Source organism: Micromonospora mangrovicola, assembly GCF_047200535.1.
In the GTDB taxonomy this organism is placed as follows: Bacteria; Actinomycetota; Actinomycetes; order Mycobacteriales; family Micromonosporaceae; genus Micromonospora.
Genome location: NZ_JBJZOG010000010.1, coordinates 1 through 57054, shown reverse-complemented (window position 1 = coordinate 57054; position 57054 = coordinate 1). Strand labels below are relative to the sequence as shown.

General features: G+C 71.6%; 52 protein-coding genes and 1 pseudogene (1 of these 53 only partly in view). 32 read left to right on the top strand and 21 right to left on the bottom strand.

What is annotated here, in order from left to right; translation table 11 throughout:
• The 3 genes from helR to ACL02O_RS06690 form a co-directional block, all read right to left on the bottom strand.
• A protein-coding gene (gene helR / locus ACL02O_RS06700; RefSeq protein WP_412817081.1) for an RNA polymerase recycling motor ATPase HelR crosses the window boundary here: on the bottom strand, window positions 1-1300 show its 5' portion. 845 nt of this gene lie to the left of the window's left edge; only the first 1300 of its 2145 coding nucleotides appear in the window; the start codon lies at window positions 1298-1300; its stop codon lies beyond the left edge, outside the window.
• 551 nt (window positions 1301-1851) lie between these two features.
• Window positions 1852-2247 (bottom strand): DoxX family protein, encoded by a 396-nt coding sequence (locus ACL02O_RS06695; RefSeq protein WP_412817080.1) that lies wholly within the window; start codon window positions 2245-2247, stop codon window positions 1852-1854.
• Between the two features lie 601 nt (window positions 2248-2848).
• On the bottom strand, window positions 2849-3544 hold the full coding sequence (locus tag ACL02O_RS06690) for a class I SAM-dependent methyltransferase (RefSeq protein WP_412817079.1): 696 nt from the start codon (window positions 3542-3544) through the stop codon (window positions 2849-2851).
• A gap of 129 nt (window positions 3545-3673) precedes the next feature.
• Between ACL02O_RS06690 and ACL02O_RS06685 the strand changes: the two genes are divergently transcribed.
• The 10 genes from ACL02O_RS06685 (at window position 3674) to ACL02O_RS06640 (ending at window position 14399) form a co-directional block, all read left to right on the top strand.
• Complete coding sequence (locus ACL02O_RS06685; RefSeq protein WP_412817078.1) at window positions 3674-4207, top strand: putative immunity protein; 534 nt, start codon at window positions 3674-3676, stop codon at window positions 4205-4207.
• Window positions 4208-4289: 82 nt separating this feature from the next.
• Window positions 4290-4583, top strand: a complete 294-nt coding sequence (locus ACL02O_RS06680; RefSeq protein ID WP_412817077.1) for a hypothetical protein — start codon at window positions 4290-4292, stop codon at window positions 4581-4583.
• 171 nt (window positions 4584-4754) lie between these two features.
• Window positions 4755-5951, top strand: a complete 1197-nt coding sequence (locus ACL02O_RS06675; RefSeq protein WP_412817076.1) for a low temperature requirement protein A — start codon at window positions 4755-4757, stop codon at window positions 5949-5951.
• A 474-nt stretch (window positions 5952-6425) separates the two neighbouring features.
• Window positions 6426-6824, top strand: a complete 399-nt coding sequence (locus ACL02O_RS06670; protein ID WP_412817075.1) for a hypothetical protein — start codon at window positions 6426-6428, stop codon at window positions 6822-6824.
• The gene (locus ACL02O_RS06665; protein ID WP_412817074.1) at window positions 6775-8811 is read left to right on the top strand and encodes an amylo-alpha-1,6-glucosidase; all 2037 of its coding nucleotides are present in this window, start codon (window positions 6775-6777) and stop codon (window positions 8809-8811) included. Before ACL02O_RS06670 ends, ACL02O_RS06665 begins: the two co-directional genes overlap by 50 nt.
• A 219-nt stretch (window positions 8812-9030) precedes the next feature.
• Window positions 9031-10569, top strand: coding sequence for an ABC transporter substrate-binding protein (locus ACL02O_RS06660; RefSeq protein ID WP_412817073.1), 1539 nt, complete (start codon window positions 9031-9033; stop codon window positions 10567-10569).
• Window positions 10570-10583: 14 nt separating this feature from the next.
• Window positions 10584-11528: an ABC transporter permease gene (locus ACL02O_RS06655; protein WP_412817072.1), complete on the top strand. Its 945-nt coding sequence runs from the start codon at window positions 10584-10586 to the stop codon at window positions 11526-11528.
• A complete protein-coding gene (locus tag ACL02O_RS06650) occupies window positions 11525-12406 on the top strand; it encodes an ABC transporter permease (RefSeq protein WP_412817071.1) in 882 nt (293 codons plus the stop codon). The genes ACL02O_RS06655 and ACL02O_RS06650 overlap by 4 nt, the downstream gene beginning before the upstream one ends.
• The gene (locus ACL02O_RS06645) at window positions 12403-13383 is read left to right on the top strand and encodes an ABC transporter ATP-binding protein (protein ID WP_412817070.1); all 981 of its coding nucleotides are present in this window, start codon (window positions 12403-12405) and stop codon (window positions 13381-13383) included. Before ACL02O_RS06650 ends, ACL02O_RS06645 begins: the two co-directional genes overlap by 4 nt.
• A complete protein-coding gene (locus ACL02O_RS06640) occupies window positions 13380-14399 on the top strand; it encodes an ABC transporter ATP-binding protein (protein WP_412817069.1) in 1020 nt (339 codons plus the stop codon). The genes ACL02O_RS06645 and ACL02O_RS06640 overlap by 4 nt, the downstream gene beginning before the upstream one ends.
• A gap of 37 nt (window positions 14400-14436) precedes the next feature.
• Here the strand turns inward: ACL02O_RS06640 and ACL02O_RS06635 are convergent, their stop codons facing one another.
• Window positions 14437-16263 (bottom strand): AMP-dependent synthetase/ligase, encoded by a 1827-nt coding sequence (locus tag ACL02O_RS06635; RefSeq protein ID WP_412817068.1) that lies wholly within the window; start codon window positions 16261-16263, stop codon window positions 14437-14439.
• Between the two features lie 117 nt (window positions 16264-16380).
• The gene (locus tag ACL02O_RS06630; RefSeq protein WP_412817067.1) at window positions 16381-16641 is read right to left on the bottom strand and encodes a hypothetical protein; all 261 of its coding nucleotides are present in this window, start codon (window positions 16639-16641) and stop codon (window positions 16381-16383) included.
• 350 nt (window positions 16642-16991) lie between these two features.
• Between ACL02O_RS06630 and ACL02O_RS06625 the strand changes: the two genes are divergently transcribed.
• The 5 genes from ACL02O_RS06625 (at window position 16992) to hypF (ending at window position 21196) form a co-directional block, all read left to right on the top strand.
• The gene (locus tag ACL02O_RS06625; protein WP_412817066.1) at window positions 16992-17369 is read left to right on the top strand and encodes a helix-turn-helix transcriptional regulator; all 378 of its coding nucleotides are present in this window, start codon (window positions 16992-16994) and stop codon (window positions 17367-17369) included.
• A gap of 92 nt (window positions 17370-17461) precedes the next feature.
• Entirely contained in the window at window positions 17462-17995 is a 534-nt protein-coding gene (locus tag ACL02O_RS06620; protein ID WP_412817065.1) for a D-sedoheptulose-7-phosphate isomerase, read from the top strand.
• Entirely contained in the window at window positions 17992-18246 is a 255-nt protein-coding gene (locus ACL02O_RS06615; RefSeq protein WP_412817064.1) for a HypC/HybG/HupF family hydrogenase formation chaperone, read from the top strand. The genes ACL02O_RS06620 and ACL02O_RS06615 overlap by 4 nt, the downstream gene beginning before the upstream one ends.
• Window positions 18243-18908 carry a D-sedoheptulose-7-phosphate isomerase gene (locus tag ACL02O_RS06610; RefSeq protein WP_412817063.1) on the top strand — a complete coding sequence of 222 codons (666 nt, stop codon included), beginning with the start codon at window positions 18243-18245 and terminating at the stop codon, window positions 18906-18908. Before ACL02O_RS06615 ends, ACL02O_RS06610 begins: the two co-directional genes overlap by 4 nt.
• A gap of 8 nt (window positions 18909-18916) precedes the next feature.
• Complete coding sequence (hypF, locus tag ACL02O_RS06605) at window positions 18917-21196, top strand: carbamoyltransferase HypF (RefSeq protein ID WP_412817062.1); 2280 nt, start codon at window positions 18917-18919, stop codon at window positions 21194-21196.
• Window positions 21197-21209: 13 nt separating this feature from the next.
• Here the strand turns inward: hypF and hypE are convergent, their stop codons facing one another.
• From hypE to ACL02O_RS06540, 13 genes are read right to left on the bottom strand one after another with little or no spacing between them, the layout of a single operon-like run.
• The gene (gene hypE, locus ACL02O_RS06600; protein WP_412817061.1) at window positions 21210-22361 is read right to left on the bottom strand and encodes a hydrogenase expression/formation protein HypE; all 1152 of its coding nucleotides are present in this window, start codon (window positions 22359-22361) and stop codon (window positions 21210-21212) included.
• Window positions 22358-23485 (bottom strand): hydrogenase formation protein HypD, encoded by a 1128-nt coding sequence (gene hypD, locus ACL02O_RS06595; RefSeq protein WP_412817060.1) that lies wholly within the window; start codon window positions 23483-23485, stop codon window positions 22358-22360. Before hypD ends, hypE begins: the two co-directional genes overlap by 4 nt.
• Before the next feature lie 8 nt (window positions 23486-23493).
• On the bottom strand, window positions 23494-23766 hold the full coding sequence (locus ACL02O_RS06590; protein ID WP_412817059.1) for a HypC/HybG/HupF family hydrogenase formation chaperone: 273 nt from the start codon (window positions 23764-23766) through the stop codon (window positions 23494-23496).
• Between the two features lie 21 nt (window positions 23767-23787).
• Window positions 23788-23889 carry a DUF6893 family small protein gene (locus ACL02O_RS06585; protein ID WP_412817058.1) on the bottom strand — a complete coding sequence of 34 codons (102 nt, stop codon included), beginning with the start codon at window positions 23887-23889 and terminating at the stop codon, window positions 23788-23790.
• Window positions 23890-23922: 33 nt separating this feature from the next.
• Window positions 23923-24126 carry a hypothetical protein gene (locus ACL02O_RS06580; protein WP_412817057.1) on the bottom strand — a complete coding sequence of 68 codons (204 nt, stop codon included), beginning with the start codon at window positions 24124-24126 and terminating at the stop codon, window positions 23923-23925.
• A 14-nt stretch (window positions 24127-24140) separates the two neighbouring features.
• Window positions 24141-24755, bottom strand: coding sequence for a DUF5947 family protein (locus ACL02O_RS06575; protein ID WP_412817056.1), 615 nt, complete (start codon window positions 24753-24755; stop codon window positions 24141-24143).
• On the bottom strand, window positions 24752-25360 hold the full coding sequence (locus ACL02O_RS06570) for a hypothetical protein (protein ID WP_412817055.1): 609 nt from the start codon (window positions 25358-25360) through the stop codon (window positions 24752-24754). Before ACL02O_RS06570 ends, ACL02O_RS06575 begins: the two co-directional genes overlap by 4 nt.
• The gene (locus ACL02O_RS06565; protein WP_412817054.1) at window positions 25353-27152 is read right to left on the bottom strand and encodes a nickel-dependent hydrogenase large subunit; all 1800 of its coding nucleotides are present in this window, start codon (window positions 27150-27152) and stop codon (window positions 25353-25355) included. Before ACL02O_RS06565 ends, ACL02O_RS06570 begins: the two co-directional genes overlap by 8 nt.
• Complete coding sequence (locus tag ACL02O_RS06560) at window positions 27149-28270, bottom strand: NADH-quinone oxidoreductase subunit B family protein (protein ID WP_412817053.1); 1122 nt, start codon at window positions 28268-28270, stop codon at window positions 27149-27151. Before ACL02O_RS06560 ends, ACL02O_RS06565 begins: the two co-directional genes overlap by 4 nt.
• Entirely contained in the window at window positions 28267-28806 is a 540-nt protein-coding gene (locus ACL02O_RS06555) for a hemerythrin domain-containing protein (protein ID WP_412817052.1), read from the bottom strand. The genes ACL02O_RS06560 and ACL02O_RS06555 overlap by 4 nt, the downstream gene beginning before the upstream one ends.
• Complete coding sequence (locus ACL02O_RS06550; RefSeq protein ID WP_412817051.1) at window positions 28806-29162, bottom strand: hydrogenase/urease maturation nickel metallochaperone HypA; 357 nt, start codon at window positions 29160-29162, stop codon at window positions 28806-28808. The genes ACL02O_RS06555 and ACL02O_RS06550 overlap by 1 nt, the downstream gene beginning before the upstream one ends.
• Window positions 29155-29736 carry a hydrogenase maturation protease gene (locus tag ACL02O_RS06545; protein WP_412817050.1) on the bottom strand — a complete coding sequence of 194 codons (582 nt, stop codon included), beginning with the start codon at window positions 29734-29736 and terminating at the stop codon, window positions 29155-29157. The genes ACL02O_RS06550 and ACL02O_RS06545 overlap by 8 nt, the downstream gene beginning before the upstream one ends.
• The gene (locus tag ACL02O_RS06540) at window positions 29733-31142 is read right to left on the bottom strand and encodes a hypothetical protein (RefSeq protein ID WP_412817049.1); all 1410 of its coding nucleotides are present in this window, start codon (window positions 31140-31142) and stop codon (window positions 29733-29735) included. Before ACL02O_RS06540 ends, ACL02O_RS06545 begins: the two co-directional genes overlap by 4 nt.
• A 408-nt stretch (window positions 31143-31550) precedes the next feature.
• Between ACL02O_RS06540 and ACL02O_RS06535 the strand changes: the two genes are divergently transcribed.
• The 10 genes and pseudogenes from ACL02O_RS06535 (at window position 31551) to hpnH (ending at window position 43852) form a co-directional block, all read left to right on the top strand.
• Window positions 31551-33035: an MFS transporter gene (locus ACL02O_RS06535; protein WP_412817048.1), complete on the top strand. Its 1485-nt coding sequence runs from the start codon at window positions 31551-31553 to the stop codon at window positions 33033-33035.
• 290 nt (window positions 33036-33325) lie between these two features.
• Window positions 33326-35188 (top strand): 1-deoxy-D-xylulose-5-phosphate synthase, encoded by a 1863-nt coding sequence (locus ACL02O_RS06530; protein WP_412817047.1) that lies wholly within the window; start codon window positions 33326-33328, stop codon window positions 35186-35188.
• Between the two features lie 39 nt (window positions 35189-35227).
• A complete protein-coding gene (gene hpnC / locus ACL02O_RS06525; RefSeq protein ID WP_412817046.1) occupies window positions 35228-36085 on the top strand; it encodes a squalene synthase HpnC in 858 nt (285 codons plus the stop codon).
• On the top strand, window positions 36082-36951 hold the full coding sequence (gene hpnD, locus ACL02O_RS06520; RefSeq protein ID WP_412817045.1) for a presqualene diphosphate synthase HpnD: 870 nt from the start codon (window positions 36082-36084) through the stop codon (window positions 36949-36951). The genes hpnC and hpnD overlap by 4 nt, the downstream gene beginning before the upstream one ends.
• 23 nt (window positions 36952-36974) lie before the next feature.
• On the top strand, window positions 36975-38327 hold the full coding sequence (gene hpnE, locus ACL02O_RS06515) for a hydroxysqualene dehydroxylase HpnE (RefSeq protein ID WP_412817044.1): 1353 nt from the start codon (window positions 36975-36977) through the stop codon (window positions 38325-38327).
• Window positions 38324-39331: a polyprenyl synthetase family protein gene (locus tag ACL02O_RS06510; RefSeq protein ID WP_412817043.1), complete on the top strand. Its 1008-nt coding sequence runs from the start codon at window positions 38324-38326 to the stop codon at window positions 39329-39331. Before hpnE ends, ACL02O_RS06510 begins: the two co-directional genes overlap by 4 nt.
• Window positions 39331-41292: a squalene--hopene cyclase gene (shc, locus tag ACL02O_RS06505; RefSeq protein ID WP_412817042.1), complete on the top strand. Its 1962-nt coding sequence runs from the start codon at window positions 39331-39333 to the stop codon at window positions 41290-41292. The genes ACL02O_RS06510 and shc overlap by 1 nt, the downstream gene beginning before the upstream one ends.
• 47 nt (window positions 41293-41339) lie before the next feature.
• Window positions 41340-41810 (top strand): annotated as a pseudogene (locus ACL02O_RS06500) (phosphorylase family protein); the annotation flags it as partial.
• Window positions 41811-41831: 21 nt separating this feature from the next.
• Window positions 41832-42851 carry a 4-hydroxy-3-methylbut-2-enyl diphosphate reductase gene (gene ispH, locus ACL02O_RS06495; RefSeq protein ID WP_412817137.1) on the top strand — a complete coding sequence of 340 codons (1020 nt, stop codon included), beginning with the start codon at window positions 41832-41834 and terminating at the stop codon, window positions 42849-42851.
• A 2-nt stretch (window positions 42852-42853) separates the two neighbouring features.
• Entirely contained in the window at window positions 42854-43852 is a 999-nt protein-coding gene (gene hpnH, locus ACL02O_RS06490; RefSeq protein ID WP_412817136.1) for an adenosyl-hopene transferase HpnH, read from the top strand.
• 63 nt (window positions 43853-43915) lie between these two features.
• Here hpnH and ACL02O_RS06485 read toward each other — a convergent pair whose 3' ends face one another.
• Window positions 43916-44665 (bottom strand): SDR family NAD(P)-dependent oxidoreductase, encoded by a 750-nt coding sequence (locus ACL02O_RS06485; RefSeq protein ID WP_412817041.1) that lies wholly within the window; start codon window positions 44663-44665, stop codon window positions 43916-43918.
• Window positions 44656-47256 carry a wax ester/triacylglycerol synthase domain-containing protein gene (locus tag ACL02O_RS06480; RefSeq protein ID WP_412817040.1) on the bottom strand — a complete coding sequence of 867 codons (2601 nt, stop codon included), beginning with the start codon at window positions 47254-47256 and terminating at the stop codon, window positions 44656-44658. Before ACL02O_RS06480 ends, ACL02O_RS06485 begins: the two co-directional genes overlap by 10 nt.
• Before the next feature lie 119 nt (window positions 47257-47375).
• Between ACL02O_RS06480 and ACL02O_RS06475 the strand changes: the two genes are divergently transcribed.
• The 3 genes from ACL02O_RS06475 to ACL02O_RS06465 all read left to right on the top strand — a co-directional run bounded on the left by ACL02O_RS06475 (window position 47376) and on the right by ACL02O_RS06465 (window position 50096).
• Window positions 47376-48257 carry a hypothetical protein gene (locus ACL02O_RS06475; protein WP_412817039.1) on the top strand — a complete coding sequence of 294 codons (882 nt, stop codon included), beginning with the start codon at window positions 47376-47378 and terminating at the stop codon, window positions 48255-48257.
• A gap of 205 nt (window positions 48258-48462) precedes the next feature.
• A complete protein-coding gene (locus tag ACL02O_RS06470; RefSeq protein ID WP_412817038.1) occupies window positions 48463-49227 on the top strand; it encodes a phosphatase PAP2 family protein in 765 nt (254 codons plus the stop codon).
• Window positions 49221-50096 (top strand): DMT family transporter, encoded by an 876-nt coding sequence (locus tag ACL02O_RS06465; RefSeq protein WP_412817037.1) that lies wholly within the window; start codon window positions 49221-49223, stop codon window positions 50094-50096. Before ACL02O_RS06470 ends, ACL02O_RS06465 begins: the two co-directional genes overlap by 7 nt.
• A gap of 209 nt (window positions 50097-50305) precedes the next feature.
• Here the strand turns inward: ACL02O_RS06465 and ACL02O_RS06460 are convergent, their stop codons facing one another.
• Window positions 50306-51364, bottom strand: coding sequence for a LacI family DNA-binding transcriptional regulator (locus ACL02O_RS06460; protein ID WP_412817036.1), 1059 nt, complete (start codon window positions 51362-51364; stop codon window positions 50306-50308).
• A gap of 181 nt (window positions 51365-51545) precedes the next feature.
• Here ACL02O_RS06460 and ACL02O_RS06455 point away from each other — a divergent pair, with 181 nt between their 5' ends.
• Genes ACL02O_RS06455 through ACL02O_RS06440 form a run of 4 tightly spaced genes read left to right on the top strand, consistent with a single transcriptional unit; the run spans window position 51546 to window position 57039 of the window.
• Window positions 51546-52811 (top strand): ABC transporter substrate-binding protein, encoded by a 1266-nt coding sequence (locus ACL02O_RS06455; RefSeq protein ID WP_412817035.1) that lies wholly within the window; start codon window positions 51546-51548, stop codon window positions 52809-52811.
• Window positions 52808-53806, top strand: coding sequence for a carbohydrate ABC transporter permease (locus tag ACL02O_RS06450; protein WP_412817034.1), 999 nt, complete (start codon window positions 52808-52810; stop codon window positions 53804-53806). The genes ACL02O_RS06455 and ACL02O_RS06450 overlap by 4 nt, the downstream gene beginning before the upstream one ends.
• Complete coding sequence (locus ACL02O_RS06445) at window positions 53803-54669, top strand: carbohydrate ABC transporter permease (protein WP_412817135.1); 867 nt, start codon at window positions 53803-53805, stop codon at window positions 54667-54669. Before ACL02O_RS06450 ends, ACL02O_RS06445 begins: the two co-directional genes overlap by 4 nt.
• 39 nt (window positions 54670-54708) lie before the next feature.
• Complete coding sequence (locus ACL02O_RS06440) at window positions 54709-57039, top strand: beta-xylosidase/alpha-l-arabinosidase (RefSeq protein WP_412817033.1); 2331 nt, start codon at window positions 54709-54711, stop codon at window positions 57037-57039.
• The last annotated feature ends 15 nt before the right edge of the window (window positions 57040-57054 follow it).

The window sequence follows — 57054 nt, the reverse complement described above, 5'->3', positions numbered from 1 at the left end:
CGTCGCCGCGCTGCAGCTTCCGGACCTCGTCTGGGCTGAGCCAGGGAGCGCATTTTCGCAGGTAGGCGGGGACCGACCAGAGGTCTCCGACGACGTCGGCCGCGTCGAGCAGCGGCCAGGCGCGGTGGAAGGTCGTGAGCAGCTCCCTGTTCCGCAGCAGCGACCCGCGGACCAGGTCATCCGGCTCATCGCCGTCGTACTTGCTCAGCAGGATGGTGAGCAGCTCCTCCCAGATCTCGTCACGCGCCTCGTTGTGCGGGGTGCCGGGCCCCGGCGCCTCGAACGCCTCGGCCCAGTCGTCGGCGCTCAGCCAGCTGTCGGAGTCGCCGGTCGTGACCGTCATCCCCTTGCCGGGCGGCTCCTCGTAGAACCTGACGGCCGTGTCGATCGCCTTCACCAGGTTCGCGGACGACTTCAGGCGGGCCACGTCCGGGTCGGTCTCGGCCGTTGCCGCGGCTCCCTCGGGGACGAGGTCCCGCAGGGTGCAGGTCTGTACGTCCTCCTCTCCGAGGCTGGGGAGGACGTCGGCGACGTAGGCCAGGTAGGGCTGGTGCGGACCGACGAACAGCACGCCGCCCCGGCGGTGACCGAGGCGAGGGTCGGAGTAGAGGAGGTAGGCGGTGCGGTGCAGCGCGACGACGGTCTTCCCCGTACCAGGACCGCCGTCGACGACGAGTGCGCCGCGGGATCCCGCGCGGATGACAGCGTCCTGGTCGGCCTGGATGGTGCCGAGCACGTCCCGCATCCGGGTCGACCGGCTGCTGGCCAGGCTGGCGATGAAGGCGGACTGGTCGTCGAGCGCGACGTGCCCGTCAAATCCGTCCGAGCTGAACACCTCGTCCCAGTAGTCGCTGATCAGGCCGCGGGTCCAGCGATACCTGCGGCGGCTCGCCAGACCCATCGGGTTGGCGTGGGTCGCCCCGAAGAACGGCTCGGCCGCGGGGGAGCGCCAGTCGAGCAGCAGCCGGCGACCCGCGCTGTCCGTGAGGCCACGTCGTCCGACGTACACGGGCTCGGGGTCGTCCGCGCTGACCATGCGTCCGAGGCACAGGTCCAGACCGAAGCGACGCAGTGCGCGCAGGCGAGCGGTCAGCCGGCGGATCTCCTGGTCCCGGTCCAGCGCCTGCCGGCCCTTGCCGCCGGCGGCCTTGCGGGTGGCGTCGAGGCGGTCGGAGAGGTCGGCGAACAACTGCTCGAGGCTCTCCGCCATTGCCGCGAAGTGCTGCTCGTCGCCAGCGATCAGCGTCGGATCGGCCTTGGCGGTGAGGTTGTCGGGAAGGTCAAACACGCTGACAGTCATTCAATTCATCAATTCTGATCCGATGCGGCTTGCGGTCCTCGCGTTTCGCGATTTCCATTTCTGCGGGCTTTTGGCTCGGCCGGTGATTCTGCGGCACGACCCGGGTCTTGCCGCAAGCCCCCCGGTGCGCTATACCTTGAAAATGGAGGGGAAAGGTTCTCCTCCCCTGATCGTCCGCTGGGCGCGAAAACGCGGGGAAAGCAGACCAGTCCGCGATTGACCTTGGCGGCGGTCCCGCCGGACAGCAGCGAGTCCGAAGAAGTCGAAGTGCTCGTCGCAGGTCGGCCGCCGATGACATGCAGGCCTTGTCGGCGGTAACGAACTCCCGTGGCCGCGTCGACCCGGCCATGCCGAACAGTCCGGCCCGAACGCGCTGGCCGGGAACCGGCCAGCGCGTCGGGCACTTGCGATCGCGTGTCCGCTCAGATGCCGGGCGAAGAACCGCAGCGAGCTGTCCGCCTCGAACGACGGCCGGGCGCGCCGACGCGGGTCCCGGACCAGCGTCAGGGTGTGGAACGCATCCGGCCGGGGCGGCCGGACGCCGCGCCGGGTCAGCCGGTGAAGGACTCGGGGCCGAAGCGGCCCCACGCCACGAAAGTGGCCATGACGAGATAGACCAGGTCGGGCACGACTGTCACCTGCTCGCCACGGCGGAGACGCATGGTCGCCGCGCCGACGAAGAGCAACGCCACGCAGGTGGCAGTCACGGGCACCAGAACCGGCGCGATGTCGAGTACAGCGGGCAGGATCAGGCCCACCGCAGCCAGGAACTCGAGGGCGCCGATGGCCCTGAGGGCACCGGGGCTGAAGTCCAGAACCCATTCCGCGCCGTGGCCCAGGGAAGCGATCTTCTCCCGCGGCACAAACATCTTGGCGGTACTGACCAGGAGGACCGCGGCCAGCAGTCCAGCGATGATCCACAGTGCGAGGTGCAGCGTGAGGTTCATGAGGATCTCCTTGCGGGTTGTCGGCGATTCCCGTCGGTCGGGTCGTCAGGCTGAGCCGGCCAGGTGGTCGGCCCTGACCGCCTGACCGCTGCCGGGGCGACGGCCCGTCCTCGCGGACGGACCCGCCGGTCGGTCCGTGCCCAGCCTCGCCGCGTGTACCGCGACCAGCGGTACCCGGCGCGGTGGTTGATGCCCGTGGTGCAGACGTCGACGGTGGTGGTGTTGACGAGGAAGCCGCCGATTCCCTTGGTCGCGCCATTGAGCGACGCGATCTGCTGATGTGTGTTGTGCTCCTTCACGACCAAGCTCCGGCTCGTACGGCTGTGTGCCGCGCGGATCGTTCGCGCGGCCCTACGACAAGGAGATGCCGGCGACCCGACCCTTGTGACATCGCGGCGGTATGGCCCACGCCACTGGCCGCGGGTGTCACCGGGCGGCGGCGACCGGCATCCTGTGGGTGGAACGGTCGATGGCAACGAGGCAGGAGAGCGCCGGTACACGTCCAGAGCCGGGCCGGGGGAGGGCAAGCCTGCCGGCTCGGCAAGCCGGGACGTTCCCACCGGCGCGAGCCGCGAGGGGTGATGGCCGGCATCGACCTGCCCTAAGGCCGGCGTGTTTCGGTGTAGTAGGAGTGGACCGCCGGCTGGCCGGTGTAGTTGGGTCCGGCACGGTCGTCGGCGCCGAGGTAGGTGTACGGCAGTGACACGACACCGGGCCCGTTCCGCCCGATTCGCCGGCGGCGGGTGTCGATGGTGAAGCCCGCCCCGCGTAGTGCGGTGGCGAGTCTCCGGCCGGCGGGCCGGCCATCGGCGAGGCGGATGCTGTTCAGGTCGAGGTCGGCGCTCAACTGGCCGTCCTCGACCAGCCAGCCGGCGATGCGGGTCAGCACCGCGAGCTTGTCGCCGATGTAGTGCAGTCCGTGGACGCAGGTGATGAGGTCGAATCGGCGCGGTGGCGACCAGGACGTGATGGAGGCACAGGTCAGCTGCAACGCCGTGTGCTGGACGGGCACGGGATCGAAGAAGTCGACGAGATCCACGCCGACGATCGTGACGAGCTGATCGAGTCCGTCACGCGCGAGCACGTCCGCGGCTTGCCGGAGGCATCGGCCGGTCCCGCAACACAGATCCAGCCAGCCGATCGTTGGCTGCTTGCGCTCGACGGCGTGGGAATGCCGGATGCGGCCGATGAGCCACTCGACCGGGTTGAACCCGAGCTCCCGCGTGTAGCTGTTCACCCCGGAGAGCTGGCGTTCCCGGTTCATCGTCGAGTTGACCACCACTGCGGACGATTCCAAGCTCTCATCATCGAGCAGACGATCCGGCACAGAAAACAGCCTGCCAGAGCCGAACCTGAACCCGGCACGACCGAGCCCGTGGCGCGGCCGAGGGCCATGTCGATCAGCGAGCCGCGGCAGGATTGAGCCGTGCGGACCGAGTCAGACACGATTGAGCTGAGCGAACACGAACTTCGCGAGATCGCGGGTTACGCGGCTGATTGCGCGCGTAGAGCAGTGTCGATCTTCGAGCAGGGCCATCCTGCCGACACGCGCCCTCGCGACGCCATCGATGCGGCACACGCCTTCGCCGAGGGCGGCCGGCGCACGGCCGCGCTGCGCCAGCGCGCGTGGGCAGCGTACCGAGCGGCGCAGGAAGCCGCTTCACCAGCCGCGGTCCAGGCGGCACGGGCGGCAAGCCACGCAGCCGCCGCCGCGTACCTCCACCCCCTCGCCGACGCCCACCAGGTGAAACACATTCTCGGTGCGGCAGCGCATGCGGCACGAGCGGAGGAGTTGGCCTCCGGAGCGGGTCAGCGTGTCACTGTGGGGACTCTTGACTGGGCGCTTCACCACGCACCAGCAGCGGTCACCGCCGTGCTCGGCCGTCTGCCCGCCGCGCCGCCCCGAGGTGGGCGCGTGGGAGAACTCATCCGCGATCTCGACGCCGCTCTCCGCCCCTGAGGACGATCAGACACCAGAGACCGTGGGCGAGATCCTGGCCAGCGGAACGAGTGGGCGTCGACCCGCGTGCGAGGATGCCTCCATGAGCAGCGACGTGCTCCCCGACGTGAGCGCCCTGGCGATCAACGTCACGATCCCGGAAGAGTTCCGCTGGACCGACACCCGACGCGGTGAGGAGTTCACGCTGACGACACTCAACGTCCGGCTTCTCCCGGACGGGCGCCTCGCGGTGAAGGCATACGGCCGGCCGACCGGGGGCGGCCGCGGCGCGTACGTCTCGTTCCCGGTGCCCGACACGCCCGAATTGGTGGCCCTGGTCGGGCGGGCTGCCAGCCGCGCCGGTGCGCTGTGGGCCGCCCATCAAGGTCTCAGCTGACGGCTCGACCACTGCGCCGCGCCGTGCCGGCCCCGTGGGGCGCGCAGGCCCACAGCCGGTGGGCCGGCGTCGCGTCGAGCCCGGGACGGCCCTCGGATTTGCGGTGGAAGATGCGGTAGGCGTGGTATTACTGCTTCTGCCCGGGGCGGGAATCGGCAGAACAGGCGAGGCATGACGACCAGCAGGGCGAGTGGGCTGTTGCGCAGGCCCGAGGAGACCCGGGCGACGTTCCTGGAACTCTTCTTCGATCTGGCCTTTGTCTTCGCGCTCGCGCAGCTCTCGTACGCCCTGATTCAGCGACTCACGTGGAGTGGTGCCTTCCAGGCGCTGCTGTTGTTGCTGGCCGTATGGTGGGTCTGGTTCACCACGGCGTGGATAACCGAGTTGTTCGACCCGCACCGGCCCGCGATCCAGGCGCTGACCCTCGCGATAATGGTCGGCGCTCTGGTGATGGCAGTCGCGCTGCCGGACGCGTTCGGCGACGGCGGCCTGGTCTTCGCGGGCGCGTACGTCGCCGTCCACATCGGCCGTGACCTCTTCCTCGTGATCGCGCTACGGGGTCACGAGCTGCAACGCAGCACGCTGCGGGGGCTGTTCTGGTTCGGCGTGTCCGCGCTGCCGTGGATCGCTGGAGCGCTCGCGCACGGTACGGCGCGCGGGGTGCTGTGGACCCTCGCGGTGGCCTTGGACTACGCCGCGTACGTGCTCCGCCATCCCACGCCGGGGATCGGCCGGACGCCGACAGCACAGCTACCCAGCGTGGCCGAACACCTGGCCGAACGGTACCGGCAGTTCTTCATCATCGCGCTGGGCGAGCTGATCCTGGTGAGTGGAGTGACGCTTCGCGGCGCCGGCTTCGCGGCTGACCACACCCCAGCGTTCCTCGTGTCGGTCACCACCATCGTGCTGCTGTGGCGGATCTACATCTACCGCGCCGGGGAGCTGCTGTCCGCAGCCATCGCAGCTGCCCCCGATCCCGCCCGCCGAGCCCGGTCCGCATTCCACACCCATCTGGCCATGGTGGCCGGCATCGTCGTCACCTCCGTCGGCATCGAACTCGTCATCGCTCACCCACTCGGGCACAGCCGGCCGGCCTGGGGCGCCGTCGTCCTCGGCGGGCCCGCACTGTTCCTGGCCGGGCGGGCCGCTTTCGAATACACGGTCTTCGCCCGCGTGTCCCGTAGCCGGATGATCGGCCTGCTCGCGTTGGCCGCCGCGATCCCCGGCACGCTGCACCTTCCGCCGCTGCTGTCCAGCGTCGCGGCCACCGCCGTGCTCGCCGGCGTCGCCATCTCCGACGCGGCCCGTGCCCGGCGGCACCCGCCGGAGCCGCTGTCGCTGCGTGGTGGCGGTGGCTCATCATCGTGAACGGCGGCGGCCCCGCGTCCAGGGGCAGCCCGCGCTCTGGACATCTGCGCAGGAGGGCAGCGGCCGGTAGAAATCCCCCCCCGCGACCTGGTGCACGAGCGGCCGGTCCAACAGCCGCCGCGGCGGAGCACCCCGTTCACCCGCAGCTCCACCAGGTCACCCGGCGCCGGGCCGCTCGATCTCGCTGGTCCAGCCGACATCGGTCCGCCGAGACTCGGCAGCCGCACCGAGGTGGCGGCCCGACCATGGTCCCGCCACCTGCGTGGCGGATGGGTCCACCCCACCCGGCCGGGTCCGCCTCATCCCAACCTCCCCGCCGCGGATCTCGCCGACACCCGGCCACCGTGCCACGGGGACGCCTACGCTGTGTATCGGAAGCACCGGCCGTGGGGGAGCAGGTCGATGACTGAGTCCTACTTCGCGTCCCTGCAAGACCGAGCCACGTCGACGCTCCCGTACTCGCTGCGGGGGACAGTGCGTGCCGACCTCCTCAGCGGGGACGTCACCGAACACTGGTTCATCGACATGCGTGGGCCGACCATCCGCGTCAGTCGCGAGAACGTCCCGGCCGACGCCGTGCTCATCACCACCCGCGAGGTCTTCGAGCGGCTGATCTCCGGCACGACCCGCCTTGTCGCGGTGCTGTGGCGCAACGATGCCGCACTGGTCGGGGACCCCGGGGTCATCAACGCACTCCGGCTGACCTTCCCCACGAGGGCGGGCCACACCGACCCGAGGGAGGCTGCCCGTCGCCGTTGCCCGCACGGTGCCGCCTGGCGTGCGCGGATGGATGCCACTCTGCAGAGAGGCGGTCCCGACGGCGATGAGAAACCACCTCAGCATCCTCGACGGGAACACCTTCCTGGTCAGTAACGACACCGGGGACATGGATCCGTCCCCGACGTATCCCACGGGCCTCTTCTCCTACGACACCCGCTTCCTGTCGACGTGGCGGCTGACGCTCGACGGGCAGCGGCTGAGCCCGCTGTCCGTCGACGATCTTCGCTACTTCGAGAACCGGTACTTCCTGGTTCCGGGCGAGCCCACCCACTATGTCGACGCCAAGGTGTCGGTCATCCGGCATCGCACGATCGGGAACAGCTTCAGGGAGGAGCTGTCGGTCCTCAACCACGACGAGGTTGCCGCGCAGCTGGTGGTCCGCGTCGAAATGGGCAGCGACTTCGCGGACATCTTCGAGATCAAGAACCCGCAGCCCAAGAAGCAGCCGGTGGAGACGATCGTCGAGGAGGGGCGGTTACGCCTGCGGTACCGCCGGGGCTCGTACCACCGGGAAACGGTGATCAGCAACTCGCAGCCGGCCTCGATCGATCCCTGCGGTATGACCTTCCGGATCTCCGTGCCGCCCGACGGGGAGTGGCAGACCACTCTGAACGTCGAGACGCGCATCCTGGGCGCCGGGAACCGGGACTTCCGAGAGAGCATCCGGGTCGGGCACGCGCGGTCGGCGGACACGTTGCAGCGCGCGCTGGACGAGTGGCTGGCCGCCGCCCCCACCCTGGTCTGTGAATATCCCCAGCTCACGGCGACCTACCGGCGCAGTCTGATCGATCTGGCGGCACTGCGGTACACCGCGCTGTCCACCCAGACGGAGTTGGTGGCAGCCGGGCTGCCCTGGTTCATGACGCTGTTCGGTCGGGACAGCATGATCACCTGCCTGCAGGTGCTGCCGTTCACGCCGCAGCTGGTGTCGGCGACCCTCAGCGCGTTGGCCATGGGCCAGGGCGGCCGGCTGGACGATTTCCAGGACGAGGAACCCGGGAAGATCCTCCACGAGATCCGCTACGGAGAATCCGCCGGGTTCGAGGAGCAACCACACAGTCCGTACTTCGGCGCGGCCGACACGACCCCGCTCTTCGTGATTCTCCTCGACGAGTACGAGCGCTGGAGCGGCGACGCCACCCTCGTACGGGGGTTGGAGTTCCAGGCCCGGGCCGCGCTCAACTGGATCGACGAGTACGGTGACCTGCTCGACACCGGATACATCTGGTACGAGACGCGCAACCCGGAGACCGGCCTGGTCAACCAGTGCTGGAAGGACTCCTGGGATTCGATCTCCTACCACGAGGGCCGGCTGCCCCCGTTTCCCCGCGCGACCTGCGAGTTGCAGGGCTACGCCTACGACGCCAAGGTGCGCGGCGCACGGCTGGCCAGGCACTTCTGGAACGACTCCGAGTACGCCAACCGCCTCGAACGCGAGGCGGCCGAGCTCAAGGCCCGGTTCAACCGGGACTTCTGGGTCAGCGAGGGCGAGTACTTCGCGCTCGCCCTCGATGCCGAGGGCGGTCAGGTCGACGCGCTCTCGTCGAACATGGGCCACCTGTTGTGGAGCGGCATCGTCGACGACTCGCTCGCGCCGAAGTTGGCCGAACACCTCCTCGGCCCGCGCCTCTTCTCCGGCTGGGGCGTGCGGACCCTGGCCAAGGGCAGCGGCAGGTACAACCCCATCGGCTACCACGTCGGCACCGTCTGGCCGTTCGACAACTCCATCATCGCCTGGGGACTGGCGCGCTACGGGTTCCGACGCGAGGCCGCCGTCATCGCCCATGCGATGTTCGACGCCGCCCAGTACTTCCAGGGTCGCCTTCCGGAAGCCTTCGCCGGGTACGAGCGGACGCGCACCAGGTACCCGGTCGAGTACCCCACGGCGTGCAGCCCTCAGGCGTGGTCCGCAGGCACGCCGCTGCTGCTGCTCCGAGTGATCCTCGGCCTCGAACCCGAGGCCGAGCGGCTCTTCATCGATCCGATGATCCCCGCCGAGTTGGGGCGGGTGGAACTCCAGAACATCCCCGGACGGTGGGGGCACATCGACGCCCTCGGCCGCAGTCAGGACGCCCACTGACCGGCCACTGTGGATCTTCCGACGGTCCCGAGGGGGTGGACGTCGTCGCGGCTCCCGTGATAGGCCAGGGTATACGGGCCGGTGGGACCGGCGAACGAGGGCGGTGCATGGCTCCATTTGCGACAGCCGGCAATTCCACGTAATTCGTTGACATCGTCTCGCCCGGCGACAAGACTCGCCAAAATCGTTCATTTGCCATGGCGTGTCATAGGGGGGACCGTGTCCAGGAGCAGAACCAGCCTGATCAGTGCCGTGCTCGCTCTCACCGTCGGCGTGCTGACCGGATGCACCGCCGGCAAGAGTGTGGACGTCGGGGACGGCGGCTCGGGCGGCGCGACCGGGGGCGTCCTCACCGCCGCCATCGGCGGTGAGCCCGACCAGTTGGATCCGCACAAGACCTCCGCCTACTACAGCTTCGAGGTGCTCGAGAACGTCTACGACACCCTGGTCGAGCCGGACGCGAACCTGAAGATGGTGCCGTCCCTGGCGACCGGCTGGACCACCAGTGACGATCAACTGACCTGGACCTTCACCCTCCGCGACGGGGTGAAGTTCTCCGACGGCACGCCGCTGGACGCCGAGGACGTGGTCTATTCCTTCAACCGGATCATCACGCAGAAGCTGAACACGGCGTACAAGTTCGCCACCGTGAAGTCGGTGACCGCGAAGGACCCGACCACCGTCGTCATCACCCTGAACGCGCCCACCCCGAACCTGTTGGCCAACCTCGGCGGGTTCAAGGGCGTCGCGATCGTCGACAAGGCCAACGTGGAATCCGGCGAGGTCAAGACCAAACCGGTCGGCAGCGGGCCGTTCAAGGTGGGCAGCTACACCTCCGGCGACAGCATCAAGCTGGTCCGCAACGACACGTACTGGGGGACCAAGCCGAAGCTGGACGGGGTCACCTACACCTTCGTCAAGGACCCGACCGTGGCGCTGCAGAACCTGCAGAGCGGTCAGGTCCAGTGGACCGACAACCTGCCGCCCCAGCAGGTCCCGTCGCTGAAGGACAGCGGTGAGCTCACCGTCAAGTCGGCGCCGTCCAGCGACTACTGGTACCTGGCGCTGAACCAGGCCCGCAAGCCGTACCGCGACGTCAACGTGCGCCGCGCCATCGCCTTCGCCCTGGACCGCGAGGCGATCACCAAGGCCGCCAAGTTCGGGCTGGCGACGGTGAACCAGACCGCGATCCCGAAGAACAGCGCCTACTACTACGACTACGCGCCCTACACCCACGATCCGGCCAAGGCCAAGCAGCTGCTCGCGCAGGCCGGCGTCAACGGCCTCACCATGGACCTGATGGTGACCAGCGAGTACCCCGAGACCGTCACCGCGGCGCAGGTCATCGCCGCCCAGCTCAAGGACGTCGGCATCACCGTCAAGATCCGTACGCTGGACTTCGCGCAGTGGCTCGACGAGCAGGGCAAGGGGAACTTCGACTCGTTCATGCTCGGCTGGCTGGGCAACATCGACCCGGACGAGTTCTACTACGCCCAGCACCACACCGGCGGCACCTTCAACTTCCACAAGTACAGCAACCCGGCCGTGGACAAGCTGCTCGACCAGGCCCGCACCGAGACCGACCAGGCGGCCCGCAAGCAGGAGTACGACCAGGCGGCCAAGCAGATCGTCGATGACGCCAGCTACATCTACCTCTACAACCCGGACGTGGTGCAGGGCTGGTCGAAGAAGGTGTCCGGCTACGAGGTACGCACCGACCGGGCGATCCGGTTCCGCGACGTGGCCCTCGCCAAGTGAGCTGACGACCCGAGATGGCACGCTTCATCCTTCGTCGCGTACTCCAGTCCGCGGTCGTGCTGCTCGGGGTGACCCTGGTCGTGTTCCTGCTGTTGCAGCTGGTCCCGGGTGACCCCGTGCGGGTGTCCCTCGGGACCCGCTTCGACCCGCAGACCTACGCGGCGCTGCGGGCCCGTGCCGGGCTCGACCAGCCGCTGCCGGTGCAGTACGTCAGCTATCTCGGCCATGCGTTGACCGGCGACCTCGGGGTCAGCTTCCGCAGCGGCCAGCCGGTCACCACGATCGTGCTGGAGCGGCTTCCGGCCACCCTGTCGCTGGCGGTCACCGCGGTCGTGTTCGCGCTGCTGGTGGCCTTCCCCCTCGGCGTGCTCTCCGCCGTCCGCAACGGTTCGGTCGTCGACCACGCCGCCCGGGTGTTCAGCCAGTTCGGTGTCTCGGTGCCGGACTTCTGGATGGGCATCATGGGGATCCTGCTCTTCGCCGGTGTCCTCGGCTGGCTACCGCCCTCGGGCTACGTGGCCCTCACCGAGGACCCCGGCGCGTGGGCGAGCCACGTGGCCCTGCCCGCCGTCACGATCGGGCTGGTCACCGCCTCCATCCTCACCCGGTTCATCCGCTCCTCCGTGCTGGAGGCGCTCGCCGAGGACTACGTGCGCACCGCCGACGCCAAGGGCCTGCGGGCCCGGGTGGTGATCCTGCGCCACGTGCTGCGCAACGCCCTGATCCCGGTCGTCACCGTGGTGGCCGTCCAACTCGCCAGTCTGCTCGGCGGCGTGATCGTGATCGAGGTGCTCTTCGCCTGGCCGGGCGTGGGCCGGCTCACCTACGACGCCGTCCAGGCCCGCGACTATCCCGTGCTGCAGGGCGCGGTGCTACTGGTGGCCGCGCTGTTCCTGCTGGTCAACCTGCTGGTGGACATCCTCTATGCCCGCCTCGATCCGAGGATCACGGTCCGATGAGCGGCGAGCCCCGGGGCAGCCTGCGCCGCTCGCTGTCGGCGCTGCGCCACGACCCGCCGGCCGTCGCCGGCACCGTCATTCTGCTGGTGCTGGTCGTGGTGGGCGTCGCCGGCCGCTGGCTGGCGCCGGCCGGGATCAACGACATCGACGTCGCGCAGATGCTGCAACCACCGAGCTGGTCGCACCCGTTCGGGACCGACGAACTGGGCCGCGACGTGCTCAGCCGGGTGCTGATCGCCGCCCGCGTCTCGCTCGAGGTCGGTGTGATCAGCGTCGGTATCGCGCTGGTCGCCGGGGTGAGCCTCGGACTCTTCGCCGGGTACTACCGGGGCTGGGTCGACAACGTGCTCATGCGCGGTATGGACGTGCTGTTCGCGTTCCCCGTCCTGCTGCTGGCTGTGGCCATCGTCGCCGTCCTCGGCCCGGGGTTGCTCACCGCCATGATCGCCATCGGCGTCGTCTACACCCCGATCTTCGCCCGGGTCACCCGCGCCAGCGTGCTCTCCGTCCGGGAGCAGGTCTTCGTCCGCGCCGCCGTCTCCATCGGCGCCTCGGACCTGCGCATCATGCGCCGCCACGTGCTGCCCAACGTCGCCGCGCCGCTGATCGTGCAGACCTCGCTCTCGCTGGCCTTCGCCATCCTCTCCGAGGCGGCGCTCTCCTTCCTCGGCCTCGGCGTGCAGCCGCCCGCCCCGGCCTGGGGACGGATGCTCTACGACGGGCGCGGCTTCGTCACCGACGCCTGGTGGCTGGGCCTGTTCCCTGGCGCGGCGATCTTCCTCACCGTCCTCGCCTTCAACCTGGTCGGCGACGCGCTGCGCGACGTCCTGGACCCCCGCCAGCTCACCGTCAGCGAGGCGCGGAGGAGCGTCGGATGACCGAACGGCCCGTGCTCGCCGTCGAGGACCTCACCGTCACCATCGGCACCCGCCGGGGCCCGGTCCGCGCCGTCGCCGGCGTCGACTGGCAGGTCCGGGCCGGTGAGACGTTCGCCCTGGTCGGCGAGTCCGGCAGCGGCAAGAGCATGAGCGTGCTCGCGGCCACCGGCCTGGCGCCCCGCACCGCCCGCGTCACCGGCCGGGTCCTTCTGCACGACACCGAACTGACCGGACTGCCCGACGACCGCCGCCGCCGGTTGCGTGGACGACACGTCGGCTTCGTCTTCCAGGACCCGATGACCTCGCTCAACCCGGTGCTGACCGTCGGCCGGCAGGTCGCCGAGGCGTGCGAGGAACACCTCGGCATGACCCGCCGCGCCGCCCGCGGTCGCGCCGTCGAATTGCTCGACCAGGTCGGGATCCCGTCGGCCGGCGCACGCGTCGACGCGTACCCGCACCAGTTCTCCGGCGGCATGCGCCAGCGGGTGGTGATCGCCATGGCGCTGGCCTGCGAGCCGGACCTGCTGATCGCCGACGAGCCGACCACCGCGCTCGACGTCACCACCCAGGCCCAGATCCTCGAACTCGTCGCCGACCTGCAGCAACGGCACGGCATGGCGGTCGTCTGGATCACCCACGACCTGGGCGTGGTCGCCGGGATCGCCGACCGCGTCGCCGTCATGTACGGCGGGCGGATCGTCGAGCAGGCCCCCGTCGACCCGCTCTTCGCCGCGCCCGCCCACCCGTACACCCGGGCGCTGCTCGACGCCCGGCCGGACCCGGCCCATCCGGGGGAGGACCTGGTCGCCATCCCCGGCTCCCCGCCGAGCCCGCTCGACCTGCCCGCCGGGTGCGCCTTCTGGCCCCGCTGCCCGGTCCGCGGCGACGCGCGCTGCGAGCACGAACTGCCCCCGCTGACCCCGGTCTCCCCCGAGCACGTCGTCCGTACCTTCTACCCGAGTCGGGAGGGCGCGTGAGCACGGACCGCGAACCGGCGGACGTCGTCGCCGAACTCGACGACCTGAAGGTGTGGTTCCCGACGCCCGGCGGCACTGTCCGGGCGGTCGACGGCATCTCCCTGCGGCTGCGCCGGGGCGAAACCCTCGGACTGGTCGGCGAGTCCGGCAGCGGCAAGTCCACCGCCGGCCTGGCGCTGCTGCGGCTGGTCGACCCGACGTCCGGGCGGGTCCGGGTGGCCGGCGAGGATGTCACCCGCTGGTCCCGCCGCCGGCTGCGTGCGCTGCGCCGGCGGGTCGCCATGGTCTTCCAGGACCCGCAGGCGTCCCTGGACCCCCGCCGTACGGTGGGCGACAGCATCGCCGATCCGCTGACCGTGCACCGGCTCGCCGACCGGGGCAGCGCCCAGCGCCACCGGGTGGCCGAGCTGCTCGACATGGTCGGACTGCGAGCCGACCTCGCCGAGCGGCACCCGCACGAGCTGTCCGGCGGTCAACGCCAGCGGGTCGGCATCGCCCGCGCGCTGGCCGGGCAGCCGGACCTGATCGTCCTGGACGAGCCGATCGCCTCGCTCGACCTGAGCGTCCAGGCGCAGATCATGAACCTGCTGCGCGGCCTGCAACGCGACCTCGGACTGACATATCTGTTCATCGCCCACGACCTTGCCGCCGTCGAGCACATGAGCGACCGGATCGCCGTCATGTATCTGGGCCGCATCGTCGAGACCGGCAGCCCGGCCCGCATCTACCAGCAGCCCGCCCACCCCTACACCGCCGCCCTGCTGTCCGCGGTGCCGGTGGCCGACCCCCAGGTCGAGCGGCAGCGTCGGCGAATCGTGCTGCGCGGGGACATCCCCAGCCCGGTCGATCCGCCCGACGGCTGCCGATTCCGAACCCGCTGCCCGCAGGCCCGGCCGGACTGCGCCCGCACCGATCCGGTGCTGACCGCGGTCACCGCCGACCAGGACGCCGCCTGCCTGTTTCCGGTGACCGCGGTCGCCGCGATGCACGGCGGCGACCGGCCGGAAGCATCCTGACCCGACCCGGTGACCCGGTCACGCCGCTCCCGTACGGTCAGTGACCGCGGTAGAGGGCCTCGATGTCGGCGGCGCGATGCCGCTGCACCACCTCCCGTCTGATCTTCAGCGTGGGGGTGAGCTCACCGTTGGCCTCGGTGAAGTCATCGGGCAGGATCCGGAAGCTCTTGATCGCCTCCGCGTGGGAGACCGATCGGTTCGCCCGGTCGATCGCGGTCTGGATCTCGCCGCGCAGGGCGGGGTCATCGCGCAGCTCCGCCACCGAGGCGCGCGGGTGACCGTGCGCGTCGCGCCATCGGGACCACGCCTGCGGGTCGATGGTGACCAGCGCGGCGACGTACGGCTTGCCGTCGCCGGTCAACATGGACTGGCTGACCAGCGGGTGTGCGCGTACCCGGTCCTCGATGGGGGCGGGAGCGATGTTCTTCCCCGCCGCGGTCACCATGATCTCCTTGGTGCGTCCGGTGATCCGCAGGTAGCCGTCGTCGTCGAGGCTGCCCAGGTCGCCGGTGCGGAACCAGCCGTCGGTGGTGAACGTCTCGCTGGTCGCGGCCGCGTTGTTCCAGTAGCCGGGGAACACGACGTCGCTGCGGACGAGAATCTCCCCGCCGTCGGCGATGGCCAGCTCCACGCCGGGCAGCGGCCGGCCGACGGTGCCGATGCGCATCGCCGAGGGCCGGTTCACCGCCAGCGCCGGGGATGTTTCCGTCAACCCGTACCCCTCCAGGGTGGTTAGGCCAGCGCCCCGGAAGAAGTGCCCGAGCCGCTCACCGAGGGGAGCCCCACCGACGACGGCGACCCGGCAGCGGCCGCCGAACGCGGCCCGCAGCCTCCGGTAGACCAGCAGGTCGAGGACCTGACGGAGCAGCCGGAGGCCCATCCCGGGTCCGGACGGCGTGTCGAGCGCCCGGCTGTACCGCACCGCCATCCGGTCCGCGATCTCGAACAGCCACCCCCGATGCCGGTCGGCGGCCTGCTGCCGCGCCCTGTCGTACGCCTTCTCCAACACCCGCGGCACCGCGAGGACGAACGTCGGCCGGTACCGGCGCAGCTGCTCGAGCACCCCACGCGGGCTGGGGCTGTGCACCATCGTCGCCCGGGTCTGCACCATCCCCACCTGAACCATCCTGGCGAAGGCGTGCGCCAGCGGCAGAAACAGGACTGTCGACGCCGTCCGGTTGAACAGCTCCGGCAGCGCCGCGATCGCGTTGCCGACGTCGAGGTGGATGTTGCGGTGCGTCAGCACACAGCCCTTGGGTCGGCCCGTGGTCCCGCTGGTGTAGACGATCGTGGCCGGGTCCGCCCCCGACACCGCGGCACGCCGGCGTTCGACGGCCTCGTCGTCAACGATTCGACCCTGCTCGGCCAGCTGGATCAGGTCGCCGGAGTCGATCTGCCACACCCGGCGGAGCTCCGGCAGCCCGTCGCGTACGCCGGCCAGCGCCGCGGCGTGGTCGGCCAACTCCACCACGCAAGCCACCGCGCCCGAGTCCGCGAGGATCCAGGCCAGCTGTTCGGCGCTCGACGTGTCGTACACCGGAACGGTCACGGCGCCGATCGTCCACACCGCGTAGTCGACCAGCGTCCACTCATACCGGGTGCGGCTCATCAATCCGACGCGTGCCCCCGGCGTCACGCCCGCCGCGACCAGCCCGCGGGCCACGGCCAGCACGTCGTCACGGAACTGCCGGCAGGTCACCACGGACGGGTCGCCGGACGGATGCGGCCACGACCGGGTGTCCGGCTCCGGGCGTCTGAACTGCGCCGCGTCCGGGTCTCGCCGCGCGTTGTCCCACACCACGTCGGCCAACCCGACCGACTCCTCGCCGGTGACCTTCGGCTTCACCCTGACGTCGCGCCGCATAACGCCCCTCGGCTCTCCACCGATGCGATGTCTTCGCTCGTGCCGTCCGCGTGACCATCGCGCCGGAGGCGGTCCTCCGGCGCGATCCCGGTCGGCGACGGGCCTGGCCCCGAACCCCTACCGGCTGCTCTTGAGCTGGTCGCAGAGCTTTTCGGGATCACGTACGAAGTCCATTCCCCGGTCGCGCAGCCGGGAGAAGTCGTCGATCATGTGCTGTACCTCGCCGGGGGTGAATTTCCGGTCCTCATCGCCCGACTTCTCCAGCCAGCCGATCACGTCGTCGTAGGTCTTCCAGTCCCGCTTGCCCATCAGACGCTCGATGTCGGTGACGTCGTAGTCTTTCCGCATCGCCTGGCTGGACGGGTCGTGGATCTTCATTTCCTGCTCCTCCCCGTGACGGTGTCTGCCGCGCATGCCCGCGGCGTCCGCCGGCAAACTGCCCGTGACCCGATTCGCGATCCCAGCCTCAGACCCGGACGGATACGTTTCGGGCCGGGTCCGCGGCGGATGACTGCTCGCGCGATCCACCGTCCGATCATGGTCAAGGGTCGGCTGTGCTGTCTGTTCTGCTCTCTTTCCGCCCGGGTCCGGTCCACCCGGCCGCTGATCACGCGAATCCGGTTCGCTCTTGCCTGGGCATTAAAACGGGCCAATAATCCCTTTTGGGAGAAAAGCTATGTTTAGCTTCAGGGTGGCGGTGGTGCGTTGCGCCAATGAGAGGGGCTGACGTGTACGGACGCGAGCTGCGGGGCCTGCTGCATCCGTTCCTGCTGCTCCTGATCCTCGAGCGCCCCGGTCACGGGTACGACCTGATCGACCGGCTCAAGGCGATGGGACTGTCCGACGTGGAACCCGGCTACGTCTACCGCGTGCTACGCGGTCTGGAACGCGAGCGGTCGCTGATCTCCGGGTGGGAGACCGCCGGGGCCGGGCCGGCACGCCGGTGCTACCGGCTGACGGCCAAGGGCCGCGACGATCTCCGGTCCTGCGTCGCGCGCCTTGCGCAGCTCGACCAGGTCATCGGTGTCTGCCTCCAGCGCTCGTCGGACGCCTTCGCGGAGGCGCGGCGCACCCGACACGATCCGTACGCCGCTGTCCGACGCTGAACGGAGAACCAATGCACTCGCCCGTGTTTCCGGCCGTCCACCGAGCGTTCGCCCGTCGGTTGGCACCGGGGCAGGCGCTCGGGAACGAGGCCGTGCGCATCGCGCGGGCCTGCTACGAGATGGCCGTACGCTTCCACCGCGGCGGCAAGTTGATCGTCTTCGGCAACGGCGGGCCGGCGACCGACGCCCAGCACATCGTGGTGGAGTTCGTCCACCCGGTCATCGTGGGAAAGCGGGCGCTGCCGGCGATATCGCTGACGAACGACGCCGCGACCCTCACCGGGATCTCCCGGACGGAGGGCTTCGACGAGGTGTTCGCCGCTCAGCTGCGCCTGCTCGCCGCACCGGACGACATCGCGCTCGGGTTGTCCGTCGACGGCAACTGCGCCAACGTGCGGCGCGGCCTCGTGACGGCCCGCGACCTCGGCCTGCTCACCGTCGCCCTCCTCGGTGGCGACGGCGGTGACATCGCTCGGGACGCCGTCGCCGACCACGCCGTCGTCGCCCGCTCCGACGACCCGTGCATCGTCAAGGAGGTGCACGTGACGGTCTATCACGTCCTGTGGGAGCTGGTGCACGTGTTCTTCGAGCAGCCTGGACTGCTGGAGCCGGGGGTGGTCCGGTGAATTCGCGCCCCGCCGCCCTCGGCCAGCCGACGATCCGGACCGGGCCCGAGTGCCACGACCAGGTGTGCGTCACGTGCGCCGACCAGGCGGTTGCCGTCCGGGTGCTCGAACTGACGGCCGACGGCCTGGCCGTGGCCGACACGGACGCCGGCCCCGAGGAGATCAGCGTGGCCCTCGTCGAGGCGGGACCGGGCGACGTCGTACTGGTGCACGCCAAGGAGGCCATCGCGATCGTGGAGAAGAAGTCATGAGCGCCCGGGTCGAGGGCGCCATCGGGGCGCTCTACCCGTTCCTCGACGCCCAGCCGACCGACATCGACGCGGTCCTCGCCGCGGTGGCGAGGTCCACCGCGGAGAAGGTGGCGGAGATCGTCGCCCTCCGCGAGTCCCTGGTCGCGGCGCACGGGCAGCGGTTGCTTGACTGCGCCCAGCGGTGCGCCGCGGCCTTCCGCGCCGGCGGCACGCTCTTCTCGTTCGGCAACGGCGGCAGCAGTACCGATGCCCAGGATGTCGCACAGTTGTTCCTGCACCCGCCGAACGCCGCCCGCCCGCTGCCGGCCATCTCGCTGACCCATGACGTCGCACTGATCACGGCACTCTCCAACGACGTGGGATTCGAGGTGGTGTTCGCCCGACAGCTGGCGGCGTTCGGCCGCACCGGGGACATCGCGGTGGGGCTGTCCACGAGCGGAGGATCGCGCAACGTCGTGCGGGCGTTCGAGGAGGCGGCCCGCCGCGGCATGGTCACCGTCGGGATCGCCGGGTACGAGGGCGGTCGGATGGCGGAGTCCCAGGCCGTCGACCACCTGTTCGTGGTGCCATCGGCATCGGTGCACCGGGTCCAGGAGGCGCAGACGACGGTCTACCACGTGCTCTGGGAACTCACCCAGCAGGCGTTGGCCGACGAACGCTGACGGTCGCCATGGAACTGGCCGGCGTATGCCGGGTGCACGTCCGCGTCGAGGGCATCGTGCAGGGAGTCGGCTTCCGGCCGTTCGTGTACGCGCTGGCCGGCGAATACGACCTGTCCGGGTTCGTCGGCAACGACACCGCCGGTGTCTTCGTCGAAGTCGAAGGCGACCGCGACCGGCTGGCCGCCTTCGTCGCCGACCTCAGCCGGCGGGCACCGGCCCTCGCCCAGGTCGAGCGGCTCACCACCGAGGCGGTCCCGCCGACCGGCCGGCCCGGCTTCGTCATCGCCACCAGCGTCACCGGCGTCGGCCGGGAAGCGCTGATCTCCCCGGACACCGCCACCTGCGCGGACTGCCTCGCGGACCTGTCCGGTCCGGCGAACCGGCGACACGGCTACCCGTTCACGAACTGCACCAACTGCGGCCCGCGGTTCACCATCGTCGAGGACGTGCCGTACGACCGCCGCGCCACCACGATGGCCGAATTCCCGCTCTGCGCCGACTGCGCCACCGAGTATGCGGACCCGGGCAACCGCCGCTTCCACGCCGAGCCGGTGTGCTGCTCCGCGTGCGGTCCGGCCCTCCGGATCGTCGACGCCGAGGGCGCCCCGGTGCCCGGCGATCCCCTGAACACCGCCGTACAGTGGCTCCGGGACGGCCTGATCGTCGCGGTCAAGGGTCTTGGCGGGTACCACCTGGCCACCCGGGCGGACGACGACCGGGTCGTCTCGACGTTGCGTGCCCGCAAACACCGCGCGGAGAAACCGTTCGCCGTGATGGCCGCCGACCTGCGCGCGGTGCGCGCCCTGGTCGACGTGGCGCCGGCGGCGGTGCCGGTGCTCACCGGTGCCCCCCGTCCCGTGGTTCTGCTGCCCCGCCGCGCCGACGCCCGGGTCGCCGCGTCGGTGGCACCGGGCATCCGCGACCTGGGGGTGATGCTGCCGTACACGCCGCTGCACCAGCTGCTGCTCGACCGGCTCGGCATGCCGATCGTGCTGACCAGCGGCAACGTCTCCGACGAACCGATCGCCCACCGGGACGACGACGCGCGCCGGCGGCTGGCGCCGATCGCCGACGGCTTCCTGATGCACGACCGGCGGATCCACGTCCGGACCGACGACTCGGTGGTACGCGTGTTCCGCGGCCGCGAGTTGCCGGTACGGCGGTCCCGCGGTTACGTGCCCACGCCGATCAGCCTGCCCTGGCGGTTCGACCGGCCGGTGCTGGCGTGCGGCGCGGAGCTCAAGAACACCTTCTGCGTGGCGAAGGGACAGCGCGCGTTCGTGTCGCACCACATCGGCGACCTGGAGAACTACGAGACGTTGCGGGCATTCACCGACGGGATCGCGCACTTCACCCGGCTCTTCGACGTGCGGCCGGAAATCGTCGCCCACGACCTGCATCCCGAGTACCTGTCCAGCAAGTACGCACTCCAGCGCGACGACGTCGAGCTGCTCGGCGTCCAGCACCACCACGCCCACATCGCGTCCTGCCTGGCCGACAACGGCGAGTCCGGCCCGGTGATCGGCGTCGCCTTCGACGGCCTCGGGTACGGACCGGACGGCACCCTCTGGGGCGGGGAACTGCTCGTCGCCGACCTGACCGGGTACGACCGGGTCGGCCACCTCGAGACGGTGCCGATGCCGGGCGGGGTCGCGGCCGTGCACGAGCCATGGCGGATGGCGGCGGCCTACCTCGACGAGATCTACGGCGACGCCGTTCCGGACCTGCCCGTCTGGCGCCGGCACGAACGGCGGTGGCCCGCCGTGGTGGCGGTGGCGCGGACCGGGACCAACTCACCGCGTACCTCCAGCGCGGGCCGGCTCTTCGACGCCGTCTCGGCGATCCTCGGCCTGCGCGACCGCGTCACCTACGAGGGGCAGGCCGCGATCGCCGTGGAGCAGCTGGCCCACCCCGACGAGCGGGGCGGCTACCCGGTCGAGGCGGCCGGCCCGGTGCCGTTGCTGGATGTCGGCCGCGGGTTGGTCCGGTGCGTCGTGGACGACCTGCTCGCCAACGTGGATCCCGGGCGGATCGCCGCACGCTTCCACCACGGCCTGGCCGACGCCGTGGTCCGGGCGGCCGGAGCCGTGCGGGAGAGGACCGGCCTGGCCACGGTTGCGCTCTCCGGCGGGGTTTTCCAGAACGTGCTGCTGCTCGACCGGGTGGTGAGCGGGCTGGAGCGGGATCGCTTCCGGGTGCTGGTGCACTCGCGGGTACCGCCCAACGACGGTGGGATCTCCCTCGGCCAGGCCGTGGTGGCCGCGGCGCGACCCGCTGCCGCCGGGTGACTCGGTGGCGACGTCAGCAGATCCGGGGGAGTGGGTCGCCGACCAGCATGTCGACCACCCGGGTGCCACCGAACGCCGTTCTGAGCAGCACCAGCCCGGGCGGGTCGGCGGTGACGCGGCCGATGACGGCCGCGCCGTCGCCGAGCGGATGGGCGCGCAGCGCCGCCACGGCGGCCGCTGCCTGCGCCCCGTCCACCACGGCCACCAGCCGTCCTTCGCAGGCGACGTAGAGCGGATCGATGCCGAGCAGTTCGCAGGCGCCGGTCACGGCGGGCCGCACCGGCACCGAGGCTTCGTCGACGACCACGGCGACCCGGGCCGCCTGCGCCACCTCGTTGAGGATGGTTGCCACGCCGCCCCGGGTGGCGTCGCGCAGCAGCCGTACGCCGGGAGCCGCGTCGAGGAGGGCATCCACCAGCCCGGGCAACGCCGCGGTGTCCGAGGCGAGATCGGCGGCGATGTCCAGCTCGCCGCGGGCGAGCATGATCGTGACCCCGTGGTCGCCGATCGGCCCGGACACGACGACCGCGTCGCCCGGGCGGACGTGCGGCATGCCCAGGCTCACCTGCCGCTCCAGCACGCCGACGCCCGCCGTGTTGATGTAGCACCCGTCCGCCTTGCCCCGCTGCACCACCTTCGTGTCGCCGGTGACCACCTGGACCCCGGCGCGCCGCGCCGCGGCGGCCATGGAGGCCGTGATCCGCCGTAGGTCGGTGACCGGAAAGCCCTCCTCGAGGATGAACCCGGCCGACAGGTACAGCGGGCGGGCTCCGCTGACCGCGAGGTCGTTGACCGTGCCGTTGACGGCGAGATCGCCGATGTCCCCACCCGGGAAGAAGAGCGGAGACACCACGTAGGAGTCGGTGGTGAAGGCCAGCCGCCCGGTGCCCGGGGAGAGTACGGCGGCGTCGTCGAGCGCCGCCAGCGTCGGGTTGCGGAACGCCTCGACGAACAGCCCTTCGATCAGGCTGTGCGTCGCCTTCCCGCCCGCGCCGTGCGCGAGCGTGATCCGGCTCTCGCGGATCTTCGGCGCGCGCCGGCGCGCCCGTTCGACGCGCCGCAGCACCTGCTGCTCCGGCGAGAGCCGCTCCGGCTCGCGGTCGGCCGTCGCCTCGGCCCCCGCCACCGCGCGCTCGGCCCGTCCGGCGGTGCGTTCGGTCGTCATACCCGGGTCGCCTCCGTCAGTCGCTGCCGCGTGAAGCGGCCGAAGTTGTAGTAGGCCGCGCACGCGCCCTCGGAGGAGACCATGCAGGTGCCGATCGGCGTCTCCGGCGTACACGCGGTGCCGAACACCTTGCACTCCCACGGCTTGAGCACGCCCTTGAGCACCTCGCCGCACTGGCAGGCCTTCGGATCCGCCACCCGCACCCCGGGCACGTCGAACAGCCGCTCGGCGTCGTACGCCGCGTACTCGGCCCGCATCCGCAGCGCCGAGTGCGTGATGAAGCCGAGGCCGCGCCACTCGAAGTACGGTCGCGGCTGCATGACCTGGCCGATCACCTCCAGCGCCCGCACGTTGCCGTCCCAGGGCACCACCCGGGTGTACTGGTTCTCCACCTCGCAGCGGCCCTCTGCCAGCTGCTTGAGCAGCAGGTAGACCGACTGCAGGAGATCCAGCGGCTCGAATCCCGCGCACACCAGCGGCTTGCCGTAGGCGCGGGCGATGAACTCGTACGGCCGGCAGCCGATGACGGTGGAGACGTGCCCGGGCCCGAGGAAGCCGTCGAGGCGCAGATCCGGTGAGTCGAGGATGGCCTTGATCGCCGGCAGGATCGTGACGTGGTTGCAGAAGACCGAGAAGTTCCCGATACCTTCGGCGGCAGCCCGCAGCACGGTCATCGCGGTCGACGGCGAGGTCGTCTCGAACCCGATCGCCATGAAGACCACCCTGCGGTCCGGGTTGTTCCGCGCGACCTTCAGGGCGTCCAGCGGCGAGTACACCATCCGGATGTCCGCCCCGGCCGCCTTGGCGTCCAGGAACGTGCCGGACCCGCCCGGGACCCGCATCATGTCGCCGAACGCCGTCATGATGACGCCCGGCTCGTTGGCGATGGCGATGGCGTCGTCCACCCGGCCCATCGGGATGACGCAGACCGGGCAGCCCGGGCCGTGCACCAGCGAGACGCTCTCGGGCAGGTAGTCCTCGATTCCGTGCTTGTAGATGGTGTGCGTGTGCCCGCCGCAGACCTCCATGAACTTGTACTGCCGTCCCGGCTCGCACAGCGCGGCGATCTGGGTGGCCAACGCCTGTGCCTTGTCCGCGTCGCGGTACTCGTCGACGAAACGCATCTGACTTCCTAAGTAATGTCGGATTCGGCGAGCGCCTGCAACTCGTCGGTGTACGCCTGTCCGAGACCCTTCAACATCTCCAATGTGGCGGCCGCCTCAGCTTCGTCGATCTTCGACATGGCGAACCCGACGTGGACGAGCACCCAGTCTCCGACGCCGATCCGATCCGCCTCGAGCAGACCGATGTTGATCGCCCGCCGGACGCCCAGGACGTCTACGATGGCAAGATCCTCGTGACCGGCCTTGATCTCGACGATCTCACCCGGAATACCCAGACACATCGGCTCGGCCGGCCTTCCCGTTCACATCTTCGCGATCTTCATGTAGCGCCGCAGCGCGGGAAGTTCCTTCCAGAACAGCCCTACGACGGCGGCGCCGGCCACCAGCACCAGCAACTTCCGCACAGCTCATCTCCTTCGCGCCCGCGCCAGGTCCGCTCAGCCCGGCGGCAGATCCGGCATGATCGGCAGGATCGGGCCGTGTTTCTTCGGCCGGATGCCGGTGGAGCGGCGGGCGTCCACCGTCCCGTCATCGTGATGGCCAGCCTGCTTCCTCCGCCGCGAGTTGCCCTCCTCGACGCCCTTGGTGTGCGCCGGCGCGTCGAGTTCGACATCGGGTCTGCCCACCCGGATCTCGCCCATTGCCAACTCCTCCATCAGTCCTTGCCGGACGGTCGACCATGCCGACGGCCGAGGTCGTCGAAGTACTCGGCGATCGCCCGCCACACCGCGCTTCCCCCGGACATCCCCGTCCAGTGCTGCCGGATGAGCGCCACCAGCCGGTAGCAGTCGTCGACCGGCACCACCCACTGCTGACCGCCGCCGCGCGGCGGGCCCGTCCACACCAGGAACGCCTCGACCCGTGGCTTCAGCCCGGCGAGCGCGGGTGATCGCGCCTCGACGGCCCGCCAGGCCCCGGTGTCGATCTCCGACCCGGCCACGCCGAGCGGACCCGGGTAGTGCCCGAACACCCGGCCGTCCCGCTGCTTCACGAAGAACACCAGACCGACCGGCACGCCGAGCTCGTCGGCGGCCGGACCGGTCAACCGCCGGCCGTCGACGGGGACGAGCTGGTACCGGCCGCCGCCGGCCGCCTCGCGCTCGAACAGCAGGGAGCACGGTGTGCAGACACATCGCAGCTCCCCGTCCTGCTCGTCCCACACGTGCCGGTGCTCGGGGCTGACCGGTCCGGCGCACATGCCGCATCGCTCCACCGTGCCCGCGCGCTGCCCCCCGCGTCGGATCGCCCGCTGCAGGGCACCCGCCGTCATGCCGTGCCATCCGTCGCTGGCGGCCCGGCGGCTCGCCCCGCTCTGCTCAGCGCCGGCGCATCGGACCGGTCCGGCCGCTGCCACAGTGTGGTGAGCGGGATCAGCGCCGGAGCAGGCGCGGGTACCACCAGGTCGACGGCGGACAGCTCCGGCGCGTACGTCAACACCTGGTCCCGTACCACGTCCTGCAGGGCGGGCGCGCCACCACCGCACGACCGCGCGGACAGGCTGATCTGTGCCACGTCGTCCTGGACGCCGACCAGCGCGATCTCGGTGCCCTGCGCGCGCAGCTGGGGCCGGAGGTCGTCGATCGCCCGGGCCACCCGCCGGTCCAGCGGATCCGGGTGGATGCCATGCAACAGCAGCAGGTGTCGCAGCAGGTCGTCGCCGGCGAGCCGGTCGAGTACGTGAGGGTTGCCGGCGGCGAGGTCGGTGACCCGGGCCAGCGCCTCGCCGTACACCTCGGTGAGGATCGCGACGGCTGCCAGCGCCAGCTCGGCGGTGCGGCCGGGAGTCTGCTCAAGCTGCCCGAGCACCGCGTCCAGGTGGGCCAGCCTGGGCTCGACGGCCGCGTCGTCGAGCCGCCGGTCCGGCTGCTCACCCATGGGAGGCACCGAACATCGGTGAGTGGATCTTCTTGAGGGTACGCCCGCCACCGACGTACATGTGCACCCCGCACGGCAGGCAGGGATCGAAGCTGCGTACCGCCCGCATGATGTCCACGCCCTTGAAGGCGTCCGGTCCGTTCTCTTCGAAGATCGGCGTGTTCTGGATCGCGTCCTCGTACGGGCCCGGCGTGCCGTAGCTGTCGCGGGGGCTGCCGTTCCACGGCGTCGGGGGGTACGGGTGGTAGTTGGCGATCTTGCGGTCCCTGATCACCATGTGGTGTGACAGGACGCCCCGGACGGCCTCGTGGAAGCCGCAGCCGATGGCCTCGTCCGGCACGTCGAACTCGGCGAAGACCCGCATGTCGCCGCCGCGCATCCGCTCCATCGCCCGTTCCAGGAAGTACAGCGACATCGCTGCGGCGTACGCGATGAAGTAGGCCCTCGAGCGGTTCCGTTCCAGCGCGTTCGACCACCGCGGGATCTTCCATTCCAACGTCATCTCCGGCAGCCGCGTGCTTTTCGGAAGCGAGATCAGCACGCTCTGCCCGGTCGACTTGACGTACGGCGTGTCGACCATCTTCGCCAGCGCCGTCGTGTACAGCCGGGCGAAGCAGCCACCGCCGGTGTCCAGGGCGAGGTGCTGCCCGGTGGTCCTGTCGAACCAGCGCGGGCTCATCACCCAGCTGTACTTGTCGTCGAAGTCGCGCTTCTGCGGATCCGGCAGCGTGGTCTGGTTCCAGGGGTGGCGGATGTCCACCGGGTTGCCCAGCGGGTCGTATTTGACGAACGGATCCTCCTCGCCGGCCCAGTCCTTGTAGTAGGAACTGCCGAGCAGGATCCGGATGCCCAGGTTGATGTCGACGAGGTCCGTGGTGAGCAGCTTGCCGTCGACGACGATGCCGGGTGTCACGTACATCGCCCGTCCCCAGTTCGTCATGGTCTCGTAGCGGTAGTCGACGACGTCGGGGTTCTGGAAGGCGCCCCAGCAGCCGAGCAGGACCCGGCGGCGGCCGACCTCCTCGTAGCCGGGCAGCGCCTCGTACCAGAAGTCGAAGATGTCGTCGTTCATCGCGACGGCCTTCTTGACGAAGTCCAGGATGCTGATCAGCCGGCTCAGGTAGTCGGTGAACAGCGTCGGCTGCGGCATGGTGCCGACGCCGCCGGGATAGACCGTCGACGGGTGGACGTGCCGCCCCTCCATCAGGCAGAACATCTCCCGGGTCGTCCGGCTGACCTTCAATGCTTCCTTGTAGACCTCACCCTCGAACGGGTTGTAGGCGCGCATGAGGTCGGCGATCGTCCGGTAGCCGTGGATGTCCCGGCCCGGTGCGACGGTCTTCTCGGCGCGGGCGAGCACGCTCGGGTTGGTCTGTTTGACCATTGCTTCGCAGAAGTCGACGAAGACGAGGTTGTCCTGGAAGAGGGTGTGGTCGAACATGTACTCGGCGGCCTCGCCGAGGTTGATGATCCACTCGGCGAGCGGCGGGGTCTTGATGCCGTACGCCATGTTCTGGGCGTACACCGAGCAGGTCGTGTGGTTGTCGCCGCAGATACCGCAGATCCGGCTGGTGATGAAGCCGGCGTCCCGCGGGTCCTTGCCCTTCATGAACACCGAGTAGCCGCGGAACAGCGATGACGTGGTGTGGCATTCGGCGACCACGCGGTTCGCGAAGTCGATCTTCGTGTAGACGCCCAGGTTGCCGATGATCCGGGTGATCGGATCCCACGCCATCTCCACCAGTTCGCCGGGTTGCTGGCCGGCGGACTTCCTGGCCTCGGTCGCTGTCACGGTCGGTTCCTCTCCATCGCTGCCTGTCGCCGGGGATCCGCCGGACCGTAGGGGCGCCACCGGGGGTTGTAGCCGCTGGTGAGATCCGGGCCGTTGTGGTGCCACTTCGGTTCGCGATTGGCGGTGTGGTTGGTGATGCCGCGCAGGCGGCGGATCAAGGCGCCGTACGGCTTGATCAACAGGGTGGACAGGCTGCCGCCGGGCGGCATGTCCATGAACGGCATGAATTTGTCGGGGAACCCGGGCATGGTGCAGCCGATGCAGACGCCGCCGACGTTGGGACAGCCGCCCACCCCGCCCATCCAGCCGCGCTTCGGCACGTTGCAGTTGATGACCGGTCCCCAGCAGCCGACCTTCACCTGGCACTTGGGCGAGTTGTAGTCCTTGGCGAAGTCGGCCTGCTCGTAGTAGGCGGCCCGGTCGCAGCCCTCGTGCACGGTCTTGCCGAACAGCCACTGCGGCCGCAGCATCCCGTCCAGCGGCGGGGGCGGCGCCGAGCCGGCGGCATGGTAGAGCACCCAGGTCAGGGTCTCCATGAAGTTCTCCGGCTGGATCGGGCAGCCGGGCACGTTGACGATCGGCAGCCCGCCCTGGGACCGGAAGTCCCACCCGAGATAGTCGGCCAGCCCCATGCATCCCGTCGGGTTGCCCGCCATGGCGTGGATGCCGCCGTACGTCGCGCACGTGCCGGCCGCCACGACCGCCCAGGCCTTCGGCGCCAGCCGGTCGATCCACCAGTTCACGGTCAGCGGCTCGCCGGTGTGCTGGTCGTTGCCGAACGAGGTCCAGTACCCGTCGCCGTTGATGTTCTCGTTCGGGATCGAGCCCTCGATGACGAGGATGAACGGCTCGGTCATCTCCCCGCGGGCGGCCTTGCGGTACGGCGCCAGGAACTCCTCGCCGCCGACTGTCGGCGACAACACCTTGTTGTGCAGGTTGACCTTCGGCAGACCGGGCACGAGTCCGAGCACGATGTCCTCGATCGCCGGCTGGCCGGAGGCCGTCATCGACACGGAGTCCCCGTCACAGCTCATGCCCTCGGAGATCCAGAGGATTGTGACCTCGTCGAACCCGTTCTCGTGCGGGATCACCGCGGTGTCACCCGTGCGCTGGGTCATGTACGTGGCCTCCCTTGCATCCGATCCCGCAGCCGGTCGTAGATGGCCGCCAACGGCGCCGCGAGAGCCAGCGCCGGCGGCTGGTCCGGCGCGTGCGGGTGCGGACGCGTCGGGGCCCGCTGCTTGCCCTGGTCGATCTCCTCGCCCAGCTCGTGGAGCGCCCGCTCGTCGGCCCGGGAGCACAGCAGCGGCATGAGCTCGTTCTCGTCGTCCTGCACGTGCCGGGCGACGGCCGACGCGAGGCGGTCCATCAGTTCGTCCTGCGCAGGGTCGCCGGTCCGGCAGCGGTCCAGGTCCAGGAGCAAGTCCTTGATGGGCCGGTGCCCAGCGAGGTGTCGGTCCACCTGCCCGTCGGCCAGCACCTTCGCCGCGAACGGGTAGAACAGCACCTCCTCCAGGGCGGCGTGCTTCGACAGCTCGCGGACGAGAATCTCGACGACGCCGCAGCGCTGGGCGTCCGACTCCGCTGCCCGATAGTCCCGGAACAGCTGCTCCACCACCCGGTGGTCGTGCCGGAGCAGCTCGGTGGCGTCCATCAGACCGCCGCCCGTCCGGCGCTGGCCACGGTGATGGACTCCAGGACGACGTCGTCGCTGCCGGTGACCTCGATGTCGACGCCCCCGCACCCCGGGCAGGCCACCAGCGCGACATGGTCATCGACCGGCCCGCTGCGGCCGCACTCGTGGCAGGCCACCGTCATCGGTTCGAGTACCAGGTCGACGGTGGTGTCCGCGGCGACCGTGCCGGTCGCGGCGAGCTGGATACCCTGCGCGACGACGTCGGGGTCGACCGGGTGACCCCCGATCCGCACCCGCAGCCCGGTGACCCGCCGGCCGGCGGCCCGGCGTACCGCCGCCGCCACGATCGCCTCGCACAGACCTGTCTCATGCATGCGTGCTCACCCCCCGTTCGCTGCCGCCGGCGGGGGTATCCCCGGCGGCGCCCGCGCCGCCGAGCCGCGCGGCCTCCTCCCGGACGATCCCCGCCACCGTCCGGACCGCCTCGTCGACCGCGGCGGCCACCGGCGGTGACAGCCCCATCCGCTCGTCGAGCACGGCGGGCCGGCAACCCACCACGAGGACGCGGTCGACCCCGCCGCCCAGGCTGCGCAGCAGGCGCAGCACCGATTCGGGATCCATGCCGTGCGCGTCGGCGGCCGGCACATCCAGCACGTCGGCCGGCCGCAGCGTCCAGCCCGGGTCGTCGAGGTCCACCCGAAGGACGGCCAGCGTCCCGGGCGGCTCCTCCAGCGGCAACGCGTCCACCAGGACCAGCACGTCGGGACGGCCGTCCAGCAGATCGTAGGCCAGGTGCAACCCCCGAATGCCGTAATCGGACACATCCACACCCGGCGGAAGGACCGCGTCCCGGAGACGGCGGACGACCTCAATCCCGAACGCGTCGTCGCCGAGGAAGATGTTGCCGATGCCGGCGACCAGAATCCGGCCGCCGCCTGGGCTGCTCATGGCGTCGCCGGCCCTCCGGTCAACGGTTCCACCTCCTCCGGCCGGAAGTGACGCAGCCGCCCGTACCACTGGTGCAGATCCGCGCCCGGGTCGTCGTCCACCGTCACGGCCAGGAACCGCGACCCGTCCACGTCGAGCAGCACCTGCTCCACCCGGGCGGTACGGCCATCCAGGAACATGTCGTGGGCGTCCGTGCCGCGTCGGCGCGGCCGTAACCGGACCCGGCTGCCCCGCGCCACCGGTGTGCCCGCAACCAGCACCGTGTCGGTCTCCGGCGCGATCCCCGCGTCGGCGCCCGGCTCCCACCACGGCCGTTCCGGCTCGGTGCCGGCGTCGCCACCCCCGCGTACGGGCGCCAGGGATCGGATCGCCCCGTGCAACCGTTCGAGCACTTCGGGCGGCATCGCGTCGACCCGGTCGACGATCGCGGCGGCCCGGGGATCGGTGGCCCGCGCCTCCCGTTTCTCGGCCTCGGAGAGCGTGAGCGTACGCAACGAGAGGATCTCGTCGATCTCGGTCGCGTCGTGCAGGTCGCCCGGGCTCTCCGGCGCGATCCGCGGGTGGTCGTAGAGGATGATGGGCGACGAGAGCAGCACGTCGGCGCTGCCGGGCTCGCCGGCGAGCACGGGATAGGTGTGCACGTTGCGGCACCCCCGCACCGCGTGCGCCGCCCACTCGGGTGGGTCGAGCAGGGACACGAACCGCCCCCGGCTGACGGTGGCCAGGGTGTGGGCCGCCAGCAGGCAGCAGCGCAACGCCTCGTCGCGCGGGCTCTCCGGCGGTGTCGTCCGGTCCGTGTTCGCCACGCGGATTCTGAGCCGCAGCAGGGGGAAGGGCGCCTCGGCCGGGGCGGTGGAGACGGTCACGGACGCCGCCAACGGCCGGCGCCGGCGTACCACCCGCCCGACCGGCGTGCCCCGGCCGTCGACGAGCGGCTCGACGTCCTCCCCGCCCGGCACCCGGACGTCCAGCCGGCGGCCACGTCGCAGTTCGCCGACCGGCGCCTCGACGTCGAACGTCCGGGGCACCGCCTCGTCGAAGCTGAGTTCCGCGCGGCCGCCGACCTCGATCCGGTCGACCGGCTGGTAGGCGCCACCGGCTGTCCGGCGCTCGGCCACCTTGCGTTGCAGGTGCAGGAAGCGCAGCCGGATCCGCACGACCGCGCTGTCCGGCGCTTCCAGCAGGCACTCGGTCTGCTGCCATGGAGACTCCGCCGAGCCCGCCACGCCGCTGTCGACGAGACCGTGCGCCTCGCCCCAGGCCGGGGGCACCAGGACGCCGAACTGCCAGCGGACCCGGTTCTTGGTCGATGAGCGCCGATACGGGTAGAGCAGGTAGCCCTCGTGGAGGATCGCATCCGCGACCGCCTCGGCACCGTCGAACCCGGCGTAGCGGTGGGTCCGCACCGCTTCACCTCCTCCAGCGACACGCGACGCGCGCTCCGGCGCGCGGCCTCTCCGGTCTAGCCGAACCGACCGGGAAGCCGTAAGTGCGCGTCGTCGGTAGGTGACGACAGCGTCACCGGATCGGGTGAACCGGCGCGGACGGCCTGCGCCCGGCCGCGGTCAGAGGCGGCCCGCTTCCTGGCCACACCGCCGGGGGCACGCCGTCGCCTGCCGCGCCGTGGGCGTCGATCTCGCCGGTCGGCCCGCCGCCCCTCTCGCCGCGCCCGCACGGCTGACGTGCGGCGTCGTTCCACGACCAGCCTGGCCGGATCTGTCCGCTCGCTCGCAGTTCGTGGCGCGGACACCCCGGCGGTCGGGCAGAGTCGACAGGGGTGCCGACCGGTGCCAGGTGGTGGGGATCAGAGAGTCATGGCCGGGTCGGTGGGGGAAGGCCGGACCAGCGGGCCGCACGGAGTGGCGGAGCGGCTGCTGGCGCGCTGGTCCCGTCGTCTACTGGGTGGTCCCGGTCGGGCCCCCGCCGTGCTGCTGCTGGCCTCGGTGCTGGCCTTGAACAGCGCGGACACCGGGACGCTCGGCGCGGCCGCCGCCCAGTTGGAGGCGAGTCTCGGGATCAGCCACGCCCGGCTCGGCCTGCTCGCCACCGCGTCGTCGGGGGTCGGCGCGTTCGCCTCGGTGCCACTGGGCGTACTCGCGGACCGGAGCAACCGGGTCCGCCTGCTGGTGATCACGGTTGCGCTCTGGTCGGCCGCGATGGTTGCCGGCGGTCTCGCGCCCGGCTACTGGTGGCTGCTGGGGTCTCGACTGCTGCTCGGCGCCGCCGTGGCCGCGGCGGGCCCCGTGGTGGTCTCACTGACCGGCGACCTCATCCCACCGGGCGACCGGGCGGGAGTGCTCGGCTGGATCCTCACCGGCGAGATCGTCGGTGCCGGCGTCGGTCTGCTGGTCGGCGGCGAGCTCGCGGCGGCGTTGTCCTGGCGGGCGGCGTTCCTCCTGCTCGCGATCGCGAGCGGGGTCCTGGCGGTGGCGGTGTGGCGGCTGCTGCCCGAGCCGGCCCGTGGCGGCGCCGGCCAACTGCCCACCGAGCGGGGCGCGTCCGAGTCCGGACACCGGCCGGACGATTCACGGCAGCCGGTCGATCGGGCGCAGGCGGCGATCGCCGACCGGGGCGTCGCGCCGGCCCGCGGCCGGGTGGTCGGCGAGGATCCCAACCACTGGTCCCTGGGCCGGTCCGCCGTGTACCTGCTGTCGATCCCCACCAACCGACTGCTGATCGTGGCGTCGGCGCTGGGCTACTTCTTCTTCGCCGGCATGCGGACCTTCATCGTCGTCTTCGCGGTCCGTCACTTCGGCATCCCGCAGACGGCGCTCGGCGCCCTGGTGCCGGTGATCGGGGTGGCGGCGCTGGCCGGCGCGGTCCTCGCCGGCCGATTCACCGACCGGGCGCTGGCGCGGGGCCACACCGGCGTCCGGATTCTCGTCCCGGCGTTCGGCTATGTGGCTGCCGCGCTGCTCTTCGTGCCCGGGGTGTGGCTCACCTCGGCGCTCGCGGCACTACCGCTGATCGCGCTGGGGGCCGGTGCCCTGGCGGCGGCCAACCCGCCGCTGGACGCGGCCCGGCTGGACATCGTTCCCGGGCGGCTGTGGGGGCGGGCGGAGAGCCTGCGGACGGTGCTGCGGCTTGTCGCCGAGGCGGTCGCCCCGGCCATCTTCGGCTGGCTCGCCGATCAGCTCGGCGGGCCCGGTGGCCGTTCCAGCGGTACCGGCCTGCGGGACGCATTCCTGATCATGCTCGTGCCACTGGTCGCCAACGGTCTCATCCTGGTCGCCGGTCGGCGCGGCTACCCGGTCGACGTGGCCACGGCGGCCGCCTCCGACCAGCGGCGGACCGGTTGACCGGCTGACCGGCTGCCGCCCCTCCCTGGCCGTGCTCCGGCGGATTCGGTCGAAGGATTCGAGGCGAATTTGGGTAGTAGAGATGATCGAAATGCTTATGCTCTTTTTGCACGCTCCTGAGGTTATTTCGCTGCCCGCGGCGGCTTCCCGCAGCATCCACCGCTGGGTCACCGCACCCGCAGCATGTGGCGCGATGATTCGCCGCTGGGACAGCCGTCCCCGGTGGGCATTCGCCGTGCGGAGAACACGCCGCCAGCGGGCTCGCGCCACCGGCCCCGGACGGAGAGATGATGTCCCTGCTCGACAGCGTCAACCAGCCCGACGACCTCAAGCGGCTCACCGACGGCCAGCTCCGGCTGCTCGCGGAGGAAGTCCGAACGTTTTTGGTCGACACGGTGTGCCGACGCGGTGGCCACCTCGGTCCGAACCTCGGCATGGTCGAGTTGACCATCGCGCTGCACCGGGTCTTCCGTTCCCCGCACGACCGGATCATCTTCGACACCGGGCACCAGGCGTACGTCCACAAGCTGCTCACCGGCCGCCGGGACGGCTTCCTCGGGCTGCGCGCACCGGGCGGCCTGTCCGGCTACCCACGGCAGGCCGAGTCCCCCCACGACCTGGTGGAGAACTCGCACGCCTCCACCGCGCTGTCGTACGCGGACGGGTTGTCCCGGGCGTACGCGCTGGACGGCACCGACCGCGGGGTGGTCGCGGTCGTCGGCGACGGTGCCCTCACCGGGGGAATGGCCTGGGAGGCGCTGAACAACCTGGCGGTCTCGCCGGGCCGCGTGGTGATCGTGCTCAACGACAACGGCCGCTCGTACGCCCCGACCGTGGGCGGCGTGGCCACGCACCTGGCGGCGCTGCGCGCCCGGTCGGCCGCGCACGGGAAGGGGCCGGCGCCCGCCACCGCAGGCCCGGCCGGGGACATCTTCCGGGCCCTGCGCCTGGCCTACCTGGGTCCGATCGACGGACACGACATCACCCAGCTCGAACGGGCGCTGCACCAGGCCCGCCGGTCGGACCGGTCGATCGTGGTGCACTGCGTCACCCGCAAGGGCCACGGCCATCCGCCCGCGGAGGCTGACGACGCCGACCGGCTGCACGCGGTGGGGGTCGTCGACCCGCGAACCGGTCAGCCGGCCAGCGCGCCCGGTCGGACCTGGACCGACGCCTTCTCCGACGAACTCGTCGCCCTCGGCGGACGCCGCCCCGACCTGGTGGCGGTCTCCGCGGCCATGCTCGGCCCGACCGGGCTCACCGGTTTCGCGGCGCGCTACCCCGACCGGACCGTCGACGTCGGCATCGCCGAGCAGCACGCCGTCACCTCGGCGGCCGGGCTCGCCCTCGGCGGAAAGCATCCGGTGGTGGCCGTCTACGCCACCTTCCTCAACCGGGCCTTCGACCAGGTTCTGCTCGACGTGGCCCTGCACCGGCTGCCGGTCACCCTGGTGCTGGACCGGGCCGGGGTCACCGGCCCGGACGGACCGAGCCATCACGGCATGTGGGACCTGGCGGTGCTCGGCGCGGTCCCCGGACTGCGGGTGGCCGCGCCCAGGGACGAGTCGTCACTGCGGGAGCAACTGCGCGAAGCCGTGGACGACCAGCGGGGGCCCACCGTGCTGCGGTTCCCCAAGGCGCAGGTCGACCAGGACATCACCGCGCTGGACCGGGTCGGCGGGGTGGACATCCTGCGAGCCGCGCCGGCCGCACAGGTGCTGCTGGTCGCAGTGGGTGCGATGGCCGGGCCGGCGCTACGGGCGGCCGGGCTGCTGGCCGCCGCCGGCGTCGAGTGCACGGTGGTGGACCCCCGGTGGGTGCGGCCGGTCAACCCGGAACTGGTCGTGCTGGCCGCCGACCACGCCATGGTCGTGATCGTTGAGGACGGGGTACGCGACGGCGGGGTCGGGGCGGCCGTGGCCCGGACGCTCGCGGACGCGGGCGTCGGGACGCCGGCGCTGGGTCTCGGCCTGCCGACCGCCTTCATCCCGCACGGTGACCGGTCGGAGCTGCTCGCCGAGCACGGCCTAAACGGCCAGGGCATCTGCGCGGACGTGCTGCGCCGGCTGTCGCGGGTCGATCCCACGGGCCGGGAGGTACCGCGACGTACCCGGGCCGGTGCCCGCGTCCGACTGACCCCGTTGCCCGGCTGAGCAGCACCATCGGCCCGCGCCCCAGAGGAGGGAACTAGGATGAGTCGGACAATCGACGCCCCGGACGGGCGCCGGATCGAGCAGGTACGCGCGCAGGAGAACTTTCCGGTCGCGTTACGGATACTGCCTGCCCGGTACCGGCGCCACCTGCTGGCGTTGTACGGGTACGCCAGGTACGTCGACGACCTCGGTGACGAGCCGCCGGCAGCGGGGGTCGACCGGCTGGCCGCCCTGGACGACGTCGAGGCCGAGCTGACGGCCCTGTACGAGGGTCGGGCGGTGACCCACCCGGTGCTGCGTGCGCTTGCGCCCACCGTGGCCGAGTGCCGGCCGCCGCTGGACGCGTTCGTCCGGCTGATCGAGGCGAACCGGGTCGACCAGCGCATCACCCGGTACGCCACCTTCGCGGAGCTGGTCGACTACTGCACCCTGTCGGCCAATCCGGTGGGTCAACTGGTCCTGCACGTCTTCGGGCAGGCCACACCGACGACGCTCGCGCTGTCCGACCGGGTCTGCACCGCCTTGCAGATCGTCGAGCACCTGCAGGACGTGGCCGAGGACCACCGGCGCGGCCGGATCTACCTGCCGCGCGAAGACATGGACCGGTTCGGCGTCACCGAGGCCGACCTCGCCCGGCCCACGGCCGGCCGGCGGTTGCGGGAGCTGATCGGGTTCGAGGCGGAACGGGCGCGCGCCTGGCTCGACGCGGGCGCGCCGCTGGTGGCGGCGTTGCGCGGCTGGAGCCGGCTGGCGGTCAGCGGCTACCTCGCCGGCGGGCGGGCCACCCTCGACGCGCTGGCGGACGCCGACCACGACCCGCTCGGCGTCACCGTCCGTCCCGTCGGGCGGCGCGTCTTCACCCGGTGGCTGACCGCCACGGTCCGGAGCGCGGGGTGACCACGGCCACCGGCGTCGACGCCGCCTACCGGCACTGTGAACAGATCACCCGCACGCAGGCGGCCAACTTCTCGTACGGCATCCGCCTGTTGCCGCCGGCGAAGCGGCGGGCGCTCTCGGCCATCTACGCCACCGCCCGCCGCATTGATGACATCGGCGACGGGACGCTGCCTCCCGACGACAAGCTGGACCTGCTGGCGCAGATCCGCGAGGCGCTGCACCGGCTGCCCGGCAACGGCGGCGGGGACCCGGTGCTCAGCGCACTCGGCCACGCCGCGACCCGGATGCCGATCCCGCTGGCCGCCTTCGACGAGCTAATCGACGGGTGTGCCGCCGACGTGACCGGCCGCCGCTACGACAGCTTCGACGACCTGGTCTGGTACTGCCGGTGCGTGGCGGGCTCGGTCGGCCGGCTGTCCCTCGGCGTGTTCGGCGCCACCGACCCCGACCGGGCTGCACCCCTGGCCGACGCGCTGGGCGTGGCGCTCCAACTGACGAACATCCTGCGCGATCTCGTGGAGGACCGGGTCGCCGGCCGGATCTACCTGCCGGCTGAGGACCTGGACCGGTTCGGCTGCTCGCTGCGGTTGGCGGAGGCCGGCTTCGCCGATCCGCCCGAGCGGCTGGCCGGGTTGGTGCGCTTCCAGACGGCCCGGGCGGCCGGCTGGTACGACCAGGGCCTGCGGCTGCTGCCACTGCTGGACCGGCGCAGCGCGGCCTGCACGGCCGCGATGGCCGGCATCTACCGTCGTCTGCTCGCCCGGATCGCCGCCGACCCGCTGGCGGTCACCCGTAGCCGCGTTTCGCTGCCGGGGCGGGAGAAGGCCTGGGTGGCGGCGCGGGCCCTCGTGGGGCGTTCCGCATGACCGGGGCGGCGATCACGACACCGGTGACTGCTGCCGGCGGGGTCTGCGTGATCGGGGGTGGACTGGCCGGAATCGCCGCGGCGGTACGGCTGGCCGATCTCGGCCTGCCGGCGACGTTGCTGGAAAGCCGGCCGGAACTTGGCGGGGCGACCTACTCGCTGCGGCGTGACGGCCGGACGGTGGACACCGGTCAGCATGTCTTCCTGCGCTGCTACACCGCCTACCGCGGTCTGTTGGACCGGCTCGGCACCAGCGGCGACACCGACCTGCAACGGCGGTTCGCGGTGCCGGTGCTGCTCCCCGGGCGGGCCCCGCAGCTGCTGACCCGCCGTGGGCTGCCGGCTCCGGCGCACCTGCTACCCGCGCTGGCCGGCTACCGGCTGCTCAGCCCGGCGGAGCGGCTCGCCGCCGTCCGGGCCTGCGCCGCGCTGCGGTACGTAGATCCGGACCTGCCCGCCACCGACGGGCGCAGCTTCGGCGACTGGCTCGCCGATCACGGCCAGGGTGCCCGGGCGATCCGCCGGCTGTGGGACCTGATCACCGTGGCGGCGCTGAACCTGCCCTGCGCGCAGGCGTCGTTGGCGTTGGCCGCGCGGGTGTTCCGCACGGGTCTGCTCGACGCCGCGGACGCCGGTGACATCGGTCGCCCCCGCGTCCCGCTGGTCGATCTGCACGCCGTCGCGGCTCGGCGGTTGCTGGACCGGCTCGGCGCGCGGGTGCACATCCGATCCCGGGTCCGGTGGATCCGACCGGGACCGGCCGGGTTCCGGATCGGCCTGGACGGTACCGAGATCGAGGCCGGCGGCGTGGTGCTGGCCGTACCCCACCAGGCCGCGGCGGCGCTGATACCGCCCGCCGCCGCGCCCGCCGCCGCGCAGTGGCACAAGCTGGGCGCAGCGCCGATCGTCAACGTGCACCTGCGGTACGCCGCCCGGGTGACCGCGCTGTCCATGGCCGCCGCGGTGGAGTCCCCGGCCCAGTGGATCTTCGACCGCTCGGAGTCGGGAGCCGACGGGCAGCACCTGGTGGTTTCGCTGTCGGCGGCCGATGCGGAGATCGAGCGTCCGGCCGCCGAACTCGTCGCGGTGCAGCGCCGGGCGCTGGCCGACCTGTTTCCCGCCGCACGGCACACCCCGGTACGGGACGCATTCGTCACCCGAGAGCCGAAGGCCACCTTCCGCCAGGTGGCCGGCACCCGGGCGTACCGGCCCGGCTCGGCGACCCGGCTACCCGGGCTGGCCCTGGCCGGAGCTTGGACCGACACCGGCTGGCCGGACACGATGGAGGGCGCGGTGCGCAGCGGCCAGCAGGCCGCCGACATCGTCGCCCGTGACCTCGTTTCCCGGCCCCGACACCACACGGAGGCCGCACGATGACCATCGCACGCAGCCGTAGCGCTGACCAGATCCAGACCCATGTCGAGCCGGGCATCCGGGCGTTGCTGGACCGGCTGGACCCGGGGAACCGGCTGGTCGCCGGCTACCAGCTCGGCTACTGGGACGCCGACGGGTCCCCCGCCGACTGCCGGGGAAAGGGCCTGCGCCCGACCCTGGCGCTGCTCTCGGCCGGTGCCGCCGGCGCCACGCCCGAGGCCGGCGTGCCGGCGGCCGCCGCGGTCGAGCTGGCGCACAACTTCTCGCTGCTGCACGACGATGTGATGGACGGCGACACCGAGCGCCGCCACCGGCCGACGGCATGGACGGTGTTCGGGGTGGGAGCGGCCATCCTCGCCGGTGACGCACTGATCGGGCTGGCCCACGAGGCCCTCGCCGAGGCACCCGGGGGCGGCCCGGCGGCGCACCGCCTCGCCCTCGACGTTCGGGCCCTGGTCGCCGGGCAGGCCGCCGACCTGAGTTTCGAACGCCGCGACGATGTCACCCTCGGCGAGTGCCTGCAGATGGCCGGCGACAAGACCGCGGCATTGCTGGCCTGCTCGTGCGCCCTCGGGGCGATCCTGTGCGAGGGCTCGCCGGCCCTGGTCGACGGGCTGTCCCGCTTCGGGTGGCACCTGGGGCTGGCCTTTCAGCTTGTCGACGACCTGCTCGGCATCTGGGGGGACCCGCAGCGGACAGGGAAGCCGGTGGGTTCGGATCTCCGGGCCCGCAAGCGCAGCATTCCCGTCGTCCGGGCGGTGACCAGTGGAGACCCGAACGGCCGGAAACTGGCCGAGCTGTATCGGTCACCGGAGCCGCTGACCGATGACGAGGTGGCCCGGGCGAGCGCCCTGATCGAGGCGACCGGGGCCCGGGAGGGGACCGAGCGGCAGGCCGGGCAGGAGGTCGAGCGGGCGCGGGACGAGCTGGATGCCCTCGATCTGCCCGCGGAGGTCCGCGCGGAGTTCCTCGACATCGCCACCTTCATCACCGGACGGGACCACTGATGACCGAGTTGCTGTCCACGAAAACCACCGCCACCGACCCGGCGGCCACGACGCCGGGCGGGACCGGGCACGATCCGGCCGGGGAGGCACTGCGTCGTGCCCGCGACCACCTGCTGGGGCTTCAGGACCACGCCGGCTGGTGGAAGGGCGAGCTCGCCACGAACGTCACCATGGACGCCGAGGACCTGCTGCTGCGCCAGTTCCTGGGCATCCGGACCACCGAGCGGACCGCGGAGTCGGCGAGGTGGATCCGGTCCCAGCAGCGTCGGGACGGCTCCTGGGCCACCTTCCACGGCGGCCCGGGGGACCTCTCCACCACGGTGGAGGCCTACCTGGCGCTGCGGCTGGCCGGTGATCCGCCGGAGGCACCGCACCTGGCCGCCGCCGCCGGTTTCGTCCGCGAGCGCGGCGGGTTGGCCGCCACCCGGGTGTTCACCCGGTTCTGGCTGGCCTTGTTCGGCCACTGGCCCTGGTCCAGCCTGCCCGCCGTTCCGCCCGAGCTGGTGCTGCTGCCGTCCTGGATGCCGTTCAACATCTACGATTTCGCCTGCTGGGCCCGCCAGACCATCGTCCCGCTGTCCATCGTCCGTGCGGTGCGCCCGGTACGGGGCCTCGGCTTCTCCGTCGACGAGCTGCGTGCCGACTGGACGCCGCCGCGGGCGCCCCGGCTCCGGTCCCGGCCCGGCATTCTGCACCGGCTCGACCGCATCGCGGGCGGCTACGAGCGGATCGCCCGGGGACCGGTGCGCCGCCACGCGCTGCGCCGGGCCGCCGAGTGGATCGTGGCCCGCCAGGAGGCCGACGGATCCTGGGGCGGGATCCAGCCGCCCTGGGTCTATTCGCTGATGGCGTTGCACCTGCTCGGCTACCCGTTGGACCATCCCGTACTCCGGGCCGGCCTGGCCGGGCTTGAGCGGTTCACGGTGCGGGAGGAGACGCCGGAAGGCCCGGTCTGCCGGTTGGAGGCGTGCCAGTCGCCGGTCTGGGACACGGCGCTCGCCGTCACCGCGCTCAGCGACGCGGGGCTGCCGGCTGGGCATCCAGCGCTGGCCCGGGCCGGCGTGTGGCTGCTCGGCGAGGAGATCCGGGCCCGCGGTGACTGGTCGGTCCGCCGGCCGCGCACGCCGGCCGGCGGCTGGGCCTTCGAGTTCGACAACGACGGGTACGCCGACACCGACGACACGGCCGAGGTGATCATGGCGTTGCGGCGGGCTGGCGTACCGGCCGAGGCGGCCGTGCTGCGGGCCACCCGCTGGCTGCTCGGCATGCAGTGCCGCGACGGCGGTTGGGCTGCCTTCGACGCGGACAACACCCGGGCGATCCTCGGCGATCTGCCGTTCTGCGACTTCGGTGAGGTGATCGACCCGCCGAGCGCGGACGTCACCGCGCACGTCGTCGAAGCGCTGGCGAGGGAGAACTTCGCCGGCACCGTGCCGGTGCGCCGCGGGGTGGCGTGGCTGCTGCGGGCCCAGGAGCCGGACGGATCCTGGTTCGGCCGCTGGGGCGCCAACCACGTGTACGGCACCGGGGCGGTGGTGCCGGCCCTGGTGGCCGCCGGCGTGCCGACCGGACACCCGGCGATCCGCCGGGCCGTCGACTGGCTGTCGGCGCACCAGAACCCGGACGGCGGCTGGGGCGAGGACATGCGCTCCTACCGGGATCCGCACTGGATCGGGCGCGGCGAGTCCACCGCGTCACAGACCGCCTGGGCGCTGCTGGCGCTGCACGCCGCCGGGCACGGCGCCGGGGAACCGGCGGGCCGGGGGGTGCGCTGGCTGGTCACCACCCAGCGGCCGGACGGCGGCTGGGACGAGCCGCAGTACACCGGCACCGGGTTCCCCGGCGACTTCTACATCAACTACGGGCTGTACCGCTTGGTCTTCCCGATCAGCGCACTGGGCCGGATCCTGGGCGCGGCGACCGAAGGCGGGGCCACCGTCGACGCCGGAGCGGTGCGGTGAGCGAGCCGGGAACGCCCGGCCGCCCGACCTGGACCCTGTACGCGCCGATGCGGCTGGAGCTGTCGGCGTTGCGGCGTGGACTGACCGGCCTCGATCCGCGATGCCGGCCGGAGTTGCGCCGTACCGGCGTCGGAGCGCGCCGCGCCCGGTCGGTCGCAGCCGCCCGACCACCGAGTACGGCTCCGGTCGCGATCGCCGGTATCGCCGGCGGCCTGGCACCTGGGCTGACTCCGGGCGACGTCGTGGTGGCCACCGAGGTCCTCGCCGACGCGGATGCCGCCGGCGGGGCACCGGCCGAGATGCGGATGCCGGCCGCGGCCATGCTCGCTGCCGCGCTGCGTCGACGCGGGCTCCGGGTGCACCTCGGTCCGGTGTTGAGCACCGACCGGCTGGTCGACGGAGCGACCCGGGCCCGGCTGGCCGGGACCGGTGCACTGGTCGCCGACCTCGAATCGGCCTGGCTGCTGGCCGATCGCGCGGACCGGGCGTCGGCCTGTGTCCGGGTCGTCGCCGACATCGCTGCCGTTCCGCTGTACCGGATGGCCACGCTCCGTCGGGTCCGCGCTGCGCTGCGGGTGCTGCCGGCGGTGGCGGCGGCGCTGGCCGAGTGGGGGACCGTCGCCGGCAACATCGACGAGGTCCTGCTGGCCTCGCCCCGATCGTTCTGCGCCGGGGTGGAGCGGGCGATCGAGGCGGTGGAACAGGCGCTGTGCCGGCACGGCCCCCCGGTCTACGTCCGCAAGCAGATCGTCCACAACACCAGGGTCGTGGCCGACCTGCGAGCCCGTGGCGCGGTCTTCGTGGACGAACTCGACGAGGTCCCCGTCGGCGGGCTCACCGTCTTCTCCGCGCACGGCGTCTCGCCTGCGGTACGCCGGGAGGCGGTCGACCGACGGCTGCCGGTCATCGACGCGACCTGTCCGCTCGTGACGAAGGTGCACTCGGAGGCGCGCCGGTTCGCCGGCCGGGGCGACACGGTGCTGCTGATCGGCCACGCGGGCCACGAGGAAACCGAGGGCACCCTCGGTGAGGCGCCCGAGCGGATGCGCCTGGTGCCGGACCTGGCCGCGGCGGAGACGGTGCAGGTTGACGACCCGTCCCGGGTGTCTTACCTGGTGCAGACCACGCTTGCGGTGGACGAGGCGACGGGCATCGTCGACGCGCTGCGCCGACGCTTCCCGGCGCTGACGGGACCCGGTTCGGACGACATCTGCTACGCCACCACCAACCGGCAGCGGGCGGTCACCGAGGTCGCCGGCCGGTGCCCGGTCGTCCTGGTGGTCGGTTCCGCCAACTCCTCGAACTCGCGGCGCCTGGTCGAGGTGGCCGAACGAGCCGGCGCGCAGGCCCACCTCGTCGACGATGTGGGCTGCGTGGACCTGCGGTGGCTGGCGGGAGCCACCACGGTCGGGGTGACGGCCGGCGCCTCCGCGCCACCGGCGCTGGTCGACGAGGTCGTCGCCGCCCTCACCGCGCTGGGCGCCAGGGAGGTGAGCGAACACACCGAAGTCGTGGAAGACGTCAGTTTCACCCTGCCCAAGGAGGTACGTCAGCCGTGAGTATGCCGCTGCGCCAGAGCCTGCGGGTCGCAAGGTACCTGGCTGGACAGAAGATGCGCCGGCGGAAGCGGTTCGCGCTGCTGCTCGAGTTGGAGCCGCTGTTCGCCTGCAACCTGAAGTGCGCCGGCTGCGGCAAGATCCAACAGCCGGCCGATCTGCTCAAACGCCGGATGCCTGTGGATCAGGCACTGGCGGCGGTGGAGGAGTGCGGGGCGCCGATGGTTTCCATCGCCGGTGGGGAACCGCTGATGCATCCCGAGATCGACACCCTGGTCACCGAACTCGTCCGGCGCAAGAGGTACGTCTTCCTCTGCACCAACGCCGTACTGCTGCCAAAGAAGATCGACAAGTTCCGGCCGTCGCCGTACTTCGCCTTCACCGTCCACATCGACGGCCTGCGGGAGCGGCACGACGCGTCGGTGTGCAAGGACGGCGTCTTCGACGAGGCGGTCGCGGCGGTCCGGGAGGCCCAGCGGCGCGGGTTCCGGGTCACCACCAACACCACCTTCTTCAACACCGACACCCCGCAGACGGTGATCGAGGTGCTCGACTACCTCAACGACGACCTTCGGGTGGACGAGATGATGCTCTCGCCGGCGTACGCCTACGAGAAGGCGCCGGACCAGGACCATTTCCTGGGCGTCACCGAGACCCGGGAGCTGTTCCGCAAGGCGTTCGCCGGGGGCCGCCGGGAGCGGTGGCGGCTCAACCACTCGCCGCTGTTCCTGGACTTCCTCGAGGGGCGGGTGGACTTCCCCTGCACCGCGTGGGCGATCCCCTCGTACTCGCTGCTCGGCTGGCAGCGGCCCTGCTATCTGATGGCGGACGGATACGCGACCAGCTACCAGGAACTGCTGGACTCCACCGACTGGGACAGCTACGGCCGGGAACGCGACCCGCGCTGCGCGAACTGCATGGCGCACTGTGGCTACGAGCCGACCGCCGTGCTGGCCACGATGGCCTCGCTGCGCGAGTCCCTGCGCGCGATGCGGTCCGCGTGAGCCGCGCCGACGGGTCGGCCGGGGGATTCGTCCGGCTCCGGCGCACGATGCAGCCGATCGCGCTCAACCGAAACGGGTCGCCAGCCGGCGGTACGCCGCCGGCAGCAGGCCGCGTACCGCCACCGGCAGGCGCAGCCATCCCGGGACGTACACCTCGGCCCGGTTCCGGCTGATCGCGATGGTCACCGCGGCGGCCACCCGGTCCGCCGGCACGGGCCGGGGACGGCTGCGGCGGTAAGGCCGACCCCGGCGGATGAAGAAGGGGGTGTCCACCACTCCCGGCACGATCACGCTGACCCGCACCGCCCGGCCGGCCAGCTCCAGGCGGAGGCTCTCCGCGAAGGTGTCCAGTCCCGCTTTGCTGGCTGCGTAGACGGCTTCCTCGGCCACGCCGAGCCGGCCGGCGATCGAGCCGACGAAGACCAGGTGACCGCCGTCGCGGCTCATGCCCGGCAGCAGCGCCCGGGTCAGTTCGATCGGCGCACGCAGGTTCACCGTGAGCAACTCCCCGGCGGTCGCCTCGGCCATTCCGGCGAGTTGGCCGGCCCAGCCGGCGCCGGCGTTGTTGACCAGCACGTCCACCCGTCCGTGCCGGGCGACGGCCCGTTCGGCCAGGTTCCGGCCCGCGCCCGGGCGGGCCAGGTCCGCCAGCAGCGTGGTGGCGCCGGTCTCGGCGGCGAGGCGGGCGAGCCGCTCGGGGTGCCGTCCGGCCGCGAGGACGTGGCTGCCGGCGCCGGCCAGCCGCCGCACCAGCGCGGCGCCGATGCCCGACGAGGCGCCCGTGACCAGCACCACCGCGCCGGTCAACCGCACGGCGACACCCCGGGCGGTACCGCCGCGGCAGCCCGCAGCCCGGCCTCGTCCAGGAGCCTGGTGCCGGCGGTGCACTCGTCGGCAACCGCTTCGTCGAGGTCGAGCGGTGCGCCGTCGACCTCGGCCAGCAGGTCGGCCAGGGCGGCGGGCAGGGCAGCGGCCAGGCGGTCCCCGAAGGCGGCCAGTGATCCGTCCAGCAGCACCCCGACCTCGAAGGTCGCTCCGCAGCGCAGCACGCCGACGCCGACCGGCACGCCGTCCGCGAGGGCGACCACCGGTGTGGCCGTCCGGATCGGGGCGCCAGCCAGCAGCTGTGGCCGGAACGGCGCCGGCACGTAGGAGACGATGACGTTGAGGTGCCGCCGGGTGTAGACCCGCCGGGCGAAAGCGGCGTGCAGCGGCGCGGGAAGGACGCCCGCCGCTCGCATGACCAGGCCGGCCGCCTCGGCCTGGCCGCTGCGCAGCGCGGTACGGAGCAACTCCCGGACCGTGCCGACCCGGGTCCGCGGCGGGACCGGCCCGAGCGGGAGGTCGAGGGTGACCGCGCCGGTCCAGTTGCCCTGGGTGGGTGCTCGCCGCCGTGGATCGCGGGTGACGGCGAACATGGCCCGCATCCGTGGTGGTACCGGTGCCGGGTGGGCCTCGCCCAGCGCCCCGGCGGTCAAGGCCAGCACGAGTTCGCTGGCGTGCGCCTGGCAGGCGCGCGCCGCGCGGAGCACCTCGGCGGCGGGCAGGGTCACGCTGCGCAGGCGGCGGCCCGGTGAGCGGGGGAGAGCGTTGAGCGCGCTGCGCGGCGCCGGACCCCGTAGCGCCAGCCGGGCCAGGCCCGCCGCGGTGAGCGCGGCCCGGCGCGCCGCCTCCCGGCCACCCGCCCCCGACCACCGCCGTACCGAGCCGGCCGTTCGCGGCCCGGCCGTTCCCGAGCCGGCCGGTCGGGCGTCGGCCGCGTCGAGCAGCCGTTGCAGGACGCCGACCGCGGACAGGCCGTCAGCGAGGCAGTGATGCAGCTTGACCGCTACCCGCGCGCGTCCGTCGGGCAGGCCGCCGACCAGCAGGATCCGCCAGAGCGGTCGGTCGAGGGCCAAGGGCTGCGACCAGAACCGGTCGACCGCGTCCGTACCGTCGTCGCCGGGCTCCACCTGGATCTCGTCGAGGTGGGCGGCGGGATCGACGTACCGGTCCACCACCCAACCCGGCCGGCGCCACGGACCCCGGCTGACCAGCCGTCGACGCAGGGTGGTGATCGCCGGTAGCCGCCGGGCCAGCAGCGCGGCAAGGTCCCCGCCGGTCAACGGCCGGCCGTCGGGGCGCGGTCCGAGCTCCAGCACCACACCGATCTGCTGCGCCACCGTCGGCGACTGCACGTACCGGAAGAAGGCGTCCTGCGGGCGCAACGGCCAGCTGGCCGGGCGGCGGGCGGAGGCGTGCCGGTCGGGAGCCGGCCGCGTGCCGGCGACCGCCGGCAGCCCGAGGTCCGGCAGGCTCGGATGGTCCGGTGCGTTGAGCGGGCGGGGCGGCCGCCGGCCGGCCAGCCGGGACCGGACGCAGGCGACCAGCGCGGCCGGGGTCCGGGCCGTCTCGGCCAGCCCGGCGTAGGCCATCAGCGCCGCGTTGGCCGTACCGTGCGCGGCGATCGGCCGGTACATGACGATCGGCGTACCGGTGGCCCACGCCTCCAGGGCAGTGGCGCCGCCCGCGTTGGTGACCAGGAGGTGGGCGGCGCGCAACAGGGTGGGCATGTCGTCGACCCAGCGGCGGACCAGCAGCCGTCCGGGCGGTGCCGGCAGGCGGGACAGCCGGGCCGCGAGCGGTTCGTTGCGGCCGCAGACCGCGACGACCTGCACTGCGTCCCCGATGTCGACCAGCGCGCGGATCGCCTCCTCGACCGCCCCGAAGCCGTAGGAGCCGCAGGCGACCACCACCCGCTCGCGGCCGGGGTCGAGGCCGCACCGCCGGGCCGCGTCGGCCCCGTCACCGGGACGGAACCGTTCGAGCACCGGTGCAGCGCAGGCCGCCAGCGGCGCACCCGGCGCGGCGACCGCCGCCACCGGCAACGCGGCCGGGTGAACCACCAGGTTCAGGTCCAGCTGCGGGTAGACCCAGGACGGGTGCGGGGCGAAATCGGAGACCCACGCCCCGATCGGCACACCGAGGCCACGGTGCCGGCGTAGCCAGGCCAGCCCGGCGCTCCCGAGCGGGTACGTGGAGAGGATCAGGTCCGGGTCGAAGCGCTCGACGACCGGGGCGAGTCGGCGACCGGCCCAGACTCCGGTGAACCATTTCGAGGATTCGGCGAACCAGCGGTGCCGCCACAGGGAGGACCAGAAGAACTCGTACAACCAGGGCGTCGACCCGACATTGGTGACGTAGATGCGACGGAACCCCCGGCCGACCCCCGGCCCCATGACGTCGAGGGTGTCCACCCATCCCACCGGGCTGCCCGGCCACAGCGTGCGGGTGCGTTCCTCGAGCGCCCGACCGGTGGCGTCGTGCCCGCCACCGATGTCGGCCGAGATGATCAGCACGCGGCGGGCGACCGGTTCGGGTTCCGTCGGGTTGGCCGGCTGGCCGGGCCGGTCGGGCGCGGTCACCGGTCGCCCGCCGAATTCGGGCGCCAGCCGGTGCGAGGCTCGCGTCCTGGCGGGTAAGCGCGGACGTTCAGGCCGGCCCCGACCGGGTGACCCGGCAACGACCACCACGGGACCCGTTCATGGCCTTCGGCTTCGTGCTGGCGATCACCGCCGCGCTGTGCAGCGCCACCGCTGCGATCCTGCAGTCCATCGGCGCGCGCCGGGTGGCGGCCACCGCGCACCTCGATCCGCGACTGCTGTGGCGGCTGCTCAGGTCCGGGCCGTACGCGGCGGGGCTGGCCCTGGACGGAGCGTCCTCCGGGCTCACCTACACCGCGTTGCGTACCGTGCCGCTCTTCGTGGTACAGGCGGTCGGCGCGGCGAACCTCAGCCTGGTGGCCCTGGTCGCCATGCTCGTGCTGCATGTCCGGCTGGCCGTCCGGGACTGGGTGGCGATCGGCGGGGTGGTGACCGGGCTGCTGCTGTTGCTGACCTCGGCCGGGACCGGTCCACCCGCCGAGGCGACCGCCTGGGCCGGTTGGTGCCTGCTCGCGGCGGTGCTGGCGCTGCTGGTCGGGGCGTACCTGGGTAGCTCGCGGATGCGCGGCCCGGCGTTGCCCGGGCTGCTGGCCGGGTTGTCCTTCGGCTCGGCGGCCGTCGGCGCCCGACTGCTCGGCCGGGCTGACAGCCCGAGCACGATCCTGTCCAGCCCGGCCAGCTACGCCGTGGTGCTCGCCGGGCTGAGCGGCCTGCTGCTCTATGCGACCGGGTTGCAGCGTGGCTCGGTCACGGTCGTCTCGGCATCGGCCATCGTCGGGCAGACCCTGCTGCCCTCGGTGGTCGGCTGGCTGGTGCTCGGTGACCATGTGCGGCCGGATGCCCAACCGGTCGCGGTGCTGGGCTTCGTGCTCGCGGTCAGCGGCGCGATCGCACTCGCGCGGCACGCCCAGCCGCACAGCGATCCAACCGGCGCCGCGGGGGACCATCGGCGGGGGTACCGGACAGCCGGTCGCAGTCGCTGACATTCGTGTGCCCCCTGAGCGGTGCGCGGCGCAGGGACGCCCGCCATCGATCTCGTCACGTGAATGGCAGCCTATCGAACCTGTTGTCCCTTATTGTCAGGAACTGGATTACTTGTGCCCTTGTTTGCGGTGCGTCCCTCGCGCGTGGGATTGACGACCGGTGGCCGCCGGGTTCCCGGCGACGAGGACAGGTGGGGGAGGGGCGATGACCGCGGGAGCGTCGTCGCGGTCGCAGACCGGCGGCCCGACGCGACCGTTGGGGAGACCGGCCCTGGTCGTGACGCCGGCCGGCTGGTTGTTCGACGGGTTGCTGGTCGCCGGGCTGGCCGGCCTCACCGCCGCGCTGGTGTGGTGGCCGCCGCTGCTGCGGCTGGACGTCACCGTGCGGGACTGGTGCGATCGGCACCGGCCCGCGCCGGTGTCCGCGCTGATGGTGGTCCTCGACCACCTCGGTCAGGGCGGCCCGCTGACCACCGTGACCGTGCTGGTGTCCTGCTGGCTCGCCTGGCGGTACCGGACGGTGCGGCCGGTCATCCCCGCCGGCCTGGCCCCGATCGTGAGCACCCTGTTGATCGTCGGCCTGAAGCGGTGGACCTCGCGGGGTGCCCCGCACCACGGCTCGATCGAGTTGTTCAGCGACGGCTGGGAGGAGTACTACCCCTCCGGGCACGTGAGCAACGCCATCGTCTACTACGGCGTGCTGGCGATGCTGCTCGCGCCCTACCTGCCCGCCGCCGCCCGTCGCCTGCTGCAGTGGGCACCCGGCGTGCTGACCTTCATCGGCACCACCTACATCGGCTACCACTGGCTCACCGACAGCGTCGGCGGATATCTGCTGGGCCTGCTGATCGTGCGGCTGCTGTTGCGCGTGCCGTGGCGGAGCGTCCCGTTGCCGCGCCGGCTCGACCGGCCGACCGGCGGCGGTCATCACGTTCACGACCGGCCGTCGTGGAAGGAGAGCCGGTGCTGATCGCGCAGATATTCGCTGGGACGCTGCTCGCCCTCGGCGCCGCTGCCGCCTTCGGAGCCTCCTCCGTGCTGCAGTTCCGGGCCTCCAGGGGGACCCCCGAGGAGCCGGCCGGGCGGCCCACCTTGTTGCTCCGGCTGGTCCGGCAGCGTGGCTGGCGCTGGTCGGTGGTGCTCGCCGCCGCGGCGTTCGCCCTGCAGATCGCCGCGCTCAGCCTGATCCCGCTGGTGCTGGTCCAGCCACTGCTGGTCACCGGCCTCCTCTGGTATGTGTTGCTGTACGCGCTCGTCCAGCGGGTCCGCCCCGACATCCCGATCGTGCTGGAGTCGGTGCTCTGCCTGCTCGGCCTCTCCGCCTTCCTGCTGATCGCGCAGCCGTCCGCCGGGCACGGCAGGTACCTCGAATCGGCCTGGGCGGCCGTGCTGCTGGGCGTCGCGGTGGCCGGCTCCCTGATGTTGTGCCTGACGACGGCCGTCGGGCTGAGCCGGCCGTGGCGTCCGCTGCCCCTGGCGCTGGCCGCCGGCATCTGCTACGGGGTGACCGCCGGACTCGTCAGCAGCATCGCCTTTCACTTCCACGGCAACCCGCTCGCGGTGCTGGGGCAGTGGCAGACGTACGCGATCGTCGTGCTCGGCCCGTTCGGGGTGCTGTTGAGCCAGAACGCCTACCAGGCCGGCCCGATGGGGGCACCGGCCCTGGCCACGATCACCGTCACCGATCCGCTGGTGGCGATCGGCATCGGTCTGCTCTGGCTCGGCGAGAAGACCCGGACCGGGCCGTGGGCGATCTTCGGCGAGGTGCTCGCGCTGGTAGTCCTGGCCGGGGCGGTCTTCCTGCTCGCCCGGCGGGCGCCCCACGTCGACAGTGAGTAGGCACGGTGGCCGCGAGGTCCTCGAGGGCGCCGCGACACCTGCCCGGCGAGACGTTGAGCCCGGTGTGGCCATGATCCACGACCGGTGCGCGCAACAGTATGAGCACACCACGCACCGCTGTTCACCCCGGACGCGTGCCTTTCGGACGCCGCCACTGCCTCCACCCGTCCTGCATCGGGCGATGAGCGACCGGCGGCTGCGCCGCGAGTTCAGCCTTCCGTCGTCGCGGCGCGGGCGGACAACGGCAGCCCGTCGCGTGGGGGAGGGGCGTAGGGGCGGCAGGACGCGCGAACGACCAGCTCGGTGGGCAGCCGGATGTGGGTGTCGCGGTCGACGCCGGCGATCAGGTCGATGAGCAGGCGCAACGCCTCGGCGCCCATCCGCTGCAGCGGTTGCATGATCGTCGTCAGCGGCGGGTTGACCAGCGCGGACTCCGGGATGTTGTCGAAGCCGATCACCGACAGGTCGTCGGGCACCGTGAGGCCCATGCTCCGGGCCACGTCCATCGTCGAGATCGCGGAGAGGTCGTTGCCCGCGAAGATCGCGGTCGGCCGGTCGGGAAGGGCGAGCAGCTCCGCGGCCGTACCGGCGGCGCTCTCGATCCGGAATCCGCCGACGCGTACGAGCGTCTCGTCCACCGGCACGTCGGCGTCGGCCATGGCCTTGCGGAAGCCCGCCTCGCGCAGGCGTGCCGACTCGAGATCGGCACGTCCACTGATGTGCGCGATGCGACGGTGGCCGAGCGACAGCAGGTAGTTGGTCGCGAGCACGGCGCCGGCGAAGTTGTCGGAGTCGACGGTGGGCAGGCCGGACGGGCCGGTGTGGGGGTCGACGGCCACGACATGGAAGTCCTGCTTGGTTTCGATCACGGTCGGCGTGACGATCACGGCCCCGTCGATGAGGGTGCCGGACAGCCGTGCCAGCGACCGTCGTTCCCAGCCCACGGCCGCCCCGTCGCCGTCGCCGCCGGAGTAGGCCAGCAGCTGATAGCCGGTGCCGGCGACCTCCCTGGACGCCCCCTTGAGCAGCTCGGTCGAGAATGGCTCGAACTCGGCGACCAGTATTCCCAGCACGTTCGTGCGGTGACTGCGCAGGCTCTGGGCACCCAGGCTGGCCTCGTACCCGAGCTGATGGATGACCTGCTGGACGCGCTCCACGGTTGCCTGTGCCACGCCGTACCGGCCGTTGACAACCTTCGATACGGTTGCCACTGAGACGCCGGCCGTACGGGCCACGTCCGACATCTTGACACGCTGCGGGAACGCCACGCCGATGATGATAGTGGGCCCGCCGGGCGCCGTCATGGGCTTCTCGAAACCGTTATCGACAACGATTGACACTAGGTTACGGGGCTGTAAAACTCGCCGTCAGGCCGAGCACCGCGACTGACTAGTCGAGGAGACATCGATGGCACTAAAGCGCCGTAGAGGTGCTGCACTTGCGTTGCTGATGACCAGCACGCTCCTTGCCGCCGGGTGCAACGGTGGCGACAGCGAAGCGCCGACCGAGGATCAGCTGTACAAGAACCCGGTGACCCTGACCTGGTGGCACAACGCCTCGCAGGACGGGCCGGGCAAGACCTACTGGGAGAAGGTCGCCAAGGACTTCTCCGCGCTGCACCCGACCGTCAAGATCGAGATCGAGGCGATCGAGACCAATCAGCTCCAGCGCACCCGGCTCCCTGCCGCGCTCCTGACCAACGACCCCCCGGACATCTTCCAGTCCTGGGGTGGCGGCGAGATCCGCGAGCAGGTGGAGGCCGACTACCTCAAGGACATCACCGGTCAGGTCAAGGATGAGGTCGCCAACATTGGCAGCGCGGCCGAGATCTGGCAGGTGGACGGCAAGCAGTACGGCCTGCCGTACCGGATGGGCATTGAGGGCATCTGGTACAACAAGGACATGTTCGCCAGGGCGGGCATCTCCTCTCCGCCCACCACGTTCGATGAGCTCAACGACGCGGTCGCCAAGCTCAAGGCGATCAACGTCATCCCGATCGCCGTCGGCGCCGGTGACAAGTGGCCCGCCGCGCACTGGTGGTACAACTTCGCGCTGCGCGCCTGCTCGATCGACACGCTGAAGAAGGCATCCGTCGACCACGTCTTCGACGACCCGTGCTTCGTGAAGGCCGGCCAGGACCTGAAGACCTTCATCGGTACCAAGCCGTTCCAGCCCAACTTCATCGCCACGCCGGGCCAGAACGACCCGACCAGCGCCAACGGCCTGCTCGCCAACGGCAAGGCCGCGATGGAGCTGATGGGTGACTGGAACAAGGGCACCCTGGACACCGTCGCCAAGGACAAGGAAGCGCTCAGCAAGTTCCTCGGCTGGTTCCCCGTGCCGGCGATCTCCGGCGCCGCTGGTGACCCGAAGGCGGCACTCGGCGGCGGCGACGGCTTCGCCTGTGCCAAGAAGGCCCCGGCCGAGTGCGTCGAGTTCCTCAAGTACATCGTCAGCCCCGAGGTGCAGAAGGGCTACGCCGAGACCGGCACCGGCCTGCCCGTCGCCAAGGGCGCCGAGAGCGGCGTGCAGGACCCCGCCCTGAAGTCCATCCTGCAGGCGACCTCCGACGCCACCTACGTCCAGCTCTGGTTGGACACGGCCTTCGGCAGCACCATCGGCAACGCGATGAACGACGCGATCGTCGCCATCTTCGCCGGTAACGGCAGCCCTGAGCAGGTCGTCACAGCCATGAAGCAGGCCGCGAGCAAGTGACCTCCACCAACCGAACCCGGAACCCCGCCGGCGGCGCCTCCGCCCCGCCGGCGGGCCTCCGCCCCGCCGGACCATCGTCCTCCCACGCGGCGGAGACCCGACGCAAGTGGTACGAGATCATCGGGCTCACCACTCCGGCGATCGTTGTCTACGTGGTGTTCGTGCTCGCGCCGATGGGCTTCGCCGTCTACTACAGCCTCTTCCGCTGGCGCGGGGTCGGACCACCCACCGACTACGTCGGACTCAACAACTACCGGCTGGCCTTCCAGGACCCCATCTTCATCGACGCGCTGCGCAACAACGCCATCATCGTGGTCGGATCGCTGCTGATCCAGGGACCCATCGCCCTGGGCATCGCCCTGCTGCTCAACCGCCGCTTCCGCGGGCGCACCGTGTTCCGCCTGCTGGTGTTCGTGCCCTACGTGCTCGCCGAGGTCACCGCCGGCATCATGTGGAAGCTGATCCTGACCGGCGGCGGCACGATCGACGTGCTGCTGAAGTCAGTGGGACTGGGCGGCCTGGTGCACGCGTGGCTCGCCGACCTTCACGTGGTCATCTGGACGATGCTGTTCGTCCTCACCTGGAAGTACGTCGGCTTCGCCATCATCCTCCTGCTTGCCGGACTGTCGAACGTGCCGCCCGAGCTCACCGAGGCCGCCGCCATCGACGGCGCGAGCTGGTGGCAGACCCAGCGCCACGTCACGCTCCCCCTGCTGGGTCCGACGATCCGGATCTGGATGTTCCTGTCGATGATCGGTTCGCTGCAGGTCTTCGACATGATCTGGGTGACCTCGGCACCCGCGGTGCGCTCCCTCGGCGCGTCGGCCACCATGGCGACGTACATGGTGGACAACGGCTTCTTCGCCCGGCTCTGGGGCTACGGCAACGCGGTGGCCGTGATCCTGTTCGCCATCTCGTTCGTCGCGGCGCTGCTGTTCCAGCGCTTTCTCCTTCGGCGTGACATCCAGGGCGCCACCACCGAAAGGGTGAACTGATCGTGGCCGCGAACGCCGTCTTGTCCCCGTCCGCCCAGCGCCGCTCCTTCTCCTGGGCCACTCCGCTCACCTACGCGCTGGCGCTCGCCGTCGCGGGCGTGTCGATCGCCCCGGTGATCTACGTGATCGTCGGCGGTTTCCGCACCACCCCGCAGATCGTCGCGGACCCGGCCGGGCTGCCCGATCCGTGGGTCTGGGACAACTACGTCAGGGTGCTGACCCAGAGCGACTTCTGGCGGCAGGCGTTCAACAGCGCGGTGATCGCCCTGGGTACGACGCTCGGCGTCGTCGCGCTCGGCGTGGGCGCGGCGTACGTGCTCGCCCGGTACACGTTCCGCGGGCGCGAGGCGCTCTACACCTTCTTCACCCTCGGCCTGCTCTTCCCGGCCGGGGCGGCGATCCTGCCGCTCTACCTCATGCTGCGGGACCTGAATCTGGTCAACTCCTACTACGCGGTGATCCTCCCGCAGGTCGCCTTCTCGTTGCCGCTGACGATCGTGATTCTGCGTCCCTTCCTGGCCGCCATCCCCCGCGAGCTGGAAGACGCCGCCGCGATCGACGGTGCGGGCCGCATCGGCTTCCTCTGGCGCATCATGCTGCCGCTGTCGCGGCCCGCGCTCGTCACCGTCGGGGTCCTCGCGTTCGTGACGAGCTGGAACGCGTTCCTCCTGCCGCTGCTCGTCCTCGGCGATGTCAACCTGCACACCCTGCCGCTGGGCGTGCAGAACTTCTCCAGCCAGTACACCTCGGACACGGCGGGCATCCTCGCCTTCACGTCGATGGCGATGCTGCCGGCACTGCTCTTCTTCACGTTCGCCGAGAAGCAGATCGTCGGGGGCCTCCAGGGTGCGGTCAAGGGTTGAGCGGCAGCAGTACGAGCACAACGAACAGGAAGGCACAGCATGACTGAGGTCCGCGCGGTGGCGGGCGGGCCGGCGACGATGCCGGCTCAGGCAGATCCGGGCCACGACCGGCCGGACGGACCGGACGGCGAGGCTCGGGTACGTGAGCTGCTCGGCCGGATGACGACCGAGGAGAAGATCGCCCAGCTCGTCGGCTTCTGGGAGAAGGAGGACGGCGAGGCCGTCGCGCCGCTGCAGGGCGAGTTCAGCGACACCGCCAGGCTCGAGGACTTCTCCCGGCACGGGCTCGGCCACCTCACCCGGGCCTACGGCACCCGTCCCGTCGACGCCACCGCGCGTGCCGCATGGCTGCGGAAGTTCCAGTCGGACCTGGTGACCGGAACCCGGCTCGGCATCCCGGCGATCGTCCACGAGGAGTGCCTCACCGGACTCTCGGCATGGAGAGCGGCCACCTTCCCCACACCGCTGGCGTGGGGCGCCGCGTTCGATCCCGAGCTCGTCACCGAGATGGCCGCGGCGATCGGGGCGTCGATGCGCGACCTGGGCGTCCACCAGGGTCTCGCCCCGGTTCTCGACGTGATCCGCGACCCCCGTTGGGGTCGGGTCGAGGAGTGCATCTCCGAGGATCCGTACCTGGTCGGCACCGTCGGCACGTCGTACGTGCGCGGCCTGCAGTCCCAGGGGGTGCACGCCACCTTGAAGCACTTCGCGGGCTACTCCGCCTCGCGTGCCGGGCGCAACTTCGGCCCGGTTCACGCGGGTCCACGGGAGCTCACCGACGTGCTGCTCCTGCCGTTCGAGATGGCTATCCTCGACGGCAACGCGCGCTCCGTCATGCATTCCTACGCCGAGATCGACGGCGTGCCCGTCGCGGCCGACCCGACCATGCTGACCGGCGTGCTGCGGGACAGGTGGGGCTTCGACGGCACGGTGGTGGCGGACTACTACGGGGTGGCGTTCCTGAACCTGCTGCACCACGTGGCGGGTGACCACGCCGAGGCGGCCGTGCAGGCGCTGACCGCCGGCGTCGACATCGAGCTCCCGACCGGCGATGCCTACCTCACCCTGCGGGAGACGGTGAACGCCGGCAAGCTCGACGAGGCGCTCATCGACCGGGCGGTGCTGCGGGTCCTGCGCCAGAAGCTGGAACTCGGGCTGCTCGACGCCACCTTCACCGACCACCCGACCCAGGCGGTCGACCTCGACTCGCCTGAGCATCGGGCGATCGCCCGCCGCCTCGCGGAGGAGTCGATCGTCCTGGTCTCCAACCGGGACGCTCTTCCGCTGCCGGCGGGGCGACGCGTGGCGATCATCGGCCCGAACGCCGACCGGCAGGGTGCGCTCTTCGGCTGCTACTCCTTCCTCAACCACGTGCTCGTCCAGCATCCCGACGTGGAGACCGGAATCGACGTGCCGACGGTCCTCGACGCGATGCGCGTCGAGTTCGGCGACGGTCTCGTCACCTGGGCGCGGGGCTGCGACGTGGACAGCGACGACCGCTCCGGTCTCGCCGAGGCCGTCGCCACGGCGTCCGCCGCGGAGGTCGCCGTGCTGGTCGTCGGCGACCACGCCGGCCTCTTCGGGCGCGGGACGGTCGGCGAGGGCTGCGACCGGGACGACCTGGAGCTGCCCGGGGTCCAGCGCGAACTCGTCGAGGCGGTACTGGCGACGGGCACGCCGGTTGTCCTCGTGCTGGTCACGGGCCGACCGTACGCGGTCGACTGGGCACTGGCGCGGTGCGCGGCCGTGGTGCAGGCGTTCTTCCCGGGTGAGGAGGGCTCCGGGGCGATCGCGGGCGTGCTCTCCGGGCGGGTCAACCCGTCGGGCAAGCTGCCGGTCAGCCTGCCCGGCTCGGCGGGGGCGCAGCCGTACTCGTACCTGCATCCCACGCTCGGCCAGGGAAACGAGGTGACCAACCTGTCGGCGAGCCCCGTGGCGCCGTTCGGTCACGGCCTGTCCTACACGACCTTCGAGCACGCCGACCTGACCGTGCCCGCCACGGTCCCGACCGACGGGGCGGTGCAGGTCACCGTCCGTGTGACGAACACCGGTGCGGTTGCCGGCGACGACGTGGTCCAGCTCTACGGCCGCGACCTGGTGGCCTCGGTGACCCGGCCGGTGGCGCAGCTGCTCGGATATCGGCGGGTACACCTGGAGCCGGGCCAGTCGGTCACGGTCGAGCTGACGGTGCCGACGACTCGCCTGGCCTTCTCCGACCGCACGCTGACCCGGGTGGTGGAGCCCGGTGACGTCGAGCTCTGGGTCGGTACGAGCGAGCGGCGGGACACGCAGGCGCTGACCACGTTGGTCGGTGAGACCGCAGCCGTCACCAACGCCTCCGCAAGGTGGACGACGTCCGAGATCAGATGAGGTGCGTCCGCCGGC

What these genes read in the sequence shown, in the direction of transcription:
- ACL02O_RS06695 (WP_412817080.1), bottom strand. Translation starts at nt 2,247, where the DNA reads ATGAACCTCACGCTGCACCTCGCACTGTGGATCATCGCTGGACTGCTG.
- ACL02O_RS06680 (WP_412817077.1), top strand. Translation starts at nt 4,290, where the DNA reads ATGAGCAGCGACGTGCTCCCCGACGTGAGCGCCCTGGCGATCAACGTC.
- ACL02O_RS06675 (WP_412817076.1), top strand. Translation starts at nt 4,755, where the DNA reads ATGACGACCAGCAGGGCGAGTGGGCTGTTGCGCAGGCCCGAGGAGACC.
- ACL02O_RS06665 (WP_412817074.1), top strand. Translation starts at nt 6,775, where the DNA reads ATGAGAAACCACCTCAGCATCCTCGACGGGAACACCTTCCTGGTCAGT.
- ACL02O_RS06655 (WP_412817072.1), top strand. Translation starts at nt 10,584, where the DNA reads ATGGCACGCTTCATCCTTCGTCGCGTACTCCAGTCCGCGGTCGTGCTG.
- ACL02O_RS06650 (WP_412817071.1), top strand. Translation starts at nt 11,525, where the DNA reads ATGAGCGGCGAGCCCCGGGGCAGCCTGCGCCGCTCGCTGTCGGCGCTG.
- ACL02O_RS06645 (WP_412817070.1), top strand. Translation starts at nt 12,403, where the DNA reads ATGACCGAACGGCCCGTGCTCGCCGTCGAGGACCTCACCGTCACCATC.
- ACL02O_RS06635 (WP_412817068.1), bottom strand. Translation starts at nt 16,263, where the DNA reads ATGCGGCGCGACGTCAGGGTGAAGCCGAAGGTCACCGGCGAGGAGTCG.
- ACL02O_RS06630 (WP_412817067.1), bottom strand. Translation starts at nt 16,641, where the DNA reads ATGAAGATCCACGACCCGTCCAGCCAGGCGATGCGGAAAGACTACGAC.
- ACL02O_RS06610 (WP_412817063.1), top strand. Translation starts at nt 18,243, where the DNA reads ATGAGCGCCCGGGTCGAGGGCGCCATCGGGGCGCTCTACCCGTTCCTC.
- hypF (WP_412817062.1), top strand. Translation starts at nt 18,917, where the DNA reads ATGGAACTGGCCGGCGTATGCCGGGTGCACGTCCGCGTCGAGGGCATC.
- hypE (WP_412817061.1), bottom strand. Translation starts at nt 22,361, where the DNA reads ATGACGACCGAACGCACCGCCGGACGGGCCGAGCGCGCGGTGGCGGGG.
- hypD (WP_412817060.1), bottom strand. Translation starts at nt 23,485, where the DNA reads ATGCGTTTCGTCGACGAGTACCGCGACGCGGACAAGGCACAGGCGTTG.
- ACL02O_RS06590 (WP_412817059.1), bottom strand. Translation starts at nt 23,766, where the DNA reads ATGTGTCTGGGTATTCCGGGTGAGATCGTCGAGATCAAGGCCGGTCAC.
- ACL02O_RS06580 (WP_412817057.1), bottom strand. Translation starts at nt 24,126, where the DNA reads ATGGGCGAGATCCGGGTGGGCAGACCCGATGTCGAACTCGACGCGCCG.
- ACL02O_RS06575 (WP_412817056.1), bottom strand. Translation starts at nt 24,755, where the DNA reads ATGACGGCGGGTGCCCTGCAGCGGGCGATCCGACGCGGGGGGCAGCGC.
- ACL02O_RS06570 (WP_412817055.1), bottom strand. Translation starts at nt 25,360, where the DNA reads ATGGGTGAGCAGCCGGACCGGCGGCTCGACGACGCGGCCGTCGAGCCC.
- ACL02O_RS06560 (WP_412817053.1), bottom strand. Translation starts at nt 28,270, where the DNA reads ATGACCCAGCGCACGGGTGACACCGCGGTGATCCCGCACGAGAACGGG.
- ACL02O_RS06555 (WP_412817052.1), bottom strand. Translation starts at nt 28,806, where the DNA reads ATGGACGCCACCGAGCTGCTCCGGCACGACCACCGGGTGGTGGAGCAG.
- ACL02O_RS06550 (WP_412817051.1), bottom strand. Translation starts at nt 29,162, where the DNA reads ATGCATGAGACAGGTCTGTGCGAGGCGATCGTGGCGGCGGCGGTACGC.
- ACL02O_RS06545 (WP_412817050.1), bottom strand. Translation starts at nt 29,736, where the DNA reads ATGAGCAGCCCAGGCGGCGGCCGGATTCTGGTCGCCGGCATCGGCAAC.
- ACL02O_RS06535 (WP_412817048.1), top strand. Translation starts at nt 31,551, where the DNA reads ATGGCCGGGTCGGTGGGGGAAGGCCGGACCAGCGGGCCGCACGGAGTG.
- ACL02O_RS06530 (WP_412817047.1), top strand. Translation starts at nt 33,326, where the DNA reads ATGTCCCTGCTCGACAGCGTCAACCAGCCCGACGACCTCAAGCGGCTC.
- hpnC (WP_412817046.1), top strand. Translation starts at nt 35,228, where the DNA reads ATGAGTCGGACAATCGACGCCCCGGACGGGCGCCGGATCGAGCAGGTA.
- ACL02O_RS06510 (WP_412817043.1), top strand. Translation starts at nt 38,324, where the DNA reads ATGACCATCGCACGCAGCCGTAGCGCTGACCAGATCCAGACCCATGTC.
- shc (WP_412817042.1), top strand. Translation starts at nt 39,331, where the DNA reads ATGACCGAGTTGCTGTCCACGAAAACCACCGCCACCGACCCGGCGGCC.
- ispH (WP_412817137.1), top strand. Translation starts at nt 41,832, where the DNA reads ATGGCCACGCTCCGTCGGGTCCGCGCTGCGCTGCGGGTGCTGCCGGCG.
- hpnH (WP_412817136.1), top strand. Translation starts at nt 42,854, where the DNA reads ATGCCGCTGCGCCAGAGCCTGCGGGTCGCAAGGTACCTGGCTGGACAG.
- ACL02O_RS06475 (WP_412817039.1), top strand. Translation starts at nt 47,376, where the DNA reads ATGGCCTTCGGCTTCGTGCTGGCGATCACCGCCGCGCTGTGCAGCGCC.
- ACL02O_RS06470 (WP_412817038.1), top strand. Translation starts at nt 48,463, where the DNA reads ATGACCGCGGGAGCGTCGTCGCGGTCGCAGACCGGCGGCCCGACGCGA.
- ACL02O_RS06455 (WP_412817035.1), top strand. Translation starts at nt 51,546, where the DNA reads ATGACCAGCACGCTCCTTGCCGCCGGGTGCAACGGTGGCGACAGCGAA.
- ACL02O_RS06440 (WP_412817033.1), top strand. Translation starts at nt 54,709, where the DNA reads ATGACTGAGGTCCGCGCGGTGGCGGGCGGGCCGGCGACGATGCCGGCT.